Source organism: Pseudomonas sp. Yb2C2, assembly GCF_052112325.1.
GTDB classification, from domain to species: Bacteria; Pseudomonadota; Gammaproteobacteria; order Pseudomonadales; family Pseudomonadaceae; genus Aquipseudomonas; species Aquipseudomonas marginalis.
The window spans coordinates 337,810-394,039 of the sequence record NZ_JAVAJK010000003.1 but is presented as its reverse complement, the minus strand read 5'-3'; the positions used below and the strand labels follow the sequence as shown (position 1 = coordinate 394,039).

52 protein-coding genes and 1 pseudogene (2 of these 53 running past the window's edge) are annotated in these 56,230 nt (G+C 63.3%); 20 read left to right on the top strand and 33 right to left on the bottom strand.

Annotated elements, in window-relative coordinates; translation table 11 throughout:
• Positions 1–514 carry the 3' portion of an ABC transporter ATP-binding protein gene (locus Q8X51_RS06125; RefSeq protein WP_407694355.1) on the top strand. Its footprint begins 164 nt before the window's first position, so the window shows 514 of its 678 coding nt (coding positions 165–678); the start codon falls outside the window, past its left edge; its stop codon occupies positions 512–514.
• Positions 511–1,302, top strand: coding sequence for an ABC transporter permease (locus tag Q8X51_RS06120; protein WP_407694354.1), 792 nt, complete (start codon positions 511–513; stop codon positions 1,300–1,302). Before Q8X51_RS06125 ends, Q8X51_RS06120 begins: the two co-directional genes overlap by 4 nt.
• A gap of 189 nt (positions 1,303–1,491) precedes the next feature.
• Here the strand turns inward: Q8X51_RS06120 and Q8X51_RS06115 are convergent, their stop codons facing one another.
• Both Q8X51_RS06115 and Q8X51_RS06110 read right to left on the bottom strand, forming a co-directional pair.
• The gene (locus Q8X51_RS06115; RefSeq protein ID WP_407694353.1) at positions 1,492–2,544 is read right to left on the bottom strand and encodes an L-idonate 5-dehydrogenase; all 1,053 of its coding nucleotides are present in this window, start codon (positions 2,542–2,544) and stop codon (positions 1,492–1,494) included.
• Positions 2,545–2,558: 14 nt separating this feature from the next.
• Positions 2,559–3,332, bottom strand: a complete 774-nt coding sequence (locus Q8X51_RS06110; RefSeq protein ID WP_074847260.1) for a glucose 1-dehydrogenase — start codon at positions 3,330–3,332, stop codon at positions 2,559–2,561.
• Between the two features lie 135 nt (positions 3,333–3,467).
• Between Q8X51_RS06110 and Q8X51_RS06105 the strand changes: the two genes are divergently transcribed.
• The 6 genes from Q8X51_RS06105 to Q8X51_RS06080 all read left to right on the top strand — a co-directional run bounded on the left by Q8X51_RS06105 (position 3,468) and on the right by Q8X51_RS06080 (position 8,627).
• Positions 3,468–4,340 carry a LysR family transcriptional regulator gene (locus tag Q8X51_RS06105; protein WP_065926977.1) on the top strand — a complete coding sequence of 291 codons (873 nt, stop codon included), beginning with the start codon at positions 3,468–3,470 and terminating at the stop codon, positions 4,338–4,340.
• Between the two features lie 103 nt (positions 4,341–4,443).
• Complete coding sequence (locus Q8X51_RS06100) at positions 4,444–5,076, top strand: glutathione S-transferase family protein (protein WP_065926978.1); 633 nt, start codon at positions 4,444–4,446, stop codon at positions 5,074–5,076.
• Between the two features lie 18 nt (positions 5,077–5,094).
• A complete protein-coding gene (locus Q8X51_RS06095) occupies positions 5,095–6,015 on the top strand; it encodes a LysR family transcriptional regulator (protein ID WP_065926979.1) in 921 nt (306 codons plus the stop codon).
• Positions 6,015–6,899, top strand: a complete 885-nt coding sequence (locus Q8X51_RS06090) for a LysR family transcriptional regulator (RefSeq protein WP_074847258.1) — start codon at positions 6,015–6,017, stop codon at positions 6,897–6,899. The genes Q8X51_RS06095 and Q8X51_RS06090 overlap by 1 nt, the downstream gene beginning before the upstream one ends.
• A gap of 79 nt (positions 6,900–6,978) precedes the next feature.
• Positions 6,979–7,911, top strand: coding sequence for a pyridoxamine 5'-phosphate oxidase family protein (locus Q8X51_RS06085; RefSeq protein WP_407694352.1), 933 nt, complete (start codon positions 6,979–6,981; stop codon positions 7,909–7,911).
• 311 nt (positions 7,912–8,222) lie between these two features.
• Complete coding sequence (locus Q8X51_RS06080; protein WP_065946430.1) at positions 8,223–8,627, top strand: RidA family protein; 405 nt, start codon at positions 8,223–8,225, stop codon at positions 8,625–8,627.
• Between the two features lie 104 nt (positions 8,628–8,731).
• Here the strand turns inward: Q8X51_RS06080 and Q8X51_RS06075 are convergent, their stop codons facing one another.
• From Q8X51_RS06075 to Q8X51_RS06065, 3 genes are all read right to left on the bottom strand, one after another.
• A complete protein-coding gene (locus Q8X51_RS06075; protein ID WP_407694351.1) occupies positions 8,732–10,252 on the bottom strand; it encodes an ArnT family glycosyltransferase in 1,521 nt (506 codons plus the stop codon).
• Entirely contained in the window at positions 10,252–11,907 is a 1,656-nt protein-coding gene (gene arnT, locus Q8X51_RS06070) for a lipid IV(A) 4-amino-4-deoxy-L-arabinosyltransferase (protein WP_407694350.1), read from the bottom strand. The genes Q8X51_RS06075 and arnT overlap by 1 nt, the downstream gene beginning before the upstream one ends.
• Positions 11,908–12,093: 186 nt before the next feature.
• The gene (locus Q8X51_RS06065) at positions 12,094–12,768 is read right to left on the bottom strand and encodes a histidine phosphatase family protein (protein WP_137212464.1); all 675 of its coding nucleotides are present in this window, start codon (positions 12,766–12,768) and stop codon (positions 12,094–12,096) included.
• A gap of 274 nt (positions 12,769–13,042) precedes the next feature.
• Here Q8X51_RS06065 and Q8X51_RS06060 point away from each other — a divergent pair, with 274 nt between their 5' ends.
• The 4 genes from Q8X51_RS06060 (at position 13,043) to Q8X51_RS06045 (ending at position 18,954) form a co-directional block, all read left to right on the top strand.
• Positions 13,043–13,702: an ABC transporter ATP-binding protein gene (locus Q8X51_RS06060; protein ID WP_065923765.1), complete on the top strand. Its 660-nt coding sequence runs from the start codon at positions 13,043–13,045 to the stop codon at positions 13,700–13,702.
• Entirely contained in the window at positions 13,699–16,161 is a 2,463-nt protein-coding gene (locus Q8X51_RS06055) for an ABC transporter permease (RefSeq protein WP_407694349.1), read from the top strand. The genes Q8X51_RS06060 and Q8X51_RS06055 overlap by 4 nt, the downstream gene beginning before the upstream one ends.
• Before the next feature lie 76 nt (positions 16,162–16,237).
• Complete coding sequence (locus Q8X51_RS06050) at positions 16,238–17,329, top strand: lipocalin-like domain-containing protein (RefSeq protein ID WP_407694400.1); 1,092 nt, start codon at positions 16,238–16,240, stop codon at positions 17,327–17,329.
• Between the two features lie 113 nt (positions 17,330–17,442).
• On the top strand, positions 17,443–18,954 hold the full coding sequence (locus Q8X51_RS06045; RefSeq protein WP_065948441.1) for a hypothetical protein: 1,512 nt from the start codon (positions 17,443–17,445) through the stop codon (positions 18,952–18,954).
• Between the two features lie 60 nt (positions 18,955–19,014).
• Here Q8X51_RS06045 and Q8X51_RS06040 read toward each other — a convergent pair whose 3' ends face one another.
• From Q8X51_RS06040 to Q8X51_RS05965, 16 genes are all read right to left on the bottom strand, one after another.
• Entirely contained in the window at positions 19,015–20,112 is a 1,098-nt protein-coding gene (locus Q8X51_RS06040) for an SMP-30/gluconolactonase/LRE family protein (protein WP_074847250.1), read from the bottom strand.
• Positions 20,109–20,786 carry a sterol desaturase family protein gene (locus Q8X51_RS06035; protein WP_065948439.1) on the bottom strand — a complete coding sequence of 226 codons (678 nt, stop codon included), beginning with the start codon at positions 20,784–20,786 and terminating at the stop codon, positions 20,109–20,111. The genes Q8X51_RS06040 and Q8X51_RS06035 overlap by 4 nt, the downstream gene beginning before the upstream one ends.
• Before the next feature lie 89 nt (positions 20,787–20,875).
• Positions 20,876–21,739 carry a LysR family transcriptional regulator gene (locus tag Q8X51_RS06030; RefSeq protein WP_027606159.1) on the bottom strand — a complete coding sequence of 288 codons (864 nt, stop codon included), beginning with the start codon at positions 21,737–21,739 and terminating at the stop codon, positions 20,876–20,878.
• Between the two features lie 127 nt (positions 21,740–21,866).
• Positions 21,867–22,346, bottom strand: coding sequence for a DUF2846 domain-containing protein (locus Q8X51_RS06025; RefSeq protein ID WP_407694348.1), 480 nt, complete (start codon positions 22,344–22,346; stop codon positions 21,867–21,869).
• 118 nt (positions 22,347–22,464) lie between these two features.
• A complete protein-coding gene (locus Q8X51_RS06020) occupies positions 22,465–23,859 on the bottom strand; it encodes an amidase (RefSeq protein ID WP_407694347.1) in 1,395 nt (464 codons plus the stop codon).
• The gene (locus tag Q8X51_RS06015; RefSeq protein WP_065948437.1) at positions 23,852–25,123 is read right to left on the bottom strand and encodes a Zn-dependent hydrolase; all 1,272 of its coding nucleotides are present in this window, start codon (positions 25,121–25,123) and stop codon (positions 23,852–23,854) included. The genes Q8X51_RS06020 and Q8X51_RS06015 overlap by 8 nt, the downstream gene beginning before the upstream one ends.
• Before the next feature lie 13 nt (positions 25,124–25,136).
• The gene (locus tag Q8X51_RS06010; protein ID WP_065923779.1) at positions 25,137–25,832 is read right to left on the bottom strand and encodes an ABC transporter ATP-binding protein; all 696 of its coding nucleotides are present in this window, start codon (positions 25,830–25,832) and stop codon (positions 25,137–25,139) included.
• Complete coding sequence (locus Q8X51_RS06005) at positions 25,832–26,581, bottom strand: ABC transporter ATP-binding protein (RefSeq protein WP_407694346.1); 750 nt, start codon at positions 26,579–26,581, stop codon at positions 25,832–25,834. Before Q8X51_RS06005 ends, Q8X51_RS06010 begins: the two co-directional genes overlap by 1 nt.
• Positions 26,578–27,588 (bottom strand): branched-chain amino acid ABC transporter permease, encoded by a 1,011-nt coding sequence (locus tag Q8X51_RS06000; protein WP_407694345.1) that lies wholly within the window; start codon positions 27,586–27,588, stop codon positions 26,578–26,580. The genes Q8X51_RS06005 and Q8X51_RS06000 overlap by 4 nt, the downstream gene beginning before the upstream one ends.
• A 1-nt stretch (position 27,589) precedes the next feature.
• Positions 27,590–28,450, bottom strand: coding sequence for a branched-chain amino acid ABC transporter permease (locus Q8X51_RS05995; protein WP_065923782.1), 861 nt, complete (start codon positions 28,448–28,450; stop codon positions 27,590–27,592).
• Between the two features lie 67 nt (positions 28,451–28,517).
• Positions 28,518–29,717, bottom strand: a complete 1,200-nt coding sequence (locus tag Q8X51_RS05990; RefSeq protein WP_074847244.1) for an ABC transporter substrate-binding protein — start codon at positions 29,715–29,717, stop codon at positions 28,518–28,520.
• Between the two features lie 123 nt (positions 29,718–29,840).
• On the bottom strand, positions 29,841–30,611 hold the full coding sequence (locus Q8X51_RS05985) for a FadR/GntR family transcriptional regulator (protein WP_065923784.1): 771 nt from the start codon (positions 30,609–30,611) through the stop codon (positions 29,841–29,843).
• A 107-nt stretch (positions 30,612–30,718) separates the two neighbouring features.
• Positions 30,719–31,468 (bottom strand): alpha/beta hydrolase, encoded by a 750-nt coding sequence (locus Q8X51_RS05980; protein WP_315872190.1) that lies wholly within the window; start codon positions 31,466–31,468, stop codon positions 30,719–30,721.
• A gap of 108 nt (positions 31,469–31,576) precedes the next feature.
• Positions 31,577–32,989, bottom strand: coding sequence for an efflux transporter outer membrane subunit (locus Q8X51_RS05975; RefSeq protein ID WP_407694344.1), 1,413 nt, complete (start codon positions 32,987–32,989; stop codon positions 31,577–31,579).
• Entirely contained in the window at positions 32,982–34,952 is a 1,971-nt protein-coding gene (locus Q8X51_RS05970) for a MacB family efflux pump subunit (protein ID WP_407694343.1), read from the bottom strand. The genes Q8X51_RS05975 and Q8X51_RS05970 overlap by 8 nt, the downstream gene beginning before the upstream one ends.
• Position 34,953: 1 nt before the next feature.
• Complete coding sequence (locus tag Q8X51_RS05965) at positions 34,954–36,123, bottom strand: efflux RND transporter periplasmic adaptor subunit (protein ID WP_065923788.1); 1,170 nt, start codon at positions 36,121–36,123, stop codon at positions 34,954–34,956.
• A gap of 346 nt (positions 36,124–36,469) precedes the next feature.
• On the opposite strand from Q8X51_RS05965, the gene Q8X51_RS05960 reads away from it, so the two are divergent.
• The 4 genes from Q8X51_RS05960 to Q8X51_RS05945 all read left to right on the top strand — a co-directional run bounded on the left by Q8X51_RS05960 (position 36,470) and on the right by Q8X51_RS05945 (position 40,644).
• Positions 36,470–36,952, top strand: coding sequence for a sigma-70 family RNA polymerase sigma factor (locus Q8X51_RS05960; RefSeq protein ID WP_065923789.1), 483 nt, complete (start codon positions 36,470–36,472; stop codon positions 36,950–36,952).
• A gap of 119 nt (positions 36,953–37,071) precedes the next feature.
• Complete coding sequence (locus Q8X51_RS05955) at positions 37,072–38,409, top strand: lysine N(6)-hydroxylase/L-ornithine N(5)-oxygenase family protein (protein WP_065948432.1); 1,338 nt, start codon at positions 37,072–37,074, stop codon at positions 38,407–38,409.
• 184 nt (positions 38,410–38,593) lie between these two features.
• Positions 38,594–39,814, top strand: a complete 1,221-nt coding sequence (locus tag Q8X51_RS05950) for a putative DNA modification/repair radical SAM protein (RefSeq protein WP_027606175.1) — start codon at positions 38,594–38,596, stop codon at positions 39,812–39,814.
• Positions 39,811–40,644: a TIGR03915 family putative DNA repair protein gene (locus Q8X51_RS05945; protein WP_065923791.1), complete on the top strand. Its 834-nt coding sequence runs from the start codon at positions 39,811–39,813 to the stop codon at positions 40,642–40,644. The genes Q8X51_RS05950 and Q8X51_RS05945 overlap by 4 nt, the downstream gene beginning before the upstream one ends.
• Before the next feature lie 52 nt (positions 40,645–40,696).
• Here the strand turns inward: Q8X51_RS05945 and Q8X51_RS05940 are convergent, their stop codons facing one another.
• From Q8X51_RS05940 to ctlX, 7 genes are all read right to left on the bottom strand, one after another.
• Positions 40,697–41,194, bottom strand: coding sequence for an Lrp/AsnC family transcriptional regulator (locus tag Q8X51_RS05940; RefSeq protein ID WP_053138651.1), 498 nt, complete (start codon positions 41,192–41,194; stop codon positions 40,697–40,699).
• 5 nt (positions 41,195–41,199) lie between these two features.
• Positions 41,200–42,030: an ABC transporter ATP-binding protein gene (locus Q8X51_RS05935; RefSeq protein ID WP_407694342.1), complete on the bottom strand. Its 831-nt coding sequence runs from the start codon at positions 42,028–42,030 to the stop codon at positions 41,200–41,202.
• 3 nt (positions 42,031–42,033) lie between these two features.
• Positions 42,034–42,747: an ABC transporter permease gene (locus tag Q8X51_RS05930; RefSeq protein WP_065923793.1), complete on the bottom strand. Its 714-nt coding sequence runs from the start codon at positions 42,745–42,747 to the stop codon at positions 42,034–42,036.
• Positions 42,744–43,445 carry an ABC transporter permease gene (locus Q8X51_RS05925; RefSeq protein ID WP_027606180.1) on the bottom strand — a complete coding sequence of 234 codons (702 nt, stop codon included), beginning with the start codon at positions 43,443–43,445 and terminating at the stop codon, positions 42,744–42,746. Before Q8X51_RS05925 ends, Q8X51_RS05930 begins: the two co-directional genes overlap by 4 nt.
• 137 nt (positions 43,446–43,582) lie before the next feature.
• Complete coding sequence (locus Q8X51_RS05920) at positions 43,583–44,362, bottom strand: ABC transporter substrate-binding protein (RefSeq protein ID WP_065923794.1); 780 nt, start codon at positions 44,360–44,362, stop codon at positions 43,583–43,585.
• Positions 44,363–44,619: 257 nt separating this feature from the next.
• Positions 44,620–45,666, bottom strand: coding sequence for an ornithine cyclodeaminase (locus tag Q8X51_RS05915; protein ID WP_407694341.1), 1,047 nt, complete (start codon positions 45,664–45,666; stop codon positions 44,620–44,622).
• Between the two features lie 11 nt (positions 45,667–45,677).
• Positions 45,678–46,604 (bottom strand): citrulline utilization hydrolase CtlX, encoded by a 927-nt coding sequence (gene ctlX, locus Q8X51_RS05910; protein ID WP_065948429.1) that lies wholly within the window; start codon positions 46,602–46,604, stop codon positions 45,678–45,680.
• A gap of 288 nt (positions 46,605–46,892) precedes the next feature.
• Here ctlX and Q8X51_RS05905 point away from each other — a divergent pair, with 288 nt between their 5' ends.
• The gene (locus Q8X51_RS05905) at positions 46,893–47,786 is read left to right on the top strand and encodes a GNAT family acetyltransferase (protein ID WP_407694340.1); all 894 of its coding nucleotides are present in this window, start codon (positions 46,893–46,895) and stop codon (positions 47,784–47,786) included.
• Between the two features lie 62 nt (positions 47,787–47,848).
• On the opposite strand, the gene Q8X51_RS05900 is transcribed toward Q8X51_RS05905, so the two are convergent.
• Positions 47,849–48,868 (bottom strand): branched-chain amino acid aminotransferase, encoded by a 1,020-nt coding sequence (locus Q8X51_RS05900; protein ID WP_065940198.1) that lies wholly within the window; start codon positions 48,866–48,868, stop codon positions 47,849–47,851.
• Positions 48,869–48,971: 103 nt separating this feature from the next.
• On the opposite strand from Q8X51_RS05900, the pseudogene Q8X51_RS05895 reads away from it, so the two are divergent.
• Positions 48,972–49,058, top strand: a pseudogene (locus Q8X51_RS05895) (outer membrane lipoprotein carrier protein LolA); the annotation flags it as partial.
• A gap of 12 nt (positions 49,059–49,070) precedes the next feature.
• On the opposite strand, the gene lpdA reads toward Q8X51_RS05895, so the two are convergent.
• Genes lpdA through Q8X51_RS05875 form a run of 4 tightly spaced genes read right to left on the bottom strand, consistent with a single transcriptional unit; the run spans position 49,071 to position 54,007 of the window.
• Positions 49,071–50,450 (bottom strand): dihydrolipoyl dehydrogenase, encoded by a 1,380-nt coding sequence (lpdA, locus tag Q8X51_RS05890; RefSeq protein ID WP_407694339.1) that lies wholly within the window; start codon positions 50,448–50,450, stop codon positions 49,071–49,073.
• A gap of 4 nt (positions 50,451–50,454) precedes the next feature.
• The gene (locus tag Q8X51_RS05885) at positions 50,455–51,711 is read right to left on the bottom strand and encodes a dihydrolipoamide acetyltransferase family protein (RefSeq protein ID WP_065923799.1); all 1,257 of its coding nucleotides are present in this window, start codon (positions 51,709–51,711) and stop codon (positions 50,455–50,457) included.
• Positions 51,712–52,770 carry an alpha-ketoacid dehydrogenase subunit beta gene (locus tag Q8X51_RS05880; RefSeq protein WP_065884833.1) on the bottom strand — a complete coding sequence of 353 codons (1,059 nt, stop codon included), beginning with the start codon at positions 52,768–52,770 and terminating at the stop codon, positions 51,712–51,714. It lies immediately after the preceding gene.
• Between the two features lies 1 nt (position 52,771).
• Positions 52,772–54,007: a 3-methyl-2-oxobutanoate dehydrogenase (2-methylpropanoyl-transferring) subunit alpha gene (locus tag Q8X51_RS05875; protein WP_065923800.1), complete on the bottom strand. Its 1,236-nt coding sequence runs from the start codon at positions 54,005–54,007 to the stop codon at positions 52,772–52,774.
• A 195-nt stretch (positions 54,008–54,202) separates the two neighbouring features.
• Between Q8X51_RS05875 and Q8X51_RS05870 the strand changes: the two genes are divergently transcribed.
• Positions 54,203–54,685 carry an Lrp/AsnC family transcriptional regulator gene (locus Q8X51_RS05870; protein WP_027606189.1) on the top strand — a complete coding sequence of 161 codons (483 nt, stop codon included), beginning with the start codon at positions 54,203–54,205 and terminating at the stop codon, positions 54,683–54,685.
• 178 nt (positions 54,686–54,863) lie between these two features.
• Positions 54,864–56,230: the 5' portion of a methyl-accepting chemotaxis protein gene (locus tag Q8X51_RS05865; protein ID WP_137212475.1), read on the top strand. It continues 259 nt past the right edge of the window; only the first 1,367 of its 1,626 coding nucleotides appear in the window; the start codon lies at positions 54,864–54,866; its stop codon lies beyond the right edge, outside the window.

The following is a 56,230-nucleotide window of genomic DNA, read 5'->3' as shown; positions in this document are numbered from 1 at the left end:
GGACGCCCCCACCAGCGGGCAGGTGCTGTGGAATAGCCAGCCGATTGTCGATGCGCAGATTCCGCACTACCGCAGCCATATCAGCTACCTGTCCCAACGCCCGGCGCTGCTCGAAGGCACGGTGGAGGACAACCTGCGTTTTCCCTTCAACCTCAAGACCCTGCGCCAGCGTCGCTTCGACCCGGAAGCGGTGACCACTTTGCTGGGGCATGCCGGTAAGGCGGCGGATTTTTTGACCAAGAACGCGTTGGACCTGTCGGGTGGCGAGGCCCAGGTGGTCTCGCTGATCCGCACCCTGCAACTCAACCCCGAGGTGCTGCTGCTGGACGAACCCACCGCCGCCCTCGACCCCACCTCATCCCGCGATGTGGAAGCGTTGATCAGCGCCTGGTTTGCCGGCGACAATGCCCGCGCCTATGTCTGGGTGTCCCACGACCTCGACCAGGCCCGGCGCATGAGCGACATCCACTGGCAGATGAGTGCCGGGGTGTTGAGCGAGGCGGTCCAGCCATGAACTATCAAAACCTCACCGCCCTGGACATGGCCATCGCCGCTTCGCTGATCCTGGTCAACGGTGCGCTCTCCCTGCTGCTGCGCCTGGGCCTGGGCCGCCAGTTGCTGTGGGCGGCGGTGCGTACCGTGGTGCAACTGTCGGCCATCGGTTACCTGCTGGGCTGGGTGTTCGCGTTCGCCTACTGGTATGTGGTACTGCCGTTGATGGGCGCAATGACCCTGATCGCCGGGCTGTCGGCGGCGGGGCGTGGGCGTCGCACGTACCGGGGGCAAAGGGTCGACAGCATCCTGTCGGTGTGGGGCAGTTCGTGGCTGGTGACGGCAGTGGGCTTGTTTGCGGTGATCCGCATCCACCCGTGGTACGAGCCTCAGTACGCGATCCCGATCCTCGGCATGATCCTCGGCAACACCCTGACCGGCGTGTCCCTGGGGATCGAACGCATGACCCAGGAACTGACCTCGGGGCGCAACACCATCGAGATGATCCTGGCCCTCGGCGGCTCACGCTGGGAGGCGGCGCAGGAAGCGATCCGCCAGGCGGTACGCGCGGGGATGATCCCGACGCTGAACCAAATGACCGTGGTCGGCATTGTCAGCCTGCCCGGCATGATGACCGGCCAGGTGCTGGCGGGGGAAAGCCCGGTGGACGCGGTGCGGTATCAGATCGTGATCATGTTCCTGATTGCCGCGTCGTCGACGTTGGGCACGGTGGGGGCGGTGTTGTTGACCTATCGGCGGTTGTTTTCCAGGAGCCACCGGTTTTTGCGTGAGCGCTTGCAAGAGCGCTAAGCGTTCAGTTAAGCGAAAGTGATTCACTGTAGGAGCGAGCTTGCTCGCGAAGAACTCAGGGCCACCGCGCTTATCGAGAATGAGCGCGTTGTCTGGGCGTTTTTCGCGAGCAGCTCGCTCCTACAAAAAGCCTAGGGCAAGCCCGCTCGCCACAAAAGTATGGCTGACCCCGAAGGGCTCATCACAGGTTCAAGGCTGATCCACCACGCCAAAATCCAGCACCACCTTCATCGCCTGGGTCTTGTCCGCCGCCAGTTCAAACGCCTGCACCGCCTGCTCGAACGGCACCGTGTGGGAGATCACCGGGCGTACGTCGACGACCTGGCGATTGAGCAAGTCCACCGCCTGGGCAAACTCACTGTGGAAGCGGAAGGTGCCGCGCAGGTCGATCTCGCGGCTGACCAGCAGGTTCAGCGGCAGCGACACCTCACCGCCCAAGCCGACCGTGACCAGCACGCCGCGTGGGGCGATGCAGTCCAGGCCGTTACGCAGGGCCTGGGCACTGCCGGAGACTTCGAACATCACCTCGAAGTAACCCTTCTCGGCGGTGTAGCGCTTGAGCGCGTCGATGCCGTCGGCGATGTTGTGGGTGCGCGTGGCGCCCATTTTTTTCGCGCAGGCCAGGGCGCTGGCGGACAGGTCCACCGCGACGATTTCAGCCGCACCGGCGGCGCGCAGGCCGGCGATCAGCAGGTTGCCGATGGGGCCGCAACCGGTCACCAGCACGCGCTTGCCGAATACTGCGCCGGCCCGTTGGATCGCATGCAACCCCACCGACAGCGGTTCGGCCAGTGCACCTTCGGCGAGGCTGACATGATCGGCCAAAAGATGTGCCTGATGCGTCTCGATCACCAGGCTCTGGCGGAACGCGCCCTGGATATGCGGGAAGGGCATCGCGCTGCCGTAGAAGCGCATGTCCAGGCAGTGGTTGGGCAGGCCTTGATGGCAATAACGGCAAGCACCGCACGGGCGCGAGGGCGATACGGCAATGCGCTGGCCGACCTTGAACCGGCCGGCGTCGGAGCCCACGGCATCGATCACTGCCGACACTTCATGGCCGAGCACCATCGGCTCGCGCAGGCGCACGGTGCCGAAGCCGCCGTGCTGGTAATAGTGCAAGTCCGAGCCGCAGATGCCGCCGCGGGCAATGCGCACGCGCAGTTGCTCGGGGCCCAGGCTGTGAGGTTCGTCCTGGGGGCTGACCCGCAGGTCTTTTGAGGCGTGGCAGACAATGGCGTGCATAAGGTTCTCCAGGGTTACAGCGACGCGGTGATGCCACCGTCGACATAGAGGATATGACCGTTGACGAAACTCGCGGCATCGCTGGCCAGGAACACCGCCGCACCGGCCAACTCAGCGACGTCGCCCCAGCGTCGGCTTGGCGTACGTTGCACCAGCCAGTCGCTGAACTCGGGGTTGGTCACCAGGTTGGCGTTCAACTCGGTCTTGAAGTAGCCGGGGCCGATACCGTTGACCGTCAGCCCGTGGGGGCCCCAGTCGATGGCCATGCCCTTGGTGAGCATCTTCAACGCGCCTTTGCTCGCTGCATACGGCGCGATGCCCGGGCGGCCCAATTCACTTTGCACCGAACAGATATTGATGATGCGCCCACGCTTGCGCGGGATCATCGCTCGCGCCACGGCCTGGCCCACCAGAAAGGCGCTGTCGAGGTTGGTGCTGATCAGTTCGCGCCAATGCTGCTCGCTGTAGTCTTCCAGCGGCCCACGGCGCTGCATGCCGGCGTTGTTGACCAGGATGTCCAAGGGCCCGAGGCGTTCCTCGATAGCGGCCACGCCGGCCTGGATCGCCGCGCTGTCGGTCACATCGAACGCTTGGGTGTGCACCTCCAGGCCTTCAAGGGTCAGCAGCGCGGCCGCGTCGCGCAAGGTGCTGCGGTTACGCCCGTTGAGCACCACCCGCGCACCGGCCTGGGCCAGGCCTCGGGCGATGGCCAGGCCGATACCGGCACTGGAGCCGGTGACCAGCGCCAGCCGGCCATCGAGGCGAAAGGTGTCTAGAACGCTTTGCATGGGCATGTTTCTCCGGGCGCGCTTGTGATAATCAAAACAACGGCTGATTGGCTTAACTTCACTCCGGTGTAGGGCGCAGGTCCAATGTTCATTTATGATCGGCTGATCAATATCCGTGATAACCGGGGAGGATCGATGGAGCTCAAGCACTTGCGCGCCTTTGTGGTACTGGCCCAGGAGCTGCATTTCGGCCGGGCGGCGGCGCAGTTGTCGATTGTGCAACCGGCCCTGAGCATGCAGATCAAGCTGCTCGAAACTGGCCTGGGCGTACGCCTGCTGGACCGCAATCGCCACTCGGTGACCTTGACCGATGCCGGTCGGGTATTCCTGCCCGAAGCTCAGGCGACCCTGCACCAGGCCGCGCGGGCGGCGGAGGCGGCGCGGGCGTCCAACCGGGGGGAAATCGGCCGGGTGCGCCTGGGCTTTGTGTCGTCGGTATTGCCGCACCTGTTACCCGAGTTGATCCGCACGGTGCATCAGCGCTACCCGCGTATCGAGCTGGAACTCAAGGACATGCCCGGCCCCGATCAAGCCGCCGCGCTGAAGAACGATCGCCTGGATTTCGGCCTGATGCGCCTGCCTGCCGCCTACCCTGGGGTGCAGACCCGCGTGGTGCTGCGCGAGCCGTTCTGCGTGGCCCTGCCGATGGATCATCCGCTGGCCGCGCAGGCGTCGATCCAGCCCGGCGACCTGCTCGACGTGCCGGTGTACATCCTTGCGCGGCGCTATGCGCCGGGGTTCTACGACGAATTTATCCAGGCCGTGGGCATCCCTTTGCAGATCGCGTCCGAACTGGGCGAGTTCACCACCATGCTCGCGCTGGTCTGCGCCGGGTTGGGCGTCGGCGTACTGCCGCAGCAGGCCGCGCGGGCGTTGCCGGCCAATTGTGTGTCGCGGCCACTGGCGTTGGGGGCGTTTCAGGCGCGTACGGGGTTGGCCTGGACCACGTTGGACAGTGCGGTGAAGACCACGCTGTTTGCGTTGATCGTCGAATTGTTTGGCGAGTGATTGTTTCACCGGCTGAAATGCTGGATTGTAAAAGCTGGTGATTCCAGTGGTCGGCGCAGCGGTGGAACATGCCGGTGTCAAAACCCCACCCTTGGAGCCTTACATGTCCCAGCCTGCGATCAAACTCTATGGTTTCCCCTTGTCCGGCCATTCCCATCGGGCCGAGCTGATGCTGTCCCTGCTGGGATTGCCCAGCGAGTTCATCCTGGTGGACCTCAAGCAAGGCGCGCATAAAAGCGCTGACTTCACTGCGACCATCAACCGTTTCGGCCAGGTCCCGGCGATTGACGATAACGGCACCGTACTGGCGGACTCCAACGCGATCCTGGTCTACCTCGCCACGAAATACGGCAAGGGCCAATGGTTGCCAAGCGACCCGGTGGGGCAGGCGCGCGTACAGCGCTGGCTGTCGGCGGCCGCCGGCCAGCTGCACGCCGGGCCCGCCACCGCACGGTTGGCCGTGGTATTCGGTGCCGATGTGGATGCGGCGGCGGCGATCAGCCGTGCCCATGGCTTGTTGGCACTGGTGGAGCAGCAACTGAGCGAAACCCGCTTCCTGGCGGGGGAGCAAGCGAGCATCGCCGATATTGCGTTCTACACCTATGTGGCCCATGCGCCGGAAGGCAATGTGTCGCTGGCCGACTACCCTAAGGTGCGCGCCTGGCTTGCCAGTATCGAGGCCTTGCCGGGATTTGTGGGCATGCCGCGTACGGCGGTAGGGTTGCAATCACATTAACGTTGCTGAGGCGCATCGATGGACCGATTTCACGAAATGCAGGTGTTCCTGGCAGTGGCCGAGGAGGAGGGGTTTGCCGCCGCGGCGCGCCGCCTGAACACCTCGCCCCCCAGCGTGACCCGGGCCATCGCCGCCATGGAAGCGCGCATCGGCACCCAGCTGCTGGCGCGCACCACCCGCAGCCTGCACCTGACCGAGGCCGGCCAGCGTTACCTCGAAGATTGCCGGCGCATCCTCGCCGAGCTGGACGAAGCCGAAGAAGCGGCGGCGGGCAGTTATTCGATCCCCTGCGGCCACCTCACGGTGACCGCACCGGTACTGTTTGGCGAGTTGTATGTGGCGCCGGTGCTGGGCGAGTACCTTGACCGTTTTCCGCTGGTGAATATCAATGCCTTGCTGGTGGATCGGGTGGTCAACATGGTCGACGAAGGGGTGGATGTGGCGGTGCGTATCGGTCATCTGCATGAGCCGGGGCAGCAGGCGATCAAGGTCGGTGAGGTGCGCCGGGTGGTGTGTGCGGCGCCGGCTTACCTGGCGCAGCAGGGCCGGCCTCGGCACCCGTCGCAGTTACGCGAGGCGAAGCTTGCTGCCTCGTCTTCCAGCCAATTGCTGAGCGAGTGGACATTTGTCGAGGGCGGCCAGCCATTGGCGGTGCCGGTGGAGCCGCGCCTGGTGGTCACGGCGAACAACGCGGCGATCAATCTGGCGAGAGTGGGTTGGGGCATCACGCGGGTGCTGTCCTATCAGGTCGCGGCGGCGGTGGCGGCGGGTGAGCTGGAGATTGTCCTGGAGGACTTTGAACCGGCAGCGCTGCCGATCCAGGTGGTGTTCCAGAAAAGCCCACGGGTGCCGGCCAAGATCCTCACCTTTGTCGATTTCCTCAGCCATCGCCTCGGCCAGGACGCAGCTTTGAACCCGGCGATGCAGCGGCGCGGCTGATGGAACGTTATCGCGACATGCAACTGTTCGCCGCGCTGGCCGGGCAAACGAGCCTGGCGTCGGCGGCGCGCAGTGCCCAGGTATCCGGCCCGACCTTGGTGCGCGCCGTGGCCCGCCTGGAAGCGCGCCTGCGCGTGGCATTGCTGGCGCGCAGTACGCGCGGCGTCAACCTGACCGACGCCGGGCACGCGTACCTGGCCGACTGCGTGCACCTGCTGGCCGCCGTGGACGCCGCCGAAGCCTCGGCCAAGGGCTTGCATGTGCAGGCCCAGGGCAATCTGCGGGTGTTCATGCCGTTGCTGTTCAGCCGCTATGTGATGGCGCCGCTGTTGGCCAGCTACATGGATCGTTACCCTGCGGTGCAGCTCACCGCCCACTACCACGACTATTACCCCAACCTGCACGAAGAGGGGCTGGACGTGGCGATCCTGGTCGGCGAGTTGCCCAGCTCATCGCTGATCGCGCGCCCGGTCGGGCACGTGCGGCAGATCCTCTGCGCCAGTCCCGATTACCTGGCGGCGCACGGTGAACCCCGACACCCGGACGACCTCAAGCAGCATCGCCTGATCGCGAATGCCAACCCGGTGCATTGGGAATTCCAGGGTTGCCAGCTCAAGGCCCGCGCGCGGCTGAGTTGCGCCACGGTGCAAGGCGCGATCAATGCGGCGCTGCACGGCACGGGGCTGGTTCGTTGCTTGAGCTACCCGGTGCATGAGCATCTGCTCGGCGGCCAGTTATGCCGCCTTCTGCCGAGCTACGAGCCAGCGCCCTTGCCGGTGCACGTGGTGTACCGCGAGGGCCGGCATGCGCCGATGCGCGTGCGCAGCTTCGTCGACCACTGCGTGGCGGCGCTGCGTGAGCACTCGGCATTTCAGTTGGCGTAATAGTGGATTGCCTGGGGTGGGCATTCTGCATTTGGCTGGTAGGGCGCAGCATGGGGGCAACCAACTTGAGGTGATCGCCATGAACCCTATCGAACAGTCCCCCTGGCATGCCGGCGAACGGCAGTTACAAGCAGCGGTCGGCGTGGCCGAGCGCATGGCGGTGGTCGGGCCCAAGGTGATACGCGATCACCTGCCGGAGCAGCATCGGGACTTCTATCCCTTGTTGCCGTACCTGATGCTCGGCGTGGTGGATGAGCAGGGGATTCCCTGGGCGACGATGGTCGAAGGCGCGCCGGGGTTTGCCCATTCTCCCGATCCTTATACTTTGCAGATTGACAGCCTGCCCTCTGCCAGCGACCCGGCTCGGGCCGCTTTGCACGAGGGTGCCGCAGTGGGCCTGCTGGGTATCGACCTCAACACCCGGCGCCGCAACCGTATGAATGGGCGTATCGACGCGCTCGGTCACGAGGGGCTGTCGGTCGACGTGGTGCAGACCTACGGCAATTGCCCCAAATACATCCAGCTGCGGCCGGTCGATGGGATTGCGCGTAAACCCGGCACCCGGGTCGAGCGTCTTGGCGGCCTGGACGCCGCAGCCGAAAGCATGATCCGCAACGCCGACACCTTCTTCGTCGCCAGCTACGTGGAGGTCGACGGCGAACGCTCGGTGGACGTCTCCCATCGCGGCGGCCACACCGGCTTCGTGCGCGTGGAGGGCAACGTGCTGACCATCCCGGATTTTGCCGGCAACCTGTTCTTCAACACCCTGGGCAACCTGGCGGCCAATCCGGTGGCGGGGTTGTTGTTTATCGACTTTGAATCGGGGGACATGTTGCAGGTCGCCGGGCGTACCTCGTTGATTCTCGACGGGCCTGAGGTCGCCCGCTTCGAGGGCGCGCAGCGGTTATGGACCGTGACCGTGGAACACCTGGTCCGCCGCCCGGCGGCGTTGGCGTTGCGCTGGCAGTTCGCGGAGTTTTCGCCGTTCAGTTTGGGGATGGGGAGTTGGTAGCGTCAGCGTATTTATCACGACCTGTTGAAGATCAAACAGGGGAACTCCCTCTGTGGTGAGCGGGCTTGTCCCGCGTTGGGCTGCGCAGCGGCCCTAATCACTCCCACATGATGGGAGTTCGGGCTTCCACACCCGTTCTCTGAATGTGCAGCGACCCGCGAAGGGGGGCGGCGAGGTTGATCAGATACAACCCGAAAGTTGCGTAAGAGCGGTCCGATGGACCTGCTCATCTTCATCACCCAAAGCCCTCTCCTGGAGACGTAAGAATTTTAACGTTAGCCTTGCACTCCTACCGACAACAAGGACTCGTCATGCAACCCAAGGTCATCAATCCCAAGAGCGTATTCAACTCCCTGCAATACGGCTTCAGCCAAGCTATCGAAGTGCCTGATGGCCGGCGTATTCTGCTTTCCGGCCAGGTAGGTGTGGATGCCCAGGAGCTTACGGTCGGTCCAGGCATTGCCGAGCAAACCGATACGGCGTTGGACAATATCGAAAAAGTCCTGGCCGAGGTCGAGGGTGACTTGTCCCATGTGGTAATGCTGCGGCTGTATATCGTCGAGTCCGCACGTGATCAGCAGGAGCTCATCGCCCAGGCGCTGCGTGAGCGCTTCCCCCATAACCCGCCGCCGTCGTCCTGGATTATTGTCAGTGGGCTTTCGTTGCCGGAGTGGTTGATCGAAATCGAGGCGGAGGCGGTGATTTCACCGAAATAAGGCCACAACAAGCATGTTCACGCCAAAACCTGTTTGCCATGATCCCGCGGCTCACTGTCCCCCGCCCCGGCCGGTGCGGTACACGCGCACCTGATACGCAGCCATCAGCGTGACGCAGGGATAAACGCCACACTGCCCTCGTCACGCTTGTGAAACAGCCGCTCGCCATTGTCCGGCTGGGTCGTGATCACCTGATGATCCGCCCCCAGGAATGCCAACGGCGTCGGATCCTCCTTGGAAAACTGCGCGACGATGATCGTGCGCTGCGGGTCGAAAGCCTGGCTGCTGGTTTTTTCCAGCCAGGCCATGAACGCGGCGCTGTCGCCCTGGCGGGGAAAGTCCTGGGTCTCGGCGACGTAGTAGAAAGGCTTGCCGCCATTTTGCAGGTACATCGGGACCTTGTTGTCGACTTCCACCAGCACCATCTGCCATTGGTTCCAGGGCGCGCTTTTCACGGCCTCGGTTTGCACATCTTCGGCGAAGCGGGTCACGCCGCCGTTGCCGTTGGACCAGGGATAGGCCACGCCAAGTATCAACAGCATGAGTGCGGCAGCGACCCCAAAGCCCTTCTGCCAGCGCGGCCAGCTGGCGGGCTTTTTCAACACGCGCTCACTCACCCACCACGCCGCCAGCAACTGGGCAAACGGCACCAGCGGCAGCACGTAGTAGCTGCGCCGGCTGCCGCTGGCGGTAAAGAACACAAACAGCAGGCCCAGGCCCCACACCAGCCAGCGCACGTTGGGCTGGGTGTGGCGCCAGTGCCGCACGGCCAGCCACAGGCCGAGCAGCCAGCACGGGGTCCAGGGCAACGTGTAGGCGGGCAGGTAGATCAGGTAGGTGTAGATCGGTCCCATATGGTCGAACGGGTCGAAGAAGCGCACCACGTTTTCCCGGAACACCAACGCCAGGCCGCTCTCGCCATAGGTCGGTGCGCCGTACAAGTGCGACAGCACGAACGGCACGGCATACAAGGCGGCCGCGATCAGCACGGCCAGCAGCAGGCGCAGATTGAGGTGGCGCTTGTAGCGCTGTTCGCTGAGCAGGTGCGGCAGCAGCACCAGGCCGGGCAGCACGAAGCCGAGCAGGCCCTTGAGCAACGACGTCAGGACCAGCAACAGGAAAAACACCGTGTAGCGCCACAGCCGCGTGTCGTCGGGGCCGCGCCAATACCAGGCGACTGCCGCCAGCACGCCGCACACGGTGAGCACATCAGCCGTAGCCACGCGGGCCCAGAACAGGAAGTAGAAGGTGGTGGCGAGCATCCAGCCGGCGATCAGCCCCGTGCCCTTGCGGAACAGGCGTTCGCCAATCAGGTACACCAGCCACACACTCAGCCACGCGCCGATCACCGACGGCAGGCGCAATGACCAGGGCCCGAGGCCTCCCATCAGGTGCGCCGCGCCGGTGATCAGCCAGTAGGAGGGCAGGGGTTTGTCGTAATAGGGCACGCCCTTGAGGTACGGGTCGAAATAGTCACCGCTCTGCAGCATCTGCAAGGCGATATTCGCCCAGCGGGTTTCCGGGCCCCATAGGTCACGCGCACCCAGGCCGGTGAGCAGCAGCAGGGCCGAGACGCCCAGCAACAGCAGCAGGGCGCCGCGTTCGGTCTTGAGATAACCCGGCATCATGGCGCCTGCGGGTAGAGGATAAGTTCCAGGTAGCCCTTGTAATAGCGTTTGCCTCCGGGCGGCAATTGCCCGGCCTCGCGCATTTCACTGGTGCTGTTGACCCGCAGCAGCACGCCGACCGAGCCGTGTTGGCGGGCGTCCTTGAGCCAGGCTTGCACCTGCTCCAGATCGACTTTGCGCGGAGCCGAATCGGCATATTGCAAGCCGTAGCGCAGCTCGCCTTCGGTGTCATACAGCGTCACGTCGGGTCGTTGCAGGCGCCAGGCCAAGGCGCTGGCGCTCTCCAGTTCATTGCTCAGCAGCGCGTGGGTGTGCTGCAACTCATCCACATGCTCCAGCACAAATTGGTCGGGCATTTCGTTATCGGCGATGTAGGCCGGCATGCTCGACGGCAGCAGCACCACTAGCAGGCCGATGCCCAGGGCTGGCATTGCCCACAACGTCAGCGGCCGAAAGCTTTGCAGCAGGTTGGTGAGGATCCAGCCCAGCAGCACGATAAAGGCCAGCGACAGGCTGAACATCTCGGCATGGCTGTTGCCGTAGAGCGGCCTCGCGATTTGCAGGTAGATCAGCCCGACCATGGCGGCCATGCCGATCACGAAGTTGAACAGGCCATTGAGGCGCAGGGTTCGGGTTCTGCCTTGGCTGACCAGCTCGCTCAAGGTATGCCCCATCAGCAACGCCAGGGGCAGCAGGCACGGCATGATGTAGGTCGGCAGCTTGCCGTTGCTCAGGCTGAACAAGCCCAGGGGCAGCAGCAACCACAGGGCCAGGAAGGCGATTGCCGGGTGGCGCTTTTCTTTCCAGGCCTGGTGCAGGGTGTTGGGCAGCAGCCCGGCCCACGGCAGGCAAGCCACCGCCATGATCGGCAGGAAGAACCACCAGGGTCGCACGTGTTGCGCGTTGTCGGCGCTGAAGCGGCGGATGTGTTCATTCCAGAAAAAGAAGCGCCAGAAATCCGGTTCCTGAGTGTGGATCGCCAGCACCCAGGGCAAACACACCAGCACGGCCACGCCGATGGCCAGCGGGCCATACCGCAGCAACTCGCCCAGGCGCCGCTGCCAGAGCATATAGGGCACGGCGATCAGCACCGGCAGCGCCCACGCCAGGAAACCCTTGGTCATGAACCCCATGGCACAGGCAAATCCCAACACGGCCCAGGCGCCCAGGCGGCTGCGCAGGGTGCTGCTGTCGAGGGCAAACCACAGCGCCACCAGGCTCAGGTTGACCCACAAGGTGAATGGCGGATCGAGGTTGGAATACCCCGCTTGCCCGGCCACCAGGCCAAAGCTCAGGTAGAGCAGGGCGCAGGCGAAGCTTTTGCGCGGGTCGTTCCACAGGCGACGGGCGATCAGGTAAGCGAGCAGCACACTCAAGCCGGTGGTCAGGGCCGAGGCGATGCGCACGCCGAACAGGTTCTGGCCAAACACGGCCTGGCCCAGGGCGATCAGCCAGTAACCGGCGGCCGGTTTTTCGAAATAGCGGATGCCCATGAAGTGCGGTGCCACCCAGTTGCCGCTCAGGAGCATCTCCTGGCTGATCTGGGCGTAGCGGGTTTCATCCGGTATCCACAAACCGTGCAGGCCCAGTGGCAACAGATAAAACGCGACGAACGCCAGCAAGAGTACCGGCAGGGGTTTCAGGCGAGTCATGAAAACGTCGCTCCTTGACGTCCGATGGTGTTTTTTTCAACTAATGAAGTAATGGCGAAAGTCGTCACGGCGTTCACTAAATAACAGGAAATAGTCATAACGACCTTAATTAAGGACGCAACTAAACATGCCAGAACAGGGCTGTCTTTTTGCTGAACATAAGCCTGGCGGTGGGAAGGGAATGACTTAGATTTGTTTAAGCGCGGCAGGCCAGTCCTGGTTTTTCATGATGCCCAGGGCCTTGAACTTGCCGTTGGCCAGCACCTGCACGAACAGCGCGCTGCCGTACTCGGAAAACTTGGCGTGGGGGAAGCCCAGGGCGGTTTCAAAGTCGGCGATGCAACCGCTGTGGGTGACGAATACGAGGTTGCGTCCAGCCTGTTTGTGGCTGAGCAGTTCTTCGCCCATGGCCTTGCCGCAGACGGCTTGTTCGCTGGAGGTCATGTCGGTTTTGCCGAACATGAAGCGCGAGGTCTGAGCCGTGCGAATGGCGGGGCTTGAGAGTACGTCAGTGCCGTCCATGCCCAGTGATTTAAAGGCTTTGCCCAGGTTTTCGGCGTGTTGGCTGCCATTGATCGTCACGCCTTCCACCGGGCCCAGGCACGGGTTGCTCGAACGGTCGCAGCGCTCTTCATGCCGCACCAGTACGATCAGGTCGCCGTCGCGCCACAGCGGCAGCACCTGGGACGTCAGCAGGCGGTTGCCCACGCCGAGGTCCCGTGGGGAGGTCGGCCAGAACAGCGCGCAAGTGAGCAGCACGGCGACCACCGTAAGCCCGAGCCAAAGCGGTTTGAGGCGCTTGAAAAAGGCTCGGCGCGAGCGTGGTTTAATCAGGGTAAGGTCAACCACTACATTCACCATGGTCACTATCGGCTGTGTTGTATTAATTAGGCGCAACTTGTCGGCAAGTGCCCGAAGTGAAGCGCGAGGCTGTCACAGGGTGGCTGTCTTTTCGCTGAACATGCTGCGGTTAAAAGTTGCCAGGCGTGGCAACTAATAAGTTGTCGACGAGTGACGCTTGGCCGGCAATTTAAAGTGCGGTGGGTGGGCGGCCGGTGAAAACCATGTGAAAAATTTGCGTGGCCTTGATCCTCAGCCGTTATTCTCGATTGCCAGCCATCAGATGAGTGTTCCCATGTTGCAGGTGCAAGGTGTCTTCAAAAGCTACGCCACCCCCCAAGGCCCGTTGGCGGTGTTGGCGGGGGTCGACCTGCACCTGGGCGCGCGCAGCAGCCTGGCGTTGATGGGTGAGTCCGGCAGCGGCAAGAGCACCCTGCTGCATCTGGTTGCCGGGCTTGATCGGGTGGACGGCGGCAGCATCGAGGTGGGTGAGCAGCGCCTCGACCGGATGAGCGAGGCGCAACTGGCCCACTGGCGGCGTACCGAGATTGGCCTGGTGTTCCAGCAGTTCAACCTGATCGGCAGCTTGCGCGTCGACGACAACCTGGCGTTCCAGGCCCGCCTGGCGGGGCGTTTTGATCCGCAGTGGCAGGCGCAATTGGTCGAACGCCTGGGCCTGGGGGACTTGCTCAAGCGCTATCCGGAACAACTCTCGGGCGGCCAGCAGCAACGGGTGGCGGTCGGGCGGGCGTTGGCCTCGCGCCCAGGTTTGCTGTTGGCCGACGAGCCCACCGGCAACCTTGACGAAGCCACCAGCGACGAGGTCCTGCAACTGCTGCTGGACCTGCTGCGCGACAGTCCCACCAGCCTGTTGATGGTCACCCACAGCCCACGCATCGCCGCCCGACTGGACCGGCAAGTGGTGCTGCATCATGGACAGGTCATGCCGACGTGAGGGTGTTTTACTGGACCTTGCGTGCCTTGCTCAGCCATTGGCGACGGCATCCGGTGCAGTTTTTCAGCGTACTTACCGGCCTGTGGCTGGCCACCGCGCTGCTGACCGGGGTGCAGGCCCTCAACAGCCAGGCCCGCGACAGTTACGCGCGCGCCAGCCAATTGATCGGCGGCGAACCCCAGGCCAGCCTGAGTGCGCCGGACGCCGCCAGTTTCGCGCAAACGCTGTTTGCCCAACTGCGTCGTGCCGGGTGGCCGGTGTCGCCGGTGGTGCAGGGGCGGCTGCAACTCAAGGGGCATGAGGACGTACGCCTGCAGTTGATGGGCGTCGAACCATTGTCGTTGCCCGGCAGCGGCGCGGTGGCGGGGCAGCGCCTGAGCCAGGCGCAGATGCTGGCCTTCTTTGAACCGCCGGGTCTTACCTGGATTGCGCCGCACACCTTGCAGGCCCTGGGACTGCGTGAGGGCCAGCAACCGCTCACGCTGAATGGGCAGCGCCTGCCGCCGTTGCAGGTCCAGGCGGATATGGCGCCCGGCCTGTTGCTCACCGATATCGGGTTTGCCCAGGCGCTGCTGGAGATGCCCGGCCAGCTCTCGCGCCTGCTGGTAGACAAGGCCTTCGCCGCTCGCCATCCCACACCGCCCGCCGGGCTGCAGCTCAAGCAGGGCGAGGAGAATAACCTTGCACGGTTGACCGAGAGCTTTCACCTGAACCTTGATGCGCTGGGTTTCCTGTCGTTTGTGGTGGGGCTGTTTATCGTGCACGCGGCCATTGGCCTGGCCCTGGAGCAGCGGCGCGGGTTGTTGCGCACCTTGCGCGCCTGTGGGGTGAGTGCGCGGATGTTGATCCTCGGCCTGGGGGTGGAGCTGGGGGCGTTGTCGCTGTTGGGGGGCGTGCTCGGCGTCGCCAGCGGTTACCTGCTGGCCAGCCTGTTGCTGCCGGATGTGGCCGCCAGCCTGCGTGGCTTGTATGGCGCCGAGGTGCCGGGCCAATTGAGCTTGAGTCCCTGGTGGTGGGCGGCAGGGTTGGGCTTGAGCCTGCTCGGCGCCTTGCTTGCCGGCGCCAGCAGCCTATGGCGCGCGGCGCGTTTGCCGTTGCTGGCGCTGGCCAACGCCCAGGCCTGGCACGAGGCCCATGGGCGCTGGTTGCGGCGCCAGGGCTGGGTCGCGGCTACGGCCTTGCTGATCGCGTTGTTGGCGTTATGGCTGGGCGACAGCCTGGCGGCGGGCTTTGTGTTGATGGCGGCCTTGCTGCTCGGCGCCGCCCTGGGCTTGCCGGTGCTGCTCAATGGCCTGTTGGAGGCGCTGCTGGGGCGCAGCCGTTCGGTACTCGGCCAGTGGTTCCTGGCTGACTGCCGTCAACAACTGCCGGCCCTGAGCCTGGCGTTGATGGCGCTGCTGTTGGCCCTGGCCGCGAATATCGGCGCGGGCTCCATGACCTCAGGCTTTCGCCACACGTTCAACAACTGGCTGGAGCAACGCCTCACCGCCGAGCTGTACCTCAACCCGCAAACCCCGGCCCAGGCAGAGCAACTCAGCGCCTGGCTGGCGCAGCAACCGTTGGTGCATACCGTGTTGCCCACCTGGCAGGTCGCGGTGCAATTGCAGGGCTGGCCGGCGGATCTGTTTGGCGTGGTCGACGACCCGACCTATCGCCAGCACTGGCCGTTGTTGGAAGCGGCGAGCGCGCCGTGGGACCAGTTGCAGCAAGGCGAGACCCTGATGCTCAGCGAACAGCTGGCGCGGCGGCTCGGGGTGACGCTGGGTGATACGGTGAGCATTCCCACGCCCCAGGGTGTGTGGTCGCCGACCGTGGTGGGGGTGTACGCCGATTACGGCAACCCCAAGGGCCACGTGCTGGTCAATTCCCGGCACCTGCTGGCCCGCTGGCCGACACTGGCACCGGCGCGTTTCAACCTGCGGGTGTTGCCGCAGGACGTGGCGCCGCTGGTGGCTGAAGTGCAGCGCGCCTTTGCCCTGGAAGACAGCCGTATCGTCGATCAACAGCAACTCAAGGGCTGGTCGAGCCAAGTGTTCGAGCGCACCTTCGCCGCCACCGCCGCGCTCAACAGCCTGACCCTGGGCGTGGCCGGCGTGGCACTGTTCATCAGCCTGCTGACCCAGAGCCAGAGCCGCCTCGGCCAACTCGCCCCGCTGTGGGCATTGGGGGTGACGCGCAGGCAATTGATGCTGCTGAACCTGGGGCAAACCTGGCTGCTGGCGGTGCTCACGTTGCTGCTGGCGTTGCCGCTGGGCCTGTTGCTGGCGTGGTGCCTGGACGCGGTGATCAACGTGCAGGCCTTTGGCTGGCGCCTGCCGTTGCAAGTGTTCCCGTGGCAGCTCGCACAATTGCTGGGGCTGGCGCTGCTGGCCACGTTGTTGGCGTCGGCTTGGCCGCTGTGGCAGCTGTACCGCAGCCGTCCGGCGGATTTGTTGAGGACGTTTGCCCATGAAGATTAAGCCCCTGTTCCTGGCTGTCCTCTCTGTAGGAGCGAGCTTGCTCGCGAAAAACCCGAGAGCGCCGCGTGCAGCCGGAATGCCCGCGTTATCGTTGACGTTTTTCGCGAGCAAGCTCGCTCCTACAGGGCTTCTTCTGTTGCTGTTAGGCGCGTGCGACCAACAACCTGCGCCGCCGGAAAGCTTCGCCGGCCTGGGCAGTGACGCGGCCGACTTTGCCCAGGTGCTGCCCGGCAAGGTCTTCAGCTTTCCCGAGGACCACGGCCCCCACGACGGCTTTCGGATCGAGTGGTGGTACGTCACCGCCAACCTCAAGGACGCCCAAGGCAATGTATTCGGCGTGCAATGGACGTTGTTTCGCAACGCCCTCAAGGCCGGGGCGACGCAGGCGGGCTGGCACGACTCGACCGTATGGCTCGGCCACGCCGCCGTCACCTCTGCCACCCGCCACTATGCCGCCGAACGCTTCGCCCGCGGTGGCGTCGGCCAGGCCGGGGCGCAGGCCGCGCCGTTCAACGCCTGGATCGACGACTGGAATTTTGCCAGCCAGCCCGGCGCCGCGAGCGCCTTGGCGGACATGCAACTCAAGGCCAGCGGGGCGCAATTTGCCTACGACCTGCGCCTCACCTCCAGCCGGCCATTGGTGTTGCAAGGCGACCATGGCTACAGCCGCAAGTCCGATCAGGGCCAGGCGTCGTACTACTACAGCCAACCTTTTTTTACCGCCGAGGGCAGTGTCAGCATCGACGGCAAGACGTATCAGGTCAGCGGCCCCGCGTGGCTCGACCGCGAATGGAGCAGCCAACCGCTGACCGCCAGCCAGACCGGCTGGGACTGGTTCTCCCTGCACCTGGACCGAGGCGAGCAACTGATGCTGTTTCGGGTGCGGCAAACCGACGGCGTGTCCTACCTGACCGGCACCTGGATCGACCGTGAAGGCCACACCCAGACCCTGCACAACGCCGACATCCAACTGGCACCGCTGGACACCACGGCGATTGACGGCCGCCAGATTCCCACACGCTGGTCGCTGAAAATTCCCGGCAAGCAGCTGGATATCACCACCCAGGCCGTCAACCCCAAGGCCTGGATGAACCTGAGTATTCCGTACTGGGAAGGGCCGGTGCGGTTTGAGGGTGGGGTGGGGTACCTGGAGATGACCGGGTATTAGATGAAGAAATTTCCTACAAAAACACTGGACATGCATACAGTTGTTGGCTAGATTCCATCCCAGGTGACCGGATGTCACCTGACCTTCAGTTTTTAACTATGGATGGATAAAAAATGAAATCGAAAAAAGCCTTTATGCTCGGTGCGGCCATGGCGGCCACCTGCTTTGTCTCGGCCTTTGCCCTCGCTGAACAATACCCTCACCTGGCTGCGCAAGCGGCGCCTCCTGCGGTCAAGCAAGGCTTGAAAAGCGCTGCGAAGGTCAAGGCCAACAAGGCGACGGCTGCCCTCAAACAGCAATTGCTGGCGGGTGCCCAGCAGAAGAAAACCCTGTTTGCCCCCAAGGCGAAGGCTGACTCGGTGGTGGAAGACAACACTGCGCCGGCCAGGGTGGCCAAGGTACAAAAAGCCACGGCCCAGTCGGCGCCCGCCGTGCAGGCTGCGCTGGTCCAGGGCTGTGAGCAGACGCTGGACATCAACTCGCTCTATACGATCGATGGCGTGCAAACCGGCGACCTGCTGTGCTACCACTTCAACCTGCCGCAGAAGGCGCGGATCAATGTTCTGCTGGTCAACCAGACCGCAGGCACCGACATGTCGTTGTCGCTGTTCCAGGACGACGGCCAGGGCAATCCGCTGCCCCTGGGCACCTCCAATAACCCCGGCACGGGCGATGAAAGCCTTGGCGGCGTGGTGCCGGCTGGCGATTACTACTGGTTCATGGAGGCCAACGCGGCGGTCCAGGGCTCGAGCTTTCAGTTCGGCGTCGCGGTCGATACCAACCTTGATGCGTTCGAACCTAATGACACCCCGGACACGGCCTTCCAACTGCCGGACACCCTCAACTACATCAACGGCAATGCCGACAGCCTGGATGATGTCGATTACTTCGATTTCACCGCCGTCCGTGGCCAGAGTGTGGGTATTGCGCTGACGGCCGATGCGACCAGTGGCAGCACGCGCAACAAGTGGATCCTCGAGCGTTTCGATGGCGCCCAGTGGGTCACCGTGGGGGCCAACGTCGTGTCGACCTCGATCCCGAGCCCGGGTGTCGGTGGCGTGGTCAAGGTACGTGTGCGGCCGAACCAGCACCCGAACGAGCCGTGGAGCGCGACCGGCAAGTACAACTTGTCGTTTGGTTCCAACCCGCGGGTCAACAGCCCGGATGTGAAGGGCGAGGCGAACGTGTTGCGCATTCCGTATTCGGCTTCCGACGTGGGCTACGGCTACATGACCACCCAAGCCTATCGCGACCTGACCTGGACCATGGGCCTGTCGGACAGCACCGGTGCACCGCTGGTGGGCCTGCACCCGATCGTCTATCTCGACCAGCGGATCGACCCGGCCAACGGCGATATCGTCTACAAGGCGTATTCGGCGGCGACCGACAGTGCGGGCCAAGCGGCGGGCACGATCAACGTGGGCACCTGCTTCGGTGATTTCCAGACCACCTTTGTCGACTACGCCCAGGGCTACAACAACACCTGGCGTACCGACTTCAACTACGGCGTGTGGCGCATGGAAGTACTGGAATACCCGGGTATCGGCGTCGGTGGTGACAACACCGAGTTCGTCAGCTTCGGCCACCTGTGCAAACAGACCTTGCTGAGCAGCACCAAGAGCTGAACATGAGTGACCCGTAGTACCCAGGGCATACAGGCCAGGCGCCTGTATGCCCTGTTTGCGTTATTGCGCCAACGCCAGCTTCAACGGCAAGCGCGCCATGCTCGTATTCTTCAATGAGCCCAGGTACAGCCAGTCGCCATATTCCCGGGCCGTGGTGATGGGCGAGTAATTGCTGGCGCTGCCATCCTGCAAGTTGGCGATGACCTTGCCGTCGGTGTCCAGCCCCAGCACGAAGGCTTTGCGCTCAATGGGCTTGGGCACCACCATCAGCGCGCGCACCATCACCTTGCGCAGCAATGGGTAGCCGGCAAAACTGTCCAGCAGCGGGTTGCGCGGTGAGTACAGTGCTACCCAGAAACGGTCCTGGCCGTTGAAACTGAGGTTGTCCGGCAGGCCGGGCAGGTTGTCGATAAACAAGTCGTGGTTGCCCGCACGTTCGCCCTTGAGCCAGTAGCGGCTGATGCGATACGCCCCGGTTTCATTGACCAGCAGGTAATTTTCATCGGGGCCGAGGGCCACGCCGTTGGCGAATTGCAGTTGGTCCAGCAACACCTCGGTGGTGCCGTTGCGAAAGTCATAGCGCAGCAGGCGACCATCGCCGCCATGCTCGATCACCGCCTCGCCATCCTGGCCATAACCCCAGCGGCTCGAAGCATCGCTGAAGTAGGCATAGCGCCCGCCGGCATCGATGGTCACGTCATTGGTAAAGCCAAAGGGGACGCCATTGGCGCTGGCGCTCAGGACGGTCAGTTGGCGCTGGGGATCCAGCGCGAGCAAGCCCTTGACCCCGTCGGCAATGATCAAGCGCCCGTCCGGGTGCAGTGCCATGCCCAGCGGCCGCCCACCGGTGTTGGCCAGTACTTCCAGGGTGGGGCTGTCGGGCGACGTGCGGATGATGCGGCCGTCATGCAGCCCGCTGATCAGAAGCCCCTGGGCATCGAGCAGCAAGGCCTCGGGGCCGGCGATGCCCTGGGCGCCGATTTTCTGCACAGCCTTGAGGCGCTGGTTGTCGGCATAGGCACCTTCCTTCATCGATGGCGCCTTGGGCGGAGCCCAGTTCACCGGTTGCACTTTGGTCGGCATCAACAGCAGGAAAGCGATCACCGCCAGCAGCAGCACAAACAGCAGATGACGCATTTTCTTTCGACGGGTACTCATGACGATTCCTGGTTGTCGTTGGGGTTCGGTTCCCAGTACAGGGTGCCGAACAGGTAATCCATCAGCGGGAGGACGATATTGAAATTGCGCCCCTGCATCAGCTCGCGGCGGTGATGCAGGGCGTGCAGTCGGTGCATCTGGCGAATCCACGGCAGGCGCGCCAGCGGGTGGTCGGCGGGCAAGTGCTCGCAGGCGTGGAACACTTCGTAGAGCAGGTAACCGAGGATCATGCTCCCGGCGAACAGCCCGGCGACATTGGCGTTCAGGTGCTGGAGCAACCACCAGGCGGGGAGGGTGATGACCAGGCTGTGCAGCACGATCAGCCACGCCGGGAAGAGAATGACGCGCCAGTCTCGCGGGCTGTCGTAGGTCATGTGGCCGGGGGTAAAGAAGCTGTGGTGATCACCGGTGTGGCGCGCATAGAACAGGCGGGCCAAGGCGTGCTTGTGATGGCCGAGGTGGCGATGCACCAGGTAGATACAGAGGTTGAAGAGCACCAGGGTCAGCGGCACAGTCAGCCACTCGAACGGCGTAACTCGGTGGGTGGAGGCCCCGGCCAGGCCGATGCAGCACACGCCATAGCCGAGCACAAAGCCGGCGTGCAGCCAGGGGTTGTAATGGGGGCTGACCTCGGCGCGGTAGCGGCTGCGAAACGTCTCGGTGGGATGGACCATGGCGGGCTGCTCAGGTTTTTTTGTTGGAGACTGAGCTTAGTTGGTACACGGGAATCTGCGAGTTTTGCGCGCTGCGCCGGGGAAGGGATTCAGATCAACGGGTCCCAGCGCTGCGACCAGTCACTCTCGGCCTTGACCACTTCACGCAGCAGCCCCAGGGCCTGTTGCAACACCGCCGAATCCCGTGCCCGCGAGTACACCAGGAACGTCGGGAAGCTGAATTCAGGGGCCTTGGGCACGCGCTGCATCACGCCGCTGTCCAGGTAGCTCTGTACCACCCGCGTGCGGAAATAGCCGGCGCCGCCGTTCTCGAGGATGTACTGCAATGCCAGCGGCCCGAGGTTGAAACTTACCGCCGCGCGAGCCCTGTCGGGCAGGGCCGCGTCGTGCTGCTGGCGGAAACCAGGGCCCCAATCGATGTAGACGTACGGGGCCGGTTTACTCGTCAATTGCACCAGGATCAGTTTTTCTTCCAGCACCTGTTCCACCTGCAACCCCGGCCAGTACTGCGGCTGGAACACCAGCGCGGCATCGAGTACGCCGAGCTCCAGCTGCCGCAGCAGGTATTCACCTTCACGCACTTCGGTGCGCAGGGCATGCCCGGGGATCTGTTCGCGCAGGGCCCGGGCCCAACCGAGCATCAGCGGGTTGCACAGGCTGACTTCACCGCCGATATGCAGCACATTGCGATAGCCATCGGGCAGCGGCAGGTCACGCCGCGCGGCTTCCCAGGTTTGCAGCAACTGGTTGGCGTACACCACAAACGCCTCGCCGTCGGCGGTCAGGCGTGCACCGGCGCGGTTGCGCACGAACAGCGTACTGCCCAGCTGGCTTTCCAGGTTTTTAACGCGTGCGGTGATGGCGGTCTGGGTGACGTGCAGTTTCTCGGCTGCGGCGGCCAGGCTGCCGCAGCGGGTGATTTCCAGGAAAGTGCGTGCCAGTTCGATGTCCATGAAGCCCCCGGGGATGAATGGGGGACATTGTAGAGGCAGGGGATTGGAGTGCGCTCAGAAAATGTGCGAGGGGGCTTGCCTCCGAAGACGCCTTCTGGGATGCCCAGGGTGTTCAAAAGGGATAGATTTATTTGGATTTGGCCAAGCGGTACCTGGGCATGAACTTCACGGCAGTATCGGCAGGCAGTAGCGCCCACCGGAAATAGTGCATGGAGCCTCGATAGATATTGTTGTTCATGTCGCCCAGGGTCAAACCGTCCTTGGGTTCTGCCCACAAATCCTGATCCACCACGAAGTAGCTCTGGCCAGCCTTGACGGACAAGTCAAACTGGCGCGTGGCTTCGTCCGTGAGGATTGAGGTTTTGTTGGAGCTGACGCGGTGCACGCCGGCTGGCAAGTCCACCTTGAAGTAGCCGCCGGTAGGCAGCCCCCCAAGGCTCTGGCCATCGACGTGGACTTCGGTGATGAATTGCGGGCTCATGAGGCGATACTCGCGCACGAAGTAAACGGTGGCCTTGTCGCTGGCTGTCTGGGCTGGCGTTGTGAAGTAAGGCTGACCCAGCAGTGGGTCGGTATGCGCGCAGCCTTGCAAGCAGGCAAGCGCCAAGAAAAGACCTGTCCATGTGAGTATTCTTGGCATTGCGTAAAACTCCTGAAAACATTGAGGGCGCGAGAATAGCACTGAGTCAGGCGTCAACGCATTCCGCAGGCACAGTGGCTATTTATCAGACCGGGGCATGCAAGTGTCGGGTTGGAAATGCTCGCGCATACACCTGGCATACCCTCAACACCTGCTCATCGGCAAACCGCGCCGCCACCACATGCAACCCCACCGGCAAGCCATTCGCCGCCAAGCCGCACGGCACCGACGCCGCCGGTTGCTGGGTGAGGTTGAAGGGGTAGGTGAACGGTGTCCACTCGGTCCATTCCTGCATCCCGGAACCGGGCGGTACGTTGTGTCCGGCCTCGAACGCGGTGATCGGCATCATCGGCGAGACCAGCACGTCGTAATGCTCGTGGAACGCCGCCATCCGGGCCACCAGCGCGGCGCGGGCTTCGAGGGCTGCGTTGAAGTCATCCAGGCTCAACTGCTCGCCACGCTGGGCAATGCGCAGCAGCCCAGGGTCCAGCAGTTGTTTCTGTGCGTCGCTCATGGACCCGGTCAGGCGTGCCGCGCCCGCCGCCCACAAGGTGCTGAACACCTCCAGCGGATCGCTGAAACCGGGGTCGATCTGCTCGACATGGGCGCCCAACTGCACCAGGCCCTCGACCGCCTGGGCAACCACCTTGGCCACCTGCGGGTCGACATCCACGTAGCCAAACGTGGGGCTGTAGGCCACGCGCAGGCCGTTCAAATCCGTGTGCGGCGTGAGCCATGGCGTGGTCCTCGGCGCGCCGATCAGGCCATCCCGCGCATCCGGTTGTGCGACGGCCTGCAGCATCAGCACGCTGTCTTCCACGGTGCGGGTCATCGGCCCCAGGTGCGAAAGGATGGTCATCGAACTGGCCGGCCACTGCGGCACATAGCCGAACGTCGGCTTGATCCCGAAGGTGCCGGTAAACGCGCAGGGGATGCGGATCGAGCCGCCGGCATCGCTGCCCTGGTGCAGCACGCCCAGGTTCAATGCAGCTGCCGCGCCCGCGCCGCCAGACGAGCCGCCTGCGGTGGTGCGTGTGTCCCACGGGTTGCGCGTGATGCCGTACAGCGGGTTATCGGTGACGCCTTTCCAGCCGAATTCCGGGGTGGTGGTCTTGCCCAGCAGCACCGCGCCGGCCTTGCGCATAAAGGCTGGGAAGGGCGCGTCGACGTCCCACGGACCCTCGGCCGACGAGGTGCGCGAGCCCTTGCGGGTGGGCATGCCGAGCGTCAGCGTGAGGTCCTTGATCGAGGCGGGCACGCCATCCAGGGCACCGCAGGGCTCACCCTTCAACCAGCGGTGCTCCGAGGCCCGCGCGGCGCGCAGCGCGCCCTCGGGGTCCACATGGCAGTAGGCGTTGACCATCGGGTTGTAGCGTTCGATGCGCAGCAATGCATCCTCGGTGACCTCCACCGGCGACAGGGTCTTGTCGCGAAAATGCGCCAGCAGTTGTACGGCCGTCAGTTCACCTATGTCACTCATGGCTATTCCCCTGTGCCGCGTTGACCATGGCGCGCAACAACACGGCGCACCCGGCCGCCAGGTCATCCGGCGCGGCGTTTTCGATTTCGTTATGGCTGATGCCGCCTTCGCACGGCACAAAGATCATCCCGGCCGGGCCCAGTTCGGCGACGAAAATCGCGTCATGCCCGGCGCCGCTGACGATGTCCATATGGCTCAGGCCTAAGGCACTCGCCGCATCACGCACGGCGTTGACGCAGGCCGGGTGGAAGTCCAGCGGCGGGAAGTCGGCGGTGGGCGTCAGTTCGAAGGTCAACCCGTGCCGGGCTGCTGTGGCTTCGATCACGCCACGTACTTCATCGACCATGGCCTGCAGCTTGTCGGCATGCAGGTGGCGCAGGTCGAGGGTCATGTGCACCTGGCCGGGAATCACATTGCGCGACCCCGGGTGCAGGCTCAGGCAGCCGACCGTGCCGCAGGCGTGAGGTTGCTGCTGGTGGGCGATACGATTGACCGCGCTGACCACCTCGGCGGCGCCCACCAGGGCATCCTTGCGCAGGTGCATCGGCGTCGGCCCGGCGTGGGCTTCGACGCCGGTGAGGGTCAGGTCGAACCACTTCTGGCCCAGGCAGCCCATGACCACGCCAATGGTTGTGGCCTGGTCTTCCAGCACCGGGCCTTGCTCGATATGCGCTTCGAAATACGCGCCGACCGGGTGGCCCAACACCGCGCGGGCACCGGCATAGCCGATGCGCTGCAACTCGGCGCCCACCGACAGGCCTTGCTCGTCCTGTTTGGCGAGGGTGTCCTGCAAGTCGAACTTACCGGCAAATACCCCGGAGCCCATCATGCACGGCGGGAAGCGCGAGCCTTCTTCATTGGTCCATACCACCACTTCGAGCGGCGCCTGGGTCTCGATGTTCAAATCGTTGAGGGTGCGGATCACTTCCAGCCCGGCCATCACCCCGTAGCAACCATCGAACTTGCCGCCGGTGGGTTGGGTGTCGATATGGCTGCCGGTCATCACCGGCGGCAGTGCCGGATTACGCCCAGGGCGGCGGGCGAAGATATTGCCGATGGCGTCGACACTGACGCTGCACCCGGCGGCCTCGCACCACTGCACAAACAAGTCACGGGCCTGGCGGTCCAGGTCGGTGAGGGCCAGGCGGCACACGCCGCCCTTGACCGTGGCGCCCAGTTGCGCCAGGTCCATCAGCGATTGCCACAGGCGGTCGCGGTTGATCAGCGGGGCGTTGCCCTGGAGCGGTTGCGCAAAACTGTTCATCTGCATTCTCCCGTCAGGCGCTCAGCGCCAGGTAGCGGTTCTTGATCGTCGGGTCGGCGCGGAAGGCGGCGGCACTGCCTTCGTAGACCACGCGGCCCTGTTCGAGGACGTAATGGCGGTCGGCGAGCTTGTCGCAGACCATCAGGTTCTGTTCCACCAGCAGCACCGGCAGGCCGTCGTCCTTGACCTTGCGCAGGATCTTCACCAGTTCGTCGACGATCACCGGGGCCAGGCCTTCGGTGGGTTCGTCGAGGATCAGCAGCTTCGGATCGTTGAGCAGGGCGCGGGCGATCGCGAGCATCTGTTGCTCGCCGCCGGAGAGCGCATGGCCGGCGTTCCTGCGCCGCTCCTTGAGGCGCGGGAACATGCCGTACACGTCTTCAAGCTGCCAGCGGCTGCTCTTGCGGACGGCAATGCGCAGGTTTTCCTCGACGGTCAGCAGGCGGAAGATCCCGCGATTCTCCGGCACCAGCGCCAGGCCCTGGCGCGCGATTTCAAAGATTTTCTGCCCCACCAGCGCCTGGCCGTTGAAGTGGATCTGGCCCTGTCGTGGGCAGATGATGCCGAGGATGCTGCGCAGGGTGGTGGTCTTGCCGGCACCGTTGCGCCCGAGCAGGGTCACCAGTTCGCCGGGGTTGACCCTCAGCGACACGCCTTCGAGCACGTGGCTCTTGTCATAGTAGGAATGGATATTCTCGACGATCAACATCAGGCAGCCTCCCCAAGGTAAGCACTGCGCACGCGTTCATCGGCACGCACGAACTCCGGCGTGCCTTCCACCAGGATCTGCCCGTGGCTCATCACGGTGATACGTTGGCTGATGGACATGACGATGCTCATGTTGTGTTCGATCAACAGCACCGTGTGGTCGCGGCCGAGGTCGCTGATCAACTGGGTCATGATCGGGATGTCATCGATGCCCATGCCCGAGGTGGGCTCGTCGAGCATCAACAGTTTGGGCTTGGAGCAGATCGACATGCCCACCTCCAGCACCCGTTGCTGGCCGTGGGACAACTCGCCGGCCAGGATCTCGGCGCGGGCGCTGAGTTGCAGGCGTTCGAGCACCTGGTCGGCCATCTCCAGATGTTCGCGCTTGCTGTCCACGCGGCGCCAGAAATTCAACGCACGTGCACCGTCGCGGCCCTGGGCGGCGAGGCGCAGGTTTTCGCGCACGCTGAGGTTCTGGAACAGGCTGGTGAGCTGGAACGAGCGCGCCATGCCCAGGCCGACGCGCGTGTGGGCGGGCTTGCGCATCAGGTTCTTGCCGTTGAAATGAATCGCCCCGGCCGTGGCCTGGCGTTCACCGGTCAGGCAGTGGAACAGGCTGGTCTTGCCCGCACCGTTGGGGCCGATGATGGTGTGGATGGTGCCGGCTTCGACCTTGAGGTTCACGCCGTTCACCGCACGGAACGCGCCATAGGCCAGTTCCAGGTCCTGGGTTTCCAACAAGATGCTCATAGCCCTTCCTCCTTGGCGACGACGACGGCCTTGCGACGGCCGCGCACGCGCTCGAACAACGCGGCCAGGCCGCCCCACAAACCGCCGCGCATGAAGATCACCACCAGGATCAGGATCACCCCCAGCAGCATCAGCCAACGGGGCCACAGGTCGGAAAGAAAATCCCCCAGCAGCACGATGGACCCGGCGCCCAGCAACGAACCGAACAGCGAGCCGGTGCCGCCGATGATGGTCATGATCAGGATGTTTTCGGACATCGCCAGGTCGATATTCGACAGCGGCACAAAGTGCAGCAGCATGGCGTACAGCGCCCCGGCAATCCCGGTGACTGCGCCGGACAGCACGAACACCAGGATCTTGAAGTGCCGCGTGTCGTAGCCGATGGCCGAGGCGCGGGTTTCGTTTTCGCGGATCGCCATCAACGTGCTGCCGAACGGCGAGGCGATCACCCGGCGTGCGCCGATGAAGATCAGCAGGAACAGCACCGCGACAAAACCATAGAACGCGCGGGCGTCGGCCAGGGACAGCAGCACGGTGTCACCCAGGCGAATCTCGGGGCGCGGTACGCTGAGCAAGCCGTTGTCGCCACCGGTCCAGTCGCTGAGGGTGTAGGCGACAAAGTACGCCATCTGGCTGAAGGCCAATGTGAGCATCACGAAGTAGATGCCGGTGCGCCGGATCGCCAGGGCACCCACCAGCAAGGCCAGGAAACCACCGGCGATGGCGGCGCCCAGCAGCGCGGTGAACAGGCCCAGTTGCAGGTGGATCATCAGCAGCGCCGCGCAGTAGGCACCGGCACCAAAGAAGATGCCTTGGCCGAATGACAGCAGCCCGGTGTAGCCCAGCAACAGGTTGCAGGCCAGGGCCGCCATGGCAAAGATCAGGATCTCGCTGGCCAGGGTCGCCGAGGGCAATAGCACGGGCAGGCCGATCAGCACCGCCACGACCCACAGCAACATGGCGCGTGATTGGGTTTTGGCAAACGGCAGGGGATTTTTCTCGCTCATGTCAGGCTCTCCCAAACAGGCCGTAAGGCCGCACCAGAATCACCACGGCCATGGCGCCGTAGATCATCAGGCTCGCGCCTTGGGGCCAGAGTGTGGTCATCAGGCTTTGCACCACGCCCACCAGCAAACCGCCGACCAGCGCACCGCTGAACGAGCCCATGCCGCCGATCACCACCACCACGAAGGCGATGCCGAGAATCTCCGGGCCAACGAACGGCTGGGCACCGCGCAACGGCGCGAACAGCACCCCGGCCATGCCGGCCAGGCCCACGCCGAGGGCGAAGGTCATGGAGAACAGGCGGAAGATATTCGTGCCGAGCAGCGACACGGTCTCGGTGCTTTCACTGCCGGCGCGCACCAGGGCGCCGAAGCGTGTGCGTTCCAGCAGCAGCCACAGGCCCAGGCCCACCAGCCCGGAAAACACGATGAGGAACAGGCGGTAGTAGGGGTAGACGAAATCACCCACCACCAGCACGCCGCGCAGCAGTTCCGGCACGGCGACGCTTTTGCCCACCGGGCCCCAGATCATTACGCTGGCTTCCTGGATGATCAGTGCGATGCCCAGGGTGACTAGGATCTGGAACATGTGCGGCAAGTGATAGATCCGCTGGATCAACAGCCGCTCGATCACCCAGGCCAACGCGGCCACCACCAGCGGCGCAATCAACAGCGCCAGCCAGAAGTTGCCGGTGAGGCTCACGGCGGTGTAGCAGATGTAGGCGCCCAGCAGGAAGAACGCGCCGTGGGCGAAGTTGACGAAGTTGAGCAGGCCGAAAATGATCGTCAGCCCGACCGCGATCAGGAAGTAGATCATTCCCAATCCAAGGCCGTTGAGTATCTGGAACAGGTAAAGATTAAGCATGCAAAAACCCTCGAACAGGTGGCCGCCCGGGCGGCCCTGCCGTGTACAACGGTGGTGTTTTAGCGGATCAGGCGAGCGTGCAGCCCGTGGCTTCCACCGGCGGGAAGGACTGGCCGGCGCTGAGTACCTTGGCCAGGTCATCCTTGTCGGCCATCTCGCCGGCGGCCTTGCCGACCAGTAGGTAGTAGTCCTTGATCACCTGGTGGTCGCCGGCGCGGATCGACTCCTTGCCGGTGGGGCCTTCGAAACTCAGGCCCTGCATGGCCTTGGCCACTGTCGGCCCGTCGAAGCTGGCGGTGGCGATGATGGTGTCGAGCATGACTTTGGTGCTGATGTAGTCGGCGGCCAACGGGTAGGTGGGGTTGATGCCGTACTTGGCCTGGGTCAGCTTGACCAGCTCGCGGTTGAGCGGGGTGTCGACCTGATGCCAGTACTGCGCGCCGAGGTACACGCCGTCGAGGATGTCGCTGCCCAGTTCCTGGAACTGGTCGAGGCCGGCGGACCACACCAGCAGCACTTTCATGCGTTCCTTGATGCCGAAGTTCACCGCCTGGCGCAGGGTGTTGGACGATTGGCTGCCGAAATTCAGCAACACCAGCACGTCGGGTTTGGTGGAGATGGCGTTGGTCAGGTAGCCGGAGAATTCCTGCTCCTGCAGCGAGTGGTAGCTGTTGCCGACATGCTCCAGGCCATGTTCCTTGAGTACGTTTCTGGCGCCTTCGAGCAGCGCTTCGCCGAACACATATTGCGGCGTGATGGTGTACCAGCGCTTGGCATCCGGCAGCAGCTTGATCAGCGGCACCATGGTTTCGCGGATCGCGCCGTAGGTGGGCACCGACCAGCGAAACGTGGCGTGGTTGCAGTCTTTGCCGGTGACTTCATCGGCACCGACCGGGGTCATGAATACACCGCCGACCTTGTCGACTTCCTTGGCCACCGCGAGTGCCGACGACGACAGCGTGCAGCCCTGGAAGAAGCGCGCGCCGTCCTGCTGGATCGCCTCCTGCACCTTGCGCACGGCCTTGCCGGCGTTGCCCTCGGTGTCGATGACCTTGTAGTTCAAGGGGCGGCCCAGTAGCTCGGTGTGTTGTGCCACCGCCAGGCGCGAACCCATGTCGGCAAACTTGCCATAGCTGGCAAAGGCGCCGGACATGGACTTGAGGCCGTAAAAGGTAAAGGGCTCGGCGGCGAATGCCGAACGCACGCTCAGTGGAAGACTGAGGGCGGCGGCGGTAAGACTGGCTTTCAATAACGTACGACGCTGCATGGGGTGACTCCCTGGTTTAGTTATTGGCAGGAGTAGCAAGGGCGATACGGTGGAGCAGGGCCTGTGGGCAGGCCTGTTATTGGGATAACGCAGTGAATGCAGTCAACTGTGGGAGGGGTGTTTTCAGTGGTTGTGGTCGAACTCCAGTAGAAAGTGCGGGCTGACCTGGCCTTCCAGCGCGGTCATATGGTGTTCGGCGTCGCACATATGTTCATGCATCAGGCTGCGTACCGCGCCTTCATCCCCGGCGCGAAAGGCGTTCAGCAGCTGTTTGTGATAGTCGAGGTTGGCCGCGTCGAACTGCTTGCGCTTGGGCTTGTAGGCTTTTTTCAGTACCACCAGGTCGCGCAGCAGGTCGTTGAGAAATTGCGCCATAAAGCTCAGCAACGGGTTGGGGCAGGCCTTGGCCAGCAGGTTGTGGAACTCCAGTTCCGCCAGGCGTTGCTCGCGCTGGCCGGCTTCGCTGTCTTCGGGGGCGCTGCAGAAATCCACGTTGTCCTGCAGTGCCCGGTAGTCGTCCTCACTCAGGCGCCCGAGCACCGACACCGCCAGTTCCACTTCGATGACCTTGCGCAACTGGTACACCTGCTCGCCGTCCAGGTGCTGGAAGTGCAGGTAGTTACGCAGCGCGCGGCTGGCGGGTTCAGTGCCGGCCTGGTTCAGGTACGCACCGCCGCTGGGGCCGGTGCGCGTACTCACCAGCCCCTCGACCTCCAGGGCCTTGAGCGCTTCACGGGCCGAGCCCTTGGAGCACTGGAAGCTCTCCATCAGCTCACGCTCGGTGGGCAGGCGGTCGCCGGGCTTCAAGGCGTCGGTGACGATAGAGCGCTTGACCGACTCGACAATCACGTCGGACAGCTTCTGGCGTTTGCGGCGTAGCGGGCGACTCAGCATGGGTTCGATTTATCGTATTAATGCGGATAAATAGCACTTAATAACGATTGCGACGGAGCGTCAACGCAGGGTGTCGTTTTCGGCGGCAACAGGTCGTAAACGACGCGCTACTGCCTGCCTGCCACGTCAAGGCAGCGAGTCGACGGTGGCGGCTGTTTGCCATAGGCGAGGAAGTCACCCACCCATCGGTTGATACAGCCGCCGGCGTCCGGTTTGGCGGGCTCCTTGAGGCGCAGTTGTTCGACCCCAAGCCTACCCGCCATGGTGTGTTCGGCGTTGACCAGCACCATGCGTGCGACGCGCTCGGGAAACACTGCGGCATAGCGGCTGCCCAGGCGCGTGGCGATGGTGTCCCCCAGGTAATGCAGTTGGGCGTCGCCCAACTGGGCGCGTACGTACTCCATGTCCCGTACGGCCTGTTCGACGCCATGCTCCTGAGTGAGGTCGCGGGGGCTGAGTTCGATCATGTCGTAGCGGTTGAGCAGCGTGCGATAGGCTTGTGTGGAATACGTGTCCCAGCGGCTGGCGAGGTGAATGGCGAAGGTGCTTCCGTAGTTTTTTTGCGCGGTGTCGCCGGCCTGGGTGAAGACCACGCCCTTGCGGTTCAGGGGATCGCGGGCGCCGACACGGGTCAGGTAGAGGCGCTGGTGGCCTTGCCAGGGGGCGGCATGGTTGCGCGGGACGGTGACGATGCCGCACTGGGTGCGCGACAGCACCTCGGGGTCAAGCCGTTCGGTGGTGGGGAGGGGGCAATCGAGCAGCCAATCAATGGCGGTGGGTTTGATCAGTGGCTCTGCCTGGCCAAGGTTTGCCATCAACCAGAGACAGCCGCACGCGAGGTATTTTGCAACATTCATCCAGTGTTCCCTGGCAGCCGTGTGATAGCGGCATTTTTTACCAAGGAACCTGAGTCGAAGAATGTAGGGGCGGTAGACGACTTATGTACGAAACTGGAGTTTCGTTTATCAGATGCTGGTTTTCCAACCGCCGCCCAATGCCTTGTACAGCGCAATGCTGGCCTGCAGGCGTGACAGTCGCAATTGCACGTTCAAGTCCTGGGCGGCATACAGGGTGCGCTGGGTTTCCAGTACCGTCAGCAAGTCCTCGGCACCCGCCTGGTAGCGGCTTTCGGCGATCTGGAAGGCGGTTTGGGCCTGTTGCAGTTCTTCCGTTTGCCAGTGGCGCTGCTGGTCCAGGCGCGTGATGCTGCTGAGGGCTTTTTCCACATCGGCAAAGCCGTTGATGATCGCGCCGCGGTAGGTTTGCAACAGCTCATCCTGGCGCGCGCGCGCCTTGTCGCGCTCGGCGCTTAAACGGCCGTTGTTGAAGATCGGCCCGACCAGGCCGGCCGTCAGCGTGTAGTAGGGGCTGCGCAGGACGTCCACGGCCTTGTAGGCATCGGAGCCGAGCGTGGCGCCGAGGGTCAGGGCCGGCAGCATGGCGGCGCGGGCCACGGTGACGTCCGCCTGGGCTGCCGCCAGTTCGGCCTCGGCCTTGGCAATGTCCGGCCGGCGGCTGAGCAGCTGGCTGGGCATGCCGGCGCCGATGGTTGGCCAGGTCAGCTCCTGGAAGGGTTCGGCGCCCAGGTCCAGGGCCTGGACCGGTTGGCCGAGGAGGGCGGCAAGGGTGATCTGGGATTCTTCGGCCAGTTGTTGAATCAACGGCAGCTGGCGTTGCTGGCTGGCCACCAGGCTTTTCTGCTGGGCCAGTTCCAGGGCCGTAGCGGAGCCTGCGTCGTAACGGGTCTGCACCAGGTCGAGGACGTTACGCGCATTGGTCAGGTTCAACTCGGCGATCTGCTGGCGCTGGCGCGCCGCGAGGGTTTGCGCGTAGCGGTCGGCGACGTTGCTGAGCAAGGTCAGTTCCACGGTGGCCTGGTCGAACTCGCTGGCGCGCAGACTGTGCAGGGCACTGTCACGGGCAGCGGCGCGGCCACCCCAGAAATCCACTTCGTAGCTGGCGGTGAAGTTGGCGCCGAAATTATCGACGGCGTCATCGCTTTGTGAGGCGTCAAGGTCCGGCCCGCCCGTGCCGTGCAACAACTTCTGGTGGCTGGCGGCAAGGTTGAACTTCACCTCGGGCAACAGTGGCGCCCCGGCAATCACCGCCGTGGCCTGGGCCTGGCGCACGCGGGCCATGGCGGCGGCCACGTCGAAGCTGTCACGCCGGGCCTGGTCGACCAGGCGGTTCAACTGCGGGCTGCCGAACTGCGTCCACCAGCGCTGGTTAGTGGCCTGGGCGGCGTCGCGTTCAGCGAACTGCCAGGCAGCCGGCGGCGCAATAGCGCTGTCCACGGCGGGCGGGTCACCGGCGCAGGCCGTGAGCAGCAGGCACAGGCCAAGTGCGGGCAGGTACGGGGGAATGGTTCGTTTATTCACTGGTCAACGCCTTAACCGGATCGAGCCGGGCAGCTTTACGGGCCGGCATGAAGCCGAATACGACGCCGGTGACCAGTGCGCAAGCGAATGCGCCAAACACCGCCACCAGGGAGAACTGCACCGCCACCTTGGCCAGCACCAGCACGCCACCCACCAGCAGGGCCAGGGCAATGCCACACAGGCCGCCGACCACCGACAGCATCACCGCCTCGGTCAGGAACTGGCGCAGGATGTCGCGCTGGCGCGCGCCGGTGGCCATGCGAATGCCGATCTCGCGGGTGCGTTCGCGCACGGTCATCAGCATGATGTTCATCACGCCAATGCCGCCTACCAGCAGGGAAATCGCGGCAATCGAGCCGAGCATCAGCGACAGGGTATTCTGGGTGCGCGCCTCGGCCTGGATCATCGCCGCGTTGTTGGTCAGCTCGTAGTCGCGCTTGCCGTTGTGCAGCTTTTGCATCAACTGATCGATGGCCACTTCGGCCTCGTGGACTTTGCGCGCATCGGCGGCGGCAATCACCACGTATTCGGGGTTGTAGCTGCCGAACAGGCGCACGCTGGCGGCGGTGTAGGGGATGGCGATACGGTCATCACTGTCTTTGTTGCCGGAGCTGGCGCCTTTCTCCGCCAGCACGCCGATCACCTGGAACGGTACGTTTTCGATCAGGATGTACTGGCCGATGGGGTCGACCTCTCCCTTGAACAGCTTTTCCCGCACGCGATGGCCGATCACCGCCACGGTGGCGGCCGCACGCTCGTCGGCCGCGGTGAAGTAACTGCCCTCGACCACCGGCCAGTTGAAAATGTCCGGGAAATTGGTGTCATTGCCGCCCACATAGGCCATGTAGTCGACGTTGCCATAGCGCACGCCGGCTTCGGTGCCGTTGACCGGCATGATGCGCTTGATCTGGGGCAGCGCCGCCAGCGCCGCGACGTCATTGAGGGTAACGATACCCAGCGGCGTGCGCGGGTTGGGCGATGAGCCGCTGAGGTAGAGGATGTTGGAACCGAACGCGCCCATCTGCGCCATGACCTGGCGTTTGCTGCCTTCGCCCACGGCCAGCATCACCACCACCGAGGCTACGCCGATGATGATCCCCAGCAGGGTCAACGCGGTGCGAAAACGGTTGATCCACATCACCCGCCAGGCGGCCTGGACCGCGTCCAGCAGTTCGGCCTTCCAGGCGCCATTGTGTTCGGCGCCGTCGGCCAGGCGCTGGCGCAGGTCCACGGCTTGCAGCGCGCCGCGGGTGGCGGGTGGGGGCGCTGCTTCGTCATCGGCCGAGTCACTGATGATCAGGCCATCGCGAATCTCGATGATGCGGTTGGCCCGCGCCGCGACTTCACGGTCGTGGGTGATCAGGATCACCACATGGCCCTGGCTGGCCAGTTCGTCCAGCAGGGTCATTACCTCGGCGCCGCTGTGGCTGTCGAGGGCGCCGGTGGGTTCATCGGCAAGGATGATGTGGCCGCCGTTCATCAGCGCCCGAGCGATCGAGACACGCTGTTGCTGACCGCCGGACAGCTGGTGCGGACGGTTACCGGTGCGCTCGGCCAGGCCCAGGCGTGTGAGCAGCGCGTGGGCGCGGGCATGGCGTTCGGCGGCGCTGATGCCGGCGTAGATCGCCGGCATCTCGACGTTCTCCTGGGCCGAGCCCGAGGGGATCAAATGGTAGCCCTGGAACACGAAGCCGAACGCCTCGCGGCGCAGCCAGGCCAGTTCGTCGCTGTCCAGGTGGGCGACGTTTTCCCCCGCGAACAGGTACTCGCCCAGGCTTGGGCGGTCGAGGCAACCGAGGATATTCATCAACGTGGACTTGCCGGAACCGGAAGCCCCGACGATGGCGACGAATTCCCCGGCGTGGATCGACAGGTCGATGCCGCGCAACACGTCGACCTGCGGGCTGTCGCCACCGCCGTAGGATTTGCGGATGTTCTTGAGTTCGATCAGGGGCGTGGTCACCTCAACCCCCGTTGCCGTCGGCCGGGCCGATCAGCAGATGATCGCCTTCGTGCAGGCCGTCGAGCACTTCGACCCGCAGACGATCGCTGATGCCCAGGTGCACTTCACGTTCTTCGATGCGGCCGTTGGTGGCGACCACGCGGGCGATCTGCTTGTCGGCACTTGAGGTGCCCAGCAGCGCGGCCACCGGTGCGGTGAGGACATCCTTGACCTGGCTGGCGACGAAAAATACCTGGGCGGTCATTTCGGCCATCAGCGCGTTGTCGCTGTTGTCCACGTCCAGCAGCACGGTGTACAGCACCACGCGACCGCTGCCGCTCTTGCTGGAACTGTTGGGGCTGCCGCTGCCCTGGGTTTCATTCAGCGGCTTGGGCGGGATCGGCAGGATCTGCCGCACGGTACTGGTCCAGCGCCGGTTGCCGCCGCTGAGGGTGGTGAAGTAGGCGGTCATGCCCGGTTTGACGTGGCCGATGTCGGCTTCCGAGACTTCCGCCCACACGGTCATCGGCGACAACTTGGCGATCCGCAGGATCAGCGGCGTCTGCTGCTGGGCATTGAGGGTCTGGCCGACGCGCGCGTCCACCGCGACCACGGTGCCGGTCATCGGTGCGTAGATGCGCGTATAGCCCAGTTCCGCTTCATCGCTGCGCAGGCTGGCCTGGGCCTGGAGAATCTGCGCCTGGAACATGTCCATCCGGGCCTGGGTGGCACTCAGTTCGGCCTTGGCGGTTTGCACGTCTTCCTCGCGGGTGGCGTTGCCGGCGGCCAGGCGCTGCTGGCGCTGGTACTTCTGGCGGGCCAGGGCGTGCTGGGCCTTTTGCTCCTGCAACTGGGCCTTGAGGTTTTCGATGGCGTAGCGGCTGGCATCGAGCTTGGCTTTTTGCGTCGAGGGGTCGATCTCCACCAGCAATTGGCCCTCCTGCACCCGGTCGCCGGCTTCAACGTGGATCTTGCGAATCTGCCCGGACGCCTGGGCGCCCACGTCGACATACCGGCGCGGTTGCAGGGTGCCCAGGGCCGTGACGCTGTTTTCGATAGTGCCGCGGGTGACGGTGACGGTGGTCAGGTTGTCACGCCCCGGCGGCAACACCTGCCAGGCGGCGACGGCGATGATGGGAATCAGGCACGCGATAGCGAGCAAGGCGCGTCGGGCAGGTCGAGGGCGTTTCATGCTTAGGTTCCAGCCGGGAAAGTTCGGAGCGCAGTTGCGCAGAGCTGACAGTTAAACGAGAGAATTGGCCGAGGATTTAGGTTGTTACATAAGTGGTTACAGGTCTTGTGGAGAAAAAAAACGGCCTGTAGGTGCAAGTCTTGTTTAAAAGTAGATGAGAATTACTATAAATTGCACCTACCCAAACTGCCATTACTGAATGGCCTGTATTTGTGTAGGAGCGAGCTTGCTCGCGAAGAGCTCAATGACGCCGCGTTCACTCTGGTTTCCCGCGTTATCGTTGACGTACTTCGCGAGCAAGCTCGCTCCTACAGGACCTAATGCCGCCACCCGGTGGCCGGGAGTCATGTTGGAAAACTACTATCGCGAGCTGGTGTGTTTCCTCAACGCCAAGCTGGGCAACCGTCAGGTGGCCGAGGATGTGGTGCATGACGCTTATGTCCGGGTGCTGGAACGTTCCAGCGAGACGCCCATCGAACAGCCGCGTGCCTTTTTGTATCGCACCGCGCTGAACCTGGTGATCGATGGCCACCGGCGTAATGCCCTGCGCCAGGTCGAACCCCTGGAGGTGCTCGACAGCGAGGAGCGCTTTGCCGCCTGTTCGCCCCATGCCACCCACGACTACGGCCAACGCCTGGCCTTGCTCGAACGTGCCCTGGCCGAGCTGCCGGCGGCCTGTCGCGACAGCTTCCTGCTGCGCAAACTCGAGGGCCTGAGCCACCTGCAAATCGCCGAGCGCCTGGGTATTTCCCGCACCCTGGTGGAAAAACACATCGTCAACGCCATGAAGCACTGCCGGGTGCGGATGCGCGAGTGGGACGCGCACTGATCACTGATCGGTTAAATTTTTTTTCACTGTCCTCGTTTCCTATCAACACATGACCTGTTGTGCAGGTCTCGAAGGTATTCCCGCCCCACCGCCAAGGGGCTTATCCAGAGGACACTGGAATGACACAGGCAATTGCTTCGCCCGCGGTTCATGACCTGATCGGTATCGGTTTCGGCCCTTCGAACCTGGCGCTGGCCATCGCCCTGCAGGAGCGTGAAAAGGCGCAGGGCAAACTGGACGTACTGTTTCTTGACAAACAGGCCGATTACCGCTGGCACGGCAATACCCTGGTGACCCAGAGCGAATTGCAGATTTCGTTCCTCAAGGACTTGGTGACCCTGCGCAACCCCACCAGCCCGTACTCCTTCGTCAATTACCTGAAAGCCCACGACCGCCTGGTGGACTTCATCAATCTGGGCACCTTCTACCCGTGCCGCATGGAGTACAACGACTACCTGCGCTGGGTCGCGGGGCAGTTCCAGGCCCAGGCCCGCTACGGCGAGGAAGTGCTGGCCATCGAGCCGATCCTGCACCAGCAACAGGTCGAGGCATTGCGCGTGATCTCTCGCGATGCCCTGGGCGAGCAGCATGTGCGCACCACCCGTTCGGTGGTGGTCAGCGCCGGCGGCACCCCGCGCATTCCCGAAACCTTCAAGGCCCTCAAGGGCGACAGCCGGGTGTTCCACCATTCCCAGTACCTGGAGCGCATGGCCACCCAGCCTTGCGTGGACGGCAAGGCGATGCGCATCGCCATCATCGGTGGTGGCCAGAGCGCGGCCGAAGCCTTTATCGACCTGAACGACAGCTTCCCATCGGTACAGGTCGACATGATCCTGCGCGGTTCGGCGCTCAAGCCTGCCGATGACAGCCCGTTCGTCAACGAAGTGTTCTCGCCGGCTTTCACCGACCTGGTGTTCCAGCAAGTCGGTGCCGAGCGCGAGCGCCTGGTCGCCGAGTACCAGAACACCAACTATTCGGTGGTCGACCTCGACCTGATCGAGCGCATCTACGGGATTTTCTACCGCCAGAAAGTCTCCGGCATCGCCCGCCAGGCCTTCCGCACCATGACCGTGGTCGAGAAGGCCACCCCCGGCCCCCTGGGCATCGAACTGGCCCTGCGCAACAACGCCAGCGGCGAAACCAGCGTCAACCATTACGACGCGGTGATCCTCGCCACCGGCTACGAGCGCGAGACCCACCGCGCATTGCTGGCGCCGCTGGAGGAGTATCTGGGTGATTTTGAAGTGGCGCGCGACTACCGCATCGTCACCGATGAGCGCTGCAAGGCCGGCATCTACATCCAGGGCTTCAGCCAGGCCAGCCATGGCTTGAGCGATACGTTGCTGTCGGTACTGCCGATTCGCGCGGATGAGATTGCGGCGTCGCTGTTCGAGCATGATCGTCACCGTGGCCAGGGCCGCTCGGTGCAGGATTTGCTGCTCGCCACTGCCAGCTGACCGCCCTTGTAGGAGCGAGCTTGCTCGCGAAAATCGTCAACGATACGCGGGCATTCTGGATTAACGCGTTGTTCTTGCGTTCTTCGCGAGCAAGAACTAGGCGTCCCCCTCGCTCCTACAGGTGGTACTAGCAACACTGTTGGGCTACTGGTACTGTACAAAAAAACAGTATCGGTAGCCTTCCATGCAGTTGATCGAAAAACTCAGCATCCTCGCCGACGCCGCCAAGTACGACGCCTCCTGCGCCAGCAGCGGCGCGCCCAAGCGCAGTTCCGAAGGCAAGGCGGGGCTGGGCTCCACCGATGGCATGGGCATCTGCCACAGCTACACGCCGGACGGTCGCTGCGTATCCTTGCTCAAGGTGTTGCTCACCAACTTCTGCCTCTACGACTGCCAATACTGCGTCAACCGCCGCTCCAGCGACGTGCCCCGTGCACGCTTCAGCCCGGAGGAGGTGGTCACCCTGACCCTGGATTTCTACAAGCGCAACTGCGTCAGCGGGCTGTTCCTCAGCTCCGGCATCATTCGTTCGGCCGACTACACCATGGAGCAGTTGGTGCGGGTGGCCAAACTGCTGCGCGAAGAGCATGACTTTCGCGGTTACATCCACCTCAAGACCATCCCCGAAGCCGACCCGGCGCTGATTGCCGAGGCCGGGCGCTATGCCGACCGCCTCAGCGTGAATATCGAACTGCCCACCGATGCCAGCCTGCAAACCCTGGCGCCGGAAAAACAGATCGTCTCGATCAAGCAGGCCATGCAGACCATCTACACCGGCGAGCAGACGGTCCTGAACGAACCCCGCGCACCGCGTTTCGCCCCGGCCGGGCAGAGCACCCAGATGATCGTCGGCGCCGACGAGACCGACGACAGCACCATCCTCCACAGTGCCGAGGCGCTGTATGGCAACTTCAAGCTGCGCCGCGTGTATTACTCGGCCTTCAGCCCTATCCCCAACAGCCCGAAAAGCGTGCCACTGGCCGCGCCGCCGTTGATGCGCGAGCATCGCTTGTACCAGGCGGATTTCCTGCTGCGCAGCTACGGCTTCAGTGCCAACGAACTGTTCGAAGGCCCCGGCCACCTGGCCCTGGACATCGACCCCAAGCTGGCCTGGGCCCTGGAGCACCGCGAGGTATTCCCCCTGGACCTGAATCGCGCCGAGCCGACCTTGATCGCCCGCATCCCAGGGATCGGCCTGCGCACCACCCAGCGCCTGGTGGACCTGCGCCGCGAACGCAAGATCCGCTTTGAAGACCTGGCGCGCATGCGCTGTGTGCTGGCCAAGGCCAAGCCGTTTTTCATCACCAGTGACTACCACCCGCAACAGGCGGACAGCACCAGCGTGCTGCTGCGCGAGCAACTGCGCGACCGCCCGCAGCCGCAGCAGATGGGGTTGTGGGGATGATCAGCCTGGAATGCGACAACCTTTTCAGCACCTGGCGCGAACAGGCGCGCTGGCTGCTCAGCCATCAGGTCGACCCCAGCCAGGTCAGCTGGGGCGAGATGCAGGCGGCGGATCTGTTTGCGACCGATGAGCCGATCCCCGCAGGCTTGGGGCCGTTCCAGGCGCGCATTCCCAAGGCGCTGCTGGAGTTGCTGGAGTCGGCCGCCTGCTACCACGGCGACCAGCGTTGGAGCCTGTTGTACGAAGTGCTCTGGCGCGTCAGCCATGGCGACCGCACCGCGATGCTGGCGGGGGATAAACTCGGCACTGAGCTGCAGCGGCGCATCAAGCAGGTCAGCCGCGAGGCCCATCATCTGCATGCGTTTGTGCGCTTTATCGCCTTGCCGGCAGGGGCAGGGCCCGAGTTGCCGGAGTACGTGGCCTGGCATGAGCCGGCCCATGACATTCTCAAGAGCGCCAGCCAGCATTTTGTCGGGCGCATGGGGCGCCATCGCTGGATGATCGCCACGCCGTTGGATGGGGTTTATTACGATGGCGAACAGTTGATTCATCAACGCCAATGCCCTGAGGCCTGGCAGCAGCTGGCGCAGAATGTCGAAGATCCCCACAGTGCGATGTGGCTGACGTACTACAGCCATATCTTCAACCCGGCGCGGTTGAACCCCAAGGTGATGGAAGGGCACTTGCCGAGCCGGTTCTGGAAGAATCTGCCGGAGGGCAAGTTGATCCCGGGGTTGATCAGCGAGGCACGTACGGGGAAGCAGAAGGATGGGCAGGCGAAGATGATTGGTACCAAGCTCGGCAAGCGTATTTCAAGCGGGCGCGGTTAAAAATCTGGGAGGGGCAAACCCCTCCCACATTGGATTTCCAGTGTTTGAGGATCTAGGCCAGTTCGATGGCGGTATTTTTCACCACCGCCAACTCCGGATGTGCCACCAACTTATCGATGTGCAACTCATCATTGTTCAGCCAGATCTCCGATACCACCCGGTAGTGCTCCATGTCCCGGCAGCGCATGCGCAGGCTGTAGTCGAACGGCCCGCTGATCAGCTGGCATTCGAACACCTGGGGGCACGCCTTCATACAGGCTTCGAAGGCCTTTTGCGCCGAGCGCCCGCTCTGGTTGGACAAGGCCACCAGCACCAGCAGCGACAGTCCGGGCGAGACCATCTGTACATCGATGATCGCGCCGTACCCGCGAATCACCCCGCGTCGCTCCAGCTTGCGCACCCGCTCCAGGCAGGGCCTGGGGGTGAGGTGCACCAGTGACGAGAGCTTTTCATAGGTGATACGCCCCTGGTGGCGCAGCACTTCGATGATCGCCTCATCGATGCGATCCAGCGCAGGGGAGGTATGGGGTCCGTTGGCCTTGGTATCCATGGGTTTCACTTCAAACGGTTGGAAAGAAATTGCTGCAAGCGCTCGCTGTTGGGGTGGTCGAGGATCTCGGCGCCGCCTTGTTCCTCGACTCGGCCCTGATGCAGGAACAGCACTTGGCTGGACACCTGGCGGGCAAAGCCCATTTCGTGGGTGACCATCAGCATGGTACGACCTTCCTCAGCCAACGTCTGTATGACTTTGAGGACTTCTCCTACAAGTTCGGGGTCGAGGGCGGAGGTGGGTTCATCGAACAGAATGATTTCCGGCTCCATCGCCAGGGCCCGCGCGATGGCCACGCGCTGTTGCTGGCCGCCGGACAGGAACGCCGGGTACTGATCGGCCACGCGGCCCGGCAGGCCGACCTTGTCGAGGTACGTGCGCGCGCGTTTTTCCGCTTCGGCGGCACTTACCCCCAGCACCCGGCGCGGGGCTATGGTGATGTTTTCCAGCACGGTCATGTGGCTCCACAGGTTGAAGTGCTGGAACACCATGGCCAGGCGCGTACGCAGGTTCTGCAATTGTTCCTGGTGCGGCGCACGGACGCCGGCGCGGCCCTGGCGCATTTCGATGCTGATGCCGTCCAGGGTGATGACGCCGGCGTCCGGCTGTTCGAGAAAATTGATGCAGCGCAGCATCGTGCTTTTGCCCGAGCCGCTGGCGCCGATCAGGCTGATCACGTCGCCATTGCGGGCGTTGAGGGACACGCCCTTGAGCACTTCGTGTTCGCCGTAGCGTTTATGGATGCCTTCGACCTGCAGCTTGACGGCAGCAGTTGTCGCCTGGGTAACGGGTACATCGACAGGATAAGTGGCCAGGACCTGCGCGGACTGATTCATGGGTTAGCCTCGGGTAGGAACAAGAAAACGCATCCAGCGACGTTCGGCCAGTCGGAACAGGCCCACCAGTGCAAAGGACAGCAGCATGTAGAGCAGGGCGGCGATGCCGAAGGCCTGGAACGTCAGGAACGTCTCGGCATTGGCATCGCGCGCCACCTTGAGGATGTCGGCGACGGTGGCGGTAAACGCCAGCGACGTGGCGTGCAGCATCAGGATCATTTCATTGCTGTAGGCCGGCAGCGCGCGGCGCAGTGCGGCAGGCACCACCACAAACAGGTTGAGGCGCCAGCCGTGCAGGCCATAGGCGCGGGCCGCTTCGAGTTCGCCGTGGGGAATGTTGCGGATCGCCCCGGCGAAGATTTCCACGGTGTAGGCGCAGGTGTTGAGCACAAAGGCCAGGAGGGTGCAGTTGAGGGCATTGCGGAAAAACTGGTTGAGCAGGGCGTTGTCCTGCACCACCTCCAGGCTGTACAGCCCGGTGTAGCAGATCAACAATTGGATATACAACGGCGTGCCGCGGAACAGGTAGGTGTAGACCTCCACCGGCCAGCGCAGCCAGAAGTGTTCCGACACGCGGGCCAGCGCCAGGGGGATCGAGAGGAAAAAACCCAGCACCACCGAGATAATGAACAGCCACAAGGTCATGGCAACGCCGGACAACCCGGTGCCATCGCTGAACAGGTAGGCCAGGCCGTATTGCTGGAACAGTTCGATCATCGCGCCATCCCCTTGATGCCGAGGTTGTAGCGCCGTTCGAGGCGCTTGAAGATGCGGTTGGAGAGGGTGGTGATCACCAGGTACACCAGGCCCGCGAGGATCAGGAAGTACAACGGCTCGTTGGTGGTCTTGCCGGCGTTCTGCGCGGCCTTGACCAGGTCCGACAGGCCGATGATCGACACCAGCGCCGTGGACTTGAGCAGCACCAGCCAGTTATTGCCCAGGCCCGGCAGGGCAAAGCGCATCAGCTGCGGGAACAGCACCAGGTGAAAACGCTGCCAGCGGCTCAGGCCGTAGGCGGTGGCGGCTTCGAGTTGGCCGACCGGCACACTGAGGATCGCGCCACGGAAGTTCTCGGTGAAATACGCGCCGTAGATAAACCCCAGGGTGATGACCCCAGCGGTAAACGGGTCGATTTCAAAGTAGTCCCAGCCGAACACTTCGCTCAGGTCGTTGAGCCACAGTTGCAGGCTGTAGAAAATCAGCAGGATCAGCACCAGGTCCGGCACGCTGCGGATCAGCGTGGTGTACAGCGTGGCCGGCACCCGCAGCCATTGGGCGCTGGAAAGTTTGGCGCCGGCGGCGATCAGGCCCAGGGCGAGGCTCAGGGCCAGCGCCAGGAGCGCCAGCTTGACCGTCATCCAGGCACCCTGGGCGAGCATCGGGCCGTAGCCTTGCAGGTTGAGGAGTTCGTTCATGGGGAGATCTCTAAAGGGCGCAGACATACCCCTGTGGGAGGGGGCTTGCTCCCGATGAGGGCGTGCCAGTCGACACCTGTATTGACTGACCCACCGCTATCGGGAGCAAGCCCCTTCCCACAAGGGATTGTGTTGGCTTATTCGTTGTAGATGTCTTGATCGCCGAAGTATTTCTTCTGGATCTGTGCGTAGGTGCCATCGGCCTGGACGGCGGCGATGCCCTTGTTGATCAGCGCACGCAAGTCCTGGTCGTTCTTGCGCAGGCCCATGGCGATGTCCAGGGGCAGGGTCGGGTCCTTGAAGGCCGGGCCGGTCTTGAAGTCGGCGCCTTCAGGCTTGGACAGGAAGTTGAGCTGGGCTTCGAGCTTGTCGGTCAGGGTAGCGTCGAGACGGCCGTTCTGCAGGTCGGCGTAGTTCTGTTCCTGGGACTGGTACGCCTTGATCTGCGCGCCCAGCCTGGCCAGGTGTGCACGGGCATAAGCTTCCTGCAACGAACCTTGCAGCACGCCGACCTGTTTGCCTTTCAACGATTCCGGGGTGCCGCCGAAGTCGGCGTTTTTGCGCGTGATCACCGACGTGGGGCTGAGGAACAGGCGGTCGGTGAAGTCGATGACTTTCTCGCGCGCCGGGGTTACAGCCATGGACGACATGATCGCGTCGAACTTGCGCGCGCGCAGGGCCGGGATCATGCCGTCGAATTCGTTGTGCACCCAGGTGCATTTGACCTCGAGCTTGGCGCAGATCGCGTTGCCCAACTCGATATCGAAGCCTTGCAGGCTGCCGTCGGCGGCCACGGATTCAAACGGGGGGTACTCGGGGAATACGCCGAAGCGGATTTCTTTCCAATCCTGGGCGTGGGCGGCGCTGGCGCACAGTGGCAACAGCAACGCAGCGAAGAGTGATCGCAGTGGAGTCATGTGTCGGTCCCTATATTTTGTAATTGATGTCAGGGCAGTAAAAAGGGTGCAGCGTGCATTCATTCTGTGACGCTTTGGTCGGGCTCAGAATGCTTCATGATGGTGCGTTTTTTGTGTCGTTTACCCCGCGCTCAAAGCGCAAATTGCGCTGTTAAAACACGTAATGCAGCGGAATCGGCTGTAGCACCCTATGAATCGGCTTTTCAGTCCTGGAAATCCGGCCTGCCCTTGGCGCAAAGGGGCAGGCCAGAGCGGTCTCAGGCGCGCTTTTTGTGCTGTGCACGAGGCTGTTGGGCCAGGCGTGCGAACAAGTCCTTGGGGTCGGCCAGGTCCGGCACCAGTTCCAGTTCGCTGCCGACACCCAGGGCCTTGGCCACGTCCAGCACATAGCGCAGGGCCGAGTAGTCTTCGATGGCAAAGCCCACCGAGTCGAACAGGGTGACCTGGCGCTCATGCTCGCGGCCGGCGACCTGGCCGTTGATGACCTGCCACAACTCGGTCACCGGCGAGTCTTCCGGCATGTGCTGGATTTCACCTTCGATGCGGCTTTGCGGTTCGTACTCGACGATCACACGGGCGCGCTCGACGATGCGGCGGTCCAGTTCGGTCTTGCCCGGGCAGTCGCCGCCCACGGCGTTGAGGTGCATGCCGGGCTCGATCATGTCGTCGGTGAGGATGGTCGCGTAGGCCTTGTCGGCGGTGACGGTGGTGACGATGTCCGCGCCTTTGACCGCTTCGGCCACGCTGCCGGCCAGGATCACCTTGATTGCCGGGAACGCCTTGAGGTTGGCTGCCAGCTTGGCGGTGGCCTTGGCGTCGATGTCGAACAGGCGGATCTCGTTGATGCCGAGCATGGCGTGGAAGGCCAGGGCCTGGAATTCGCTCTGGGAGCCGTTGCCGATCAACGCCATGCTGCGGCTGGCGGCGCGGGCCAGGTAGCGGGCCACCAGGGCCGACGTGGCGGCGGTACGAATGGCAGTGGTCAGGGTCATTTCCGCCAGCAGCACCGGTTTGCCGGTGTCGACGTCACCGAGGGCACCAAAGGCCATTACGGTGAGCATGCCGGCCAAGGTGTTCTTCGGGTGGCCGTTGACGTACTTGAAGGCGTACAGCGAGGCGTCGGACACCGGCATCAACTCGATCACGCCATCCGGCGAGTGGTTGGCCAGGCGTGCGCATTTCTCAAAGTCCTGCCAGCGCAGGTAGTCGGCGCGGATGTACTCGGCCATCTCGGTGATGCAGGTGTGCAGGCCTTTTTGCGAAACCAGATAGCTGAGGTCGTTGACGTCGATATAGCGGGTCATGGCAAGACTCCTTATTGAAATGAGGGACGGGCGGGCAGATGCACTTCTGCCAGCATGCAGCGGGCACTGCCGCCGCCGATGCGTTCGATGTTGTCGATGTTCACCACCACCGGCCGGGTGTGGCGCTCCACATGCCGGCGCTGGGCCGGTTGCAGCGCGCCCCAGGCACTGGCAGACATCACCAGCAGCGGCTGGCCGTCGCGGTCGTGGACTTCGAGCATGTTGCCGGCGAAGGCTTCGAGCTGGTCGAAGTCGAGGCCGAGGATGTCTTTGCCGGTGTCGCGCAGCGAGCGTTCCAGGGCCTGGCGTTCGTCGGCGTCGGGCAGCGCTTGCAGGCACACCACCGAGAGGTCGCGGCCGACGCTCATCATCACGTTGCTGTGGTAGATCGGTGCGTGGTGGCGGTCGACGGCGTGGAAGACGCAGAGCCGGTAGTCGAGGCGTTCGGCAAACTGGCGCAGCGCGTCGTGGTGGGTGCGCCCGGAGTGACAGGCGTAGCTGATGCGGTGCTGGCGGTCGAGCACCATGCTGCCGGTGCCTTCGAGGAAGATGTTCTGTTGTTCGAGGTGGCTGAGGTCGATGGTGTCCTTGATCGCAAAGCGCTGCTCCAGCACTTGCAGCACGCCTTTGTTACGTTCCAGTCGGCGGTTCTGGCCTTCCATCGGGTACAGCACCAGGCTGCCGTCGGCGTGGCTGCTCCACCAGTTGTTGGGGAAGATCGAGTCGGGTGTGTGGGGCGCCGGAGTGTCTTGCACCACCAGCACTTCCACGCCGTGCCGGCGCAGGGTGTCGACATAGCCGTCGAACTCTTCCAGCGCTTTCTGCTGTGCACTGAGCGGGTCGAGGGGTGGGCGTTGGAAACGGTTGTTGATCGCGGTATCCGGGTTGAAGGCAAAGCGCGCCGGGCGAATCATCAGGACGGTGTTGGTGGTTTGCATGGGTGCACGAATCCATGGGGTTGAGCAGTGGGGCTATTTTGTTCGCTGTGGCAGGGGAATCCCGGCTGAAACCAAGGGGCGGCTCAGCCGGGAAAGCTGAAAAGGGGGGTGAGGCAGCCGAATCGGCGGTGGGAGCTGGAGCGCGGTCAAAATGTGGGAGGGTGGCTTGCCCCCGATTGCGGTATATCAGTCACTCAATCCATCAACTGGCACACCGCCATCGGGAGCAAGCCCCCTCCTACATTGGTACAGTGGCCACTGTAATAACGCCGTCAGCCAGGAGGAATCATGTCTACCGTCGTACGTCTTGCCCAATCCGACGATGCCGAAGGGATCAGCCTGGTCATCCTGGCGGCCTTGCACAGCAGCAATGCGCGGGACTATCCGGCGGATGTGATTGCCCGGGTGGCCAGCAACTTCACCCCGGACGCTGTGCTCGACCTGCTCAAGCGCCGTGTGGTGCTGGTGGCGGTCCAGGACCGGGTGATCGTCGCCACGGCGGCCCTGGATGCCAATGTGGTGCGTTCGGTGTTCGTCAACCCGACGCTGCAAGGGCAGGGCATTGGCCGGTTGCTGATGATTGAAATCGAACTGCGGGCGCGGGAAGCGGGGGTGACGACGCTGAGTGTGCCGTCCTCGCTGACCGCCGAGCCGTTCTACACCAAGCTGGGTTTTCACACGGTACGTGACGTCTACCACGGCAATGAGCGCACGTTGGTGATGGAAAAAGCGCTGTTGTCGCGCCATCCCATCGGTCCGTATCGCGACCGCCAGCAACGTGGGCAAGTGGTGGCGTTATGGCAGGAGGCGTTTGGGTATGACACGGCGCATAACCTGCCGACCCTGGCGATCGATAAGAAACTGGCGGTCAATGACGGGCTGTTTTTTGTGGCGACGGACAAAAAGACTGTTATCGGGACGGTGCTTGCCGGCTACGACGGTCATCGCGGCTGGTTGTACTCGGTGGCCGTGCACCCGGGCTATCGGCGTCATGGCCTCGGTTCCTCGCTGGTGCGGCATGCGGAACAGGTACTGACGGCCCTGGGCTGCATGAAGATCAACCTGCAGATCACCGGTGGCAATGAGGCGGTGGTGGGGTTCTATGAGGCGCTGGGGTATGGGGTGGAGCCGAGGATCAGCATGGGCAAGAAGATTGACGAGAATATCCCGAAAGAATCTTGAATACACCGGAGAGCAAATGTGGGAGGGGGCCCCCTCCCACAGGGTTTTGCGGTGTTACTGGCTTAGACTTTTACGATCCAACCCGCTGGCGCTTCGACGTCGCCGGTTTGCACGCCGGTCAGCTCTTTGTAGAGCTTCTGGGTGATCGGGCCGACTTCGGTCTCGCTGTGGAACACATGCAACTGGCCGTTGTACTGGATACCGCCGATCGGCGAGATCACTGCCGCAGTCCCGCAGGCACCGGCTTCCTTGAACTGATCCAGCTTGTCGATAAATACCTCGCCTTCGACCACTTCCAGGCCCAGGCGGGTCTGGGCCAGTTCGATCAGCGACAGGCGGGTGATGCCTGGCAGCACCGAAGGTGACTTCGGTGTGATGAACTGGTTGTCGTGGGTGATCCCGAAGAAGTTGGCCGAGCCGACTTCTTCGATTTTCGAGTGGGTCATCGGGTCCAGGTAGATCGCATCGGCGAAACCGGATTTCTTCGCTTCCGAGCCCGGCATCAGGCTGGCGGCGTAGTTGCCACCGACCTTGGCGGCACCGGTGCCCTGTGGCGCGGCGCGGTCAAAGGTGGAGATCTGGAAGTTGTGGGGCACCAGGCCGCCCTTGAAGTAGGCGCCGACCGGGATGCAGAACACCGAGAAGATGAACTCCGGCGCGGTGCGCACGCCGATGTTGTCACCGGTGCCGATCACGAACGGGCGCAGGTACAGCGCGCCGCCGCTGCCGTACGGCGGGATGAATCGCTCGTTGGCCTTGACCACTTGCTTGCACGCGTCGATGAACGCGTCGGTCGGGACGTGCGGCATCAGCAGGCGGGCGCAGCTGCGCTGCATGCGCGCGGCGTTCTGGTCCGGGCGGAACAGGTTGATCGAGCCGTCCTTGCAGCGGTAGGCCTTGAGGCCTTCGAAGCACTGTTGGCCGTAGTGCAGGGCGGTAGAGCCCTCGCTGATGTGCAGCACGTTGTCGTCGGTCAGGGTGCCGGTTTGCCATTCGCCGTTTTTCCAGACCTGGAGAAACCGCTTGTCGGTCTTGATGTAGTCAAAACCCAGCTTGTCCCAATTGATGCTTTCGTTACCCATGACACCCTCTATCTTTGGTCAAGTCGGTTTTTTTCTGAATGGGCGCAACAATACTTCATTCCCGGGCCCGTTCGCATCCCCCGCGTCCCTTGTAGGAGCGAGCTTGCTCGCGAAAATCGTCAACGATAACGCGTCAAACCAGAATGAACGCGGCGCCCTCAGGTTCTTCGCGAGCAAGCTCGCTCCTACAGGGGGTGTTTATTTACAGGTGCAACGCGTGGCCCAGCGCACGCAACGCCGCTTCCTGCACCGCTTCGCCGAGCGTCGGATGGGCGTGGATGGTGCCGGCCACGTCTTCCAGGCGCGCGCCCATTTCCAGGCTCAGGCCGAAGGCGGTGGACAGCTCGGACACGCCGGCGCCGACTGCTTGCCAGCCAACAATCAGGTGATTGTCCCGTCGCGCCACCACCCGCACGAAGCCGGTTTTCGACTCGAGGGTCATCGCGCGGCCGTTGGCGGCAAACGGGAAGCTCGACACGATGCAGTCCAGGCCGGCGGCCTTGGCTTCATCGGGCGTCTTGCCGACCACCACCAGTTCCGGGTCGGTGAAGCACACCGCCGGGATCGCCGCCGGGTTGAATTCGCGGTGTTGACCGCTGATCAGTTCGGCAACCATTTCACCCTGGGCCATCGCTCGGTGGGCGAGCATCGGCTCGCCGCTCAGGTCGCCGATGGCATACACATTGCGCATGCTGGTCTGGCAGCGGCTGTCGATCCTGATCGCCGCGCCGTTCATCTCCAGGTTCAGCGCCTCAAGGTTCCAACCCTGGGTGTTGGGTTTGCGACCAACGGCCACCAACACCTGGTCCGTCGCCAGCGACAACGTGTCGCCATTCGGATCGCGTACTTGCAGGCTGTTGTGCTCGAAACCCGTCACGCTGTGCTTGAGGTACAGCTTCACGCCCAACTGCTTGAGCGATTCGTGCACCGGTTGCGTCAGCTCGGCGTCGTAGGCCGGCAGGATACGATCCTGAGCTTCGACCACACTCACGTCGGCGCCGAGCTTGCGATACGCAATCCCCAGCTCCAGGCCGATGTAGCCTCCGCCCACCACAATCAGGCGCTTGGGCAGGCGGGTTGGCGCCAGGGCTTCGGTGGAGGAGATGATCGGCCCGCCGATCGGCAGCATCGGCAGGTTGACGCTTTTCGATCCGGTGGCCAGCAACAGGTGTTCGCACTGGATGCGCTGGTCGCCGACGTCGACGGTCTTGCCGTCTACCACCTTGGCCCAGCCATGGATCACCTGCACTTTGTGCTTTTTAAGCAGCGCAGCGACACCGGTGGTCAGGCGGTCGACGATGCCGTCTTTCCATTCCACGCTTTTGCGGATGTCCAGGGTCGGCACATCCACCTCGATTCCCAGCCGGGAACCCTGGCTGTGGTGCACGGTTTGCTGGAACTGCTCGGCCAAGTGAATCAAGGCCTTGGACGGAATGCAGCCGATGTTCAGGCAGGTGCCGCCCAACGCCTGGCCTTCCACCAGGATGGTCGGGATGCCCAGCTGGCCGGCACGAATGGCGGCCACATAACCGCCAGGGCCGCCGCCGATAATCAGCAGCGTGGTATGCAATGTCTGGGTCATGCCCTTACTCCAGGAACAGGCTGGCGGGTTGTTCGAGCAGGCCGCGAATGGCCTGGATGAATTGCGCCGCGTCCATGCCATCGACCACGCGGTGATCGAAGGAGCTGGAGAGGTTCATCATCTTGCGGATCACGATCTGGCCCTTGATCACCATCGGCCGCTCGACGATGCGGTTGACGCCGACGATGGCCACCTCCGGCAGGTTCAGCACCGGGGTGCTGACGATGCCGCCCAGGGCGCCCAGGCTGGTCAGAGTAATGCTCGAACCGGACAGTTCATCGCGACTGGCCTTGCCATTGCGCGCGGCGCTGGCCAAGCGCGCGATTTCCTCGGCGTTGCCCCACAGGCTGCGGGCTTCGGCGTGACGCACCACCGGCACCATCAGGCCCATGTCGCTCTGGGTGGCGACGCCCACATGCACCGCGCCGAGGCGGGTGATGACCTGGGCTTCGTCGTCGTAGCGCGCGTTGATCTGCGGGAAATCCCGCAACGCCACGACCATGGCGCGCACGATAAACGGCAGCAACGTCAGCTTGCCGCGCGTGGCGCCGTGCTTCTCGTTGAGGTGCACGCGCAGCTCGTCGAGGGCGGTGACGTCGATCTCTTCCACATAGCTGAAATGCGCGGCACGCCGGGTGGCGTCCTGCATGCGCTGGGCGATCTTGCGGCGCATGCCGATCACCGGGATCTGTTCTTCGTCGTTGCGTTCGGCGTAAGGGTTGGCGGCCGTCGAAGCTTTTGACGCGCCTTGTTGCAGGTAGGCCTCGAGGTCTTCGTGCAGGATCCGCCCGGCTGGGCCGGAGCCCTGCACCAGACGCAGTTGAATCCCGGCATCCAGCGCATGCTTGCGCACGGCGGGGGAAGCCAGGGGGCGTTCGTCGGCCTCGCGGGCCACGGGGGCCTGTGCGGCTGCCACCGGTGCGGGCTTGCTTTCGACCATCGGTGCCGGCTTGGCCTCGACAACGGCAGCCGCTTTCACCGGCTCCGCCACCACGGGCACGTCCTTGGCATTGCCCGCACCTTCTACTTCAATGCTGATCAGGATACTGCCCACCGCCATGACTTCACCCGGCTCGCCGCCGAGGGCAATCACCTTGCCATGGACCGGCGAGGGAATGTCCACCATCGCCTTGTCGGTCATCACATCCGCCAGCACCTGGTCTTCGACGACCATGTCGCCGACCTTCACATGCCACTGCGACAATTCAACTTCCGCGATGCCTTCGCCAATGTCCGGCATCTTGATAACGTGCGTGCCCATTCAGACCTCCATGACCCGTTTCAACGCCGCGCCCACTCGGGACGGGCCTGGGAAATACGCCCACTCCTGCGCGTGCGGGTAGGGGGTGTCCCAACCGGTGACGCGTTCGATCGGCGCTTCCAGGTGGTGGAAGCAATGCTCCTGCACCAGCGCCACCAACTCGGCACCAAAGCCGCAGGTGCGGGTGGCTTCGTGCACCACCACGCAACGGCCGGTCTTCTTCACGGATTTGACGATGGTGTCCAGGTCCAGCGGCCACAGGCTGCGCAGGTCGATGACTTCGGCGTCGATGCCGGTTTCTTCGGCGGCGACCTGCGACACATACACAGTGGTGCCGTAGGTCAGCACAGTGACAGCCGAGCCAGGGCGCACGATGGCGGCCACGTCCAGCGGCACCGTGTAGTAACCGTCCGGCACCTGGGCTTGCGGGTGTTTCGACCACGGTGTTACCGGGCGGTCGTGGTGGCCGTCGAACGGGCCGTTGTACAGGCGTTTAGGTTCAAGGAAGATCACCGGGTCATCGTTTTCGATGGAGGCGATCAGCAGGCCCTTGGCGTCATAGGGATTGGACGGCATCACCGTGCGCAGGCCGCAGACCTGGGTGAACACCGCTTCGATGCTCTGGCTGTGGGTCTGGCCGCCGTAGATGCCGCCGCCGCAGGGCATGCGCATGGTCAAGGGCGCGGTGAACTGGCCGGCCGAGCGATAACGCAGGCGCGCCGCTTCGGAGATGATCTGGTCAGTGGCGGGGTAGACGTAGTCGGCGAACTGGATTTCGGCCACCGGGCGCAGGCCATAGGCACCCATGCCCACGGCCACGCCGATGATGCCGCTTTCCGAGATCGGTGCGTCGAACACCCGCGAGCTGCCGTACTTGGTCTGCAAGCCTTCGGTGCAGCGGAATACACCGCCGAAGTAACCGACGTCCTGGCCGAACACCACCACGTTGTCATCACGTTCAAGCATCACATCCATGGCCGAGCGCAGGGCCTGGATCATGGTCATGGTAGTGGTGGTCATGGCGGTTTCCAATTCGATGCTGTTGTTGTGATCGTTCATGTCAGATCCCCAACTCCTGACGCTGGCGCTTCAAGTGCTCCGGCATCTCTTTATAGACGTCTTCGAACATGGTCGCGGCGCTTGGGATCTGGCCACCGGCCAGGGTGCCGTACTGTTCGGCCTGTTTCTGCGCGGCGATCACCTCGGCTTCCAGTTCGGCACTGACTGCCGCGTGTTCCTCTTCGGACCACTGGCCAATCCTGATCAGGTGCTGCTTGAGGCGGGCAATCGGGTCGCCCAGCGGGAAGTGGCTCCAGTCGTCGGCGGGGCGGTATTTGGACGGATCGTCCGAGGTGGAGTGCGGACCGGCACGGTAGGTGACCCATTCGATCAGGGTTGGGCCGAGGTTGCGGCGCGCACGCTCGGCGGCCCAGGCGGAGGCGGCGTACACCGCGATAAAGTCGTTGCCGTCCACGCGCAGGGAGGCGATGCCGCAGCCGACGCCGCGTCCGGCGAAGGTGGTGGCTTCACCACCGGCGATGGCCTGGAAGGTGGAGATGGCCCACTGGTTGTTGACCACGTTGAGAATCACCGGGGCGCGGTACACGTGGGCGAAGGTGAGGGCGGTGTGGAAGTCGGATTCGGCGGTGGCGCCGTCGCCGATCCAGGCCGAGGCGATCTTGGTATCGCCCTTGATCGCCGAGGCCATGCCCCAGCCCACACCCTGTACGAATTGGGTGGCGAGGTTGCCGGAGATGGTGAAGAAGCCTGCATCCTTGACCGAGTACATGATCGGCAACTGGCGGCCCTTGAGCGGGTCGCGCTCGTTGGACAGCAGCTGGCAGATCAGGTCCACCAGCGGCACGTCGCGGGCCATCAGGATGCTTTGCTGGCGGTAGGTGGGGAAGCACATGTCGTCGATGTTCAAGGCCAGGGCCTGGGCGCTGCCGATGGCTTCTTCGCCAAGGCTTTGCATGTAGAACGACATTTTTTTCTGACGCTGGGCGACCACCATGCGGTTGTCGAAGATCCGCGTCTTGAGCATGGCGCGCATGCCTTTGCGCAGGACTTCAACGGGAACCCCTTCGGCCCATGGCCCCAAGGCCTGGCCCTGGTCGTCGAGCACGCGGATCAGGCCCTTGGCCAGGTCGGCGGTGTCGGCGGGTTCTACGTCGATGGCGGGTTTGCGCACGGTGCCTGCGTCGGTCAGGCGCAGGTAGGTAAAGTCGGTCTTGCAGCCTGGGCGGCCCGAGGGTTCGGGAACGTGCAGGCGCAGTGGGGCATACGGCTGATTCATGGCTTTCTACGCTCGATCTTGTGAATTTCTTGTAGTGGGCGCGCTAGCTGACAGTCAGTCTCCGGGTAAGAGAAATCTTGTCCTACAACAATCATAGGCGTGGCGTAGAAGAATATTTATCTGTGTTTTATTGCGCCCGCGATCATTTGCGGATAAAAAACCTGCATAAACATAATAAACAGGTGATTTTGTCTCATGCGCAAACTGGACCGTACCGATATCGGCATTCTCAACGCCCTGCAGGAGAATGCGCGGATTACCAACGCCGACCTGGCCCGCTCGGTCAACCTGTCGCCCACACCCTGTTTCAACCGGGTCAAGGCGATGGAGGAACTGGGCCTGATTCGCGAGCAAGTCACCCTGCTCGACGCCGATTTGCTGGGGCTGCACGTCAACGTGTTTATCCATGTGAGCCTGGAAAAGCAGAACGAGCTGGCGTTGCAGCAGTTCGAAGGCGCGATTTCCGACCGGCCCGAGGTGATGGAGTGCTACTTGATGGCCGGCGACCCGGACTATTTGATCCGGGTATTGGTGCCGACGATCCAGTCGCTGGAGCGTTTCATGATGGACTTTCTGACCAAGGTGCCGGGTGTCGCCAACATCCGCTCGAGCTTTGCCCTCAAGCAAGTGCGCTACAAGACGGCGCTGCCATTGCCGCCGGGTGGATTAATGGTTTGATCTCAATAGGGGGCTGCACCGCTGATCCTGATAGTTAGCCAAGTAATAATCAGGGCGGGCTTTTTATTTTTGGTTAATGAAAAATTGCATCAGCGGTCACGTATTTTTCACAAGCATTTCAACACATTGGCCTCCATCAGGCCGTGAAGTTCGCGGCCCAGGAAAGGGGTAAGCCGCGATGTCCATGAGAGCCTTGAAGTTGAACTTCCGTACCACACTGTGTTTTGGCCTGGTGTGCCTTTTGCTGCTGATACAAGGCGCAATGACCCTGATAAAAGTCGATAAGGTCTATTCGTCGACGGTTGAAATCGAAACTAACTGGCTCCCCAGTATTCGTTTGGCGGGTGAAATAGATTCGGCCTTTTATAAACTTCGTCTCGATCTACGTCGTTATGTCATGGATATCAGCCGCCAGGATCCGGCCTCCCTGGAAAAACTCAAGGCGACCCGTACGGAAGCCCTCGATGTTGCCGAGCGTTATGGGCCTTTAGTCTCGAGCCCCGAAGAACAGGCCAAGTACAACGACGCCTTAACCGGCATAAAGAACTACAGCCAGAAGATGGACGAATTTCTTGCGCAAGCCTCCACCCTGTCCGCTGAACAGATGTCGACCTACCTGCGCGAAGTCAACGGGCCGATTGCCCTGGATGTGCAGCGTTCCATCAGCGAGTTGATCGCGTTGAATGAACGGGGCTCCAAGGCGGCGGTGCAGGTGGCTTCCAGCGAATATGACGCGGCGCGTCTGTTCACCTGGATATTGATGGCCGCCTCCTTGCTGATCACCGTCGTGGTAGCAAGCCTGTTTACTCGCAGCATCATTACTCCGGTGCGTGAATTGCTGGTATCGACCGGCAAGATTGCCGACGGCGATCTGCGCGTGGCGATTGCCATCAATGGCAATGACGAGTTGACCGCGTTGCAACGGTCCACGGCGTCCATGCAAATGAACCTGAAAAGTACCTTGCAGCACATCTCCGAGGCGTCCGGGCAATTGGCGGCGGCGGCGGAGGAGATGAGCGCCATCACCCGCGAGTCCAGTGCCGGTATTGAACGCCAAAGCATGGAAACCGATCAGGCCGCCACGGCGGTTAACCAAATGACGGCAGCAGTTGAAGAAGTGGCGCGCAATGCGGTGTCAGCGTCCCAGTCCACCCAGGACTCCCAACGCTCGGCCAAAGTGGGCCAGGAGCGTGTGACGCAAACCATCGCCTCCATCGAGAAACTCAGCGCCACGGTGCAGCAGACCGGCGTCGAAGTCGAAGGGCTGGCCAGGCAGGCCCAGGATATTGCCCGGGTGGTTGAAGTGATCCGCTCGATTGCCGAGCAAACCAACCTGCTGGCCTTGAACGCCGCCATTGAAGCCGCCAGGGCAGGGGAGCAGGGCCGGGGCTTTGCGGTGGTGGCCGACGAGGTGCGGGCCCTGGCCCACAGAACGCAGACCTCGACCCAGGAAATCGAGCAGATGATCGCGAAAATCCAGACGTGCTCCAGCGAAGCGGTGTCTTCCATGGCCCTCAACCGCAACGAAGCGGTGGACTCCTTGAA

Bases quoted from the DNA above. Each gene is read 5' to 3' on its own strand.
- Q8X51_RS06120 (WP_407694354.1), top strand. From the start codon at position 511: ATGAACTATCAAAACCTCACCGCCCTGGACATGGCCATCGCCGCTTCG.
- Q8X51_RS06115 (WP_407694353.1), bottom strand. From the start codon at position 2,544: ATGCACGCCATTGTCTGCCACGCCTCAAAAGACCTGCGGGTCAGCCCC.
- Q8X51_RS06110 (WP_074847260.1), bottom strand. From the start codon at position 3,332: ATGCAAAGCGTTCTAGACACCTTTCGCCTCGATGGCCGGCTGGCGCTG.
- Q8X51_RS06105 (WP_065926977.1), top strand. From the start codon at position 3,468: ATGGAGCTCAAGCACTTGCGCGCCTTTGTGGTACTGGCCCAGGAGCTG.
- Q8X51_RS06100 (WP_065926978.1), top strand. From the start codon at position 4,444: ATGTCCCAGCCTGCGATCAAACTCTATGGTTTCCCCTTGTCCGGCCAT.
- Q8X51_RS06095 (WP_065926979.1), top strand. From the start codon at position 5,095: ATGGACCGATTTCACGAAATGCAGGTGTTCCTGGCAGTGGCCGAGGAG.
- Q8X51_RS06090 (WP_074847258.1), top strand. From the start codon at position 6,015: ATGGAACGTTATCGCGACATGCAACTGTTCGCCGCGCTGGCCGGGCAA.
- Q8X51_RS06085 (WP_407694352.1), top strand. From the start codon at position 6,979: ATGAACCCTATCGAACAGTCCCCCTGGCATGCCGGCGAACGGCAGTTA.
- Q8X51_RS06080 (WP_065946430.1), top strand. From the start codon at position 8,223: ATGCAACCCAAGGTCATCAATCCCAAGAGCGTATTCAACTCCCTGCAA.
- Q8X51_RS06075 (WP_407694351.1), bottom strand. From the start codon at position 10,252: ATGCCGGGTTATCTCAAGACCGAACGCGGCGCCCTGCTGCTGTTGCTG.
- arnT (WP_407694350.1), bottom strand. From the start codon at position 11,907: ATGACTCGCCTGAAACCCCTGCCGGTACTCTTGCTGGCGTTCGTCGCG.
- Q8X51_RS06065 (WP_137212464.1), bottom strand. From the start codon at position 12,768: ATGGTGAATGTAGTGGTTGACCTTACCCTGATTAAACCACGCTCGCGC.
- Q8X51_RS06060 (WP_065923765.1), top strand. From the start codon at position 13,043: ATGTTGCAGGTGCAAGGTGTCTTCAAAAGCTACGCCACCCCCCAAGGC.
- Q8X51_RS06050 (WP_407694400.1), top strand. From the start codon at position 16,238: ATGCCCGCGTTATCGTTGACGTTTTTCGCGAGCAAGCTCGCTCCTACA.
- Q8X51_RS06045 (WP_065948441.1), top strand. From the start codon at position 17,443: ATGAAATCGAAAAAAGCCTTTATGCTCGGTGCGGCCATGGCGGCCACC.
- Q8X51_RS06040 (WP_074847250.1), bottom strand. From the start codon at position 20,112: ATGAGTACCCGTCGAAAGAAAATGCGTCATCTGCTGTTTGTGCTGCTG.
- Q8X51_RS06035 (WP_065948439.1), bottom strand. From the start codon at position 20,786: ATGGTCCATCCCACCGAGACGTTTCGCAGCCGCTACCGCGCCGAGGTC.
- Q8X51_RS06030 (WP_027606159.1), bottom strand. From the start codon at position 21,739: ATGGACATCGAACTGGCACGCACTTTCCTGGAAATCACCCGCTGCGGC.
- Q8X51_RS06020 (WP_407694347.1), bottom strand. From the start codon at position 23,859: ATGAGTGACATAGGTGAACTGACGGCCGTACAACTGCTGGCGCATTTT.
- Q8X51_RS06015 (WP_065948437.1), bottom strand. From the start codon at position 25,123: ATGAACAGTTTTGCGCAACCGCTCCAGGGCAACGCCCCGCTGATCAAC.
- Q8X51_RS06010 (WP_065923779.1), bottom strand. From the start codon at position 25,832: ATGTTGATCGTCGAGAATATCCATTCCTACTATGACAAGAGCCACGTG.
- Q8X51_RS06005 (WP_407694346.1), bottom strand. From the start codon at position 26,581: ATGAGCATCTTGTTGGAAACCCAGGACCTGGAACTGGCCTATGGCGCG.
- Q8X51_RS06000 (WP_407694345.1), bottom strand. From the start codon at position 27,588: ATGAGCGAGAAAAATCCCCTGCCGTTTGCCAAAACCCAATCACGCGCC.
- Q8X51_RS05995 (WP_065923782.1), bottom strand. From the start codon at position 28,450: ATGCTTAATCTTTACCTGTTCCAGATACTCAACGGCCTTGGATTGGGA.
- Q8X51_RS05990 (WP_074847244.1), bottom strand. From the start codon at position 29,717: ATGCAGCGTCGTACGTTATTGAAAGCCAGTCTTACCGCCGCCGCCCTC.
- Q8X51_RS05985 (WP_065923784.1), bottom strand. From the start codon at position 30,611: ATGCTGAGTCGCCCGCTACGCCGCAAACGCCAGAAGCTGTCCGACGTG.
- Q8X51_RS05980 (WP_315872190.1), bottom strand. From the start codon at position 31,468: ATGAATGTTGCAAAATACCTCGCGTGCGGCTGTCTCTGGTTGATGGCA.
- Q8X51_RS05965 (WP_065923788.1), bottom strand. From the start codon at position 36,123: ATGAAACGCCCTCGACCTGCCCGACGCGCCTTGCTCGCTATCGCGTGC.
- Q8X51_RS05960 (WP_065923789.1), top strand. From the start codon at position 36,470: ATGTTGGAAAACTACTATCGCGAGCTGGTGTGTTTCCTCAACGCCAAG.
- Q8X51_RS05955 (WP_065948432.1), top strand. From the start codon at position 37,072: ATGACACAGGCAATTGCTTCGCCCGCGGTTCATGACCTGATCGGTATC.
- Q8X51_RS05950 (WP_027606175.1), top strand. From the start codon at position 38,594: ATGCAGTTGATCGAAAAACTCAGCATCCTCGCCGACGCCGCCAAGTAC.
- Q8X51_RS05945 (WP_065923791.1), top strand. From the start codon at position 39,811: ATGATCAGCCTGGAATGCGACAACCTTTTCAGCACCTGGCGCGAACAG.
- Q8X51_RS05940 (WP_053138651.1), bottom strand. From the start codon at position 41,194: ATGGATACCAAGGCCAACGGACCCCATACCTCCCCTGCGCTGGATCGC.
- Q8X51_RS05935 (WP_407694342.1), bottom strand. From the start codon at position 42,030: ATGAATCAGTCCGCGCAGGTCCTGGCCACTTATCCTGTCGATGTACCC.
- Q8X51_RS05930 (WP_065923793.1), bottom strand. From the start codon at position 42,747: ATGATCGAACTGTTCCAGCAATACGGCCTGGCCTACCTGTTCAGCGAT.
- Q8X51_RS05925 (WP_027606180.1), bottom strand. From the start codon at position 43,445: ATGAACGAACTCCTCAACCTGCAAGGCTACGGCCCGATGCTCGCCCAG.
- Q8X51_RS05920 (WP_065923794.1), bottom strand. From the start codon at position 44,362: ATGACTCCACTGCGATCACTCTTCGCTGCGTTGCTGTTGCCACTGTGC.
- Q8X51_RS05915 (WP_407694341.1), bottom strand. From the start codon at position 45,666: ATGACCCGCTATATCGACGTCAACGACCTCAGCTATCTGGTTTCGCAA.
- ctlX (WP_065948429.1), bottom strand. From the start codon at position 46,604: ATGCAAACCACCAACACCGTCCTGATGATTCGCCCGGCGCGCTTTGCC.
- Q8X51_RS05905 (WP_407694340.1), top strand. From the start codon at position 46,893: ATGTCTACCGTCGTACGTCTTGCCCAATCCGACGATGCCGAAGGGATC.
- Q8X51_RS05900 (WP_065940198.1), bottom strand. From the start codon at position 48,868: ATGGGTAACGAAAGCATCAATTGGGACAAGCTGGGTTTTGACTACATC.
- lpdA (WP_407694339.1), bottom strand. From the start codon at position 50,450: ATGACCCAGACATTGCATACCACGCTGCTGATTATCGGCGGCGGCCCT.
- Q8X51_RS05885 (WP_065923799.1), bottom strand. From the start codon at position 51,711: ATGGGCACGCACGTTATCAAGATGCCGGACATTGGCGAAGGCATCGCG.
- Q8X51_RS05880 (WP_065884833.1), bottom strand. From the start codon at position 52,770: ATGAACGATCACAACAACAGCATCGAATTGGAAACCGCCATGACCACC.
- Q8X51_RS05875 (WP_065923800.1), bottom strand. From the start codon at position 54,007: ATGAATCAGCCGTATGCCCCACTGCGCCTGCACGTTCCCGAACCCTCG.
- Q8X51_RS05870 (WP_027606189.1), top strand. From the start codon at position 54,203: ATGCGCAAACTGGACCGTACCGATATCGGCATTCTCAACGCCCTGCAG.